The organism is Alteromonas sp. AWJ4_197, from assembly GCF_056160285.1.
Genome location: NZ_JBSWWW010000004.1, coordinates 1 through 57671, shown reverse-complemented (window position 1 = coordinate 57671; position 57671 = coordinate 1). Strand labels below are relative to the sequence as shown.

Below are 57671 nucleotides of genomic sequence, written 5' to 3'. Positions count from 1 at the left end.
CTGTTACCCAGTTGTCATTGTTAATGGCAACTGCTTCAGACATGATATTTTCGTCACGGGGTAACATTTCGGTTGTTTCGCCTTCTGCATAACTCACTGCAACATTCAGGCGCTCATAGCTATAACCTGAAGGACGGCGGATGTAAGCAATTTCGTCAAGAGATGACGCACCTACAGCGATACCCTGATCATTAATATCCTGCGCCAGCGACCAGTATGCAGACTCATCATCGGCATCAGGTTCAAACACAAGCGGATACGTATCTGTAGTAATCGTGTTGCCGTTAGCATCTAACTGCCAGACAGTGGCACGGATGTGCACACCCGGCGTTGAACGGTCGCCCACGGCCGGTAAACGGAAGCCGTAGGTAGATGTATCTGAAGATGCGTCTACACGGATACTGCGGTAGCAATATTCCACAGGAATGTCACCACGGGTTTCTTCTTCTTCACAGGCTTCAATGGCGTCATCAATGCCTTCAATGTGGTCAACCATGCTGTTGCCCACAACCTGAAGATTGTTGTTAATGGCAAACGCCTGACTGAGGCCGTTTAACGTATCATCTTCAGAAGCCAGCAGTTTGGTTTCACCGTTTACACTGACAAAGGCCGTAGACTTGATGTCGTTAAGTACATAAGTGGTATCGTTGCCGTCTTCATCTTCATAATCCAGCTCGTAATACGGGCCTTCAGTTGAGCCGGTAACATAATCACCGTTCAGACTGTCACGTGCATAGGTTGTAACCGCATGGGCGTAATCATCAAACAGTTCCGACCACGCATCCAGACCGGGGATGAGATCGGCATCTGTCGTATCTGTGATATACGAGCGGTAAGGCGTCAGGTGCTGGTAAACAAAAGCATTCCGGGCAGTCGTGCTGTGAGACAGTAAACCGGTAACAATCGTGGTGTAATCCACATCTGAGAAAATGCCCTGTCTGACGTCGTCTTCACTTTCGAAAGTCGATGCATTGTTGTCGATAAATCCGGATTCTTCCAGAAAATCGAGGTCGATGGGTGGATTAAATTCTGCTGATGTCATCGTCACCGTGAAGCCGGACTCGTCGATAGACTGGGCAAAATTGTTAATACTGATATCCCTGACTGGTACAGGTGTGACTGTATAGGTGGCGGCCAGGGCAGAAGCTGACGCAGTGGTCATTGCCATGGCAGCGGCAAGCTGTGTTAATTTCATTTATAATCCTAATTACTGCTGAGTGTCTTCCAGCATGCTTTCCAGTTCATCCCAGCGCGCATATTTCCGGGATAGGGTTTCTTCTGTTTCTGATAACGTGGCCAGAGTTGCGGCTGTGCTGTCGGCAGTTTGTTTAAAAAACTCAGGATCATTCACTTGTTCCTGTAATTCTGCTAACGCGGTTTCCAGCGTTTCTATCTCTGCAGGCAGAGAATCCAGTTCACGTTGATCTTTATATGATAACTTTTTCGTCTTGCGTACTGAAGACTTTGGCTTAGGACTGTCAGAAACCGGTTTAGTTTCATCTTTTACCTTTGCCTCTGCAGTTTTCTGTGCTGCATTTTGCTTATACCAGCTCTCCACATCTGTGAAGCCGCCGATAAATTCTTTGAGCTCACCTTCGCCTTCAAACACCAGGCAACTGTTAGCGACGTTATCCACAAACTCACGGTCGTGGCTGACAAGTAATACCGTGCCTTCATATTCATTCAGCAGGGTTTCCAGCATTTCCAGCGTCTCAACGTCCAGGTCGTTGGTCGGTTCGTCGAGCACCAGTAAGTTACTGGGTTTCAGCATCAGCTTTGCCAGCATCAGACGGTTTTTCTCACCACCTGACAGAGATTTTACCGGGGCATTCACCCGCTCCGGGGTAAATAAATAGTCCTGCAGATAACTGATCACATGTCTGGGGTGGCCATTTACCATCAAATCACGCTTTCCGTCACCGACAGCGTCAATGACTGACTTCTCAAGTTCCAGGCCGTGGCGATGCTGATCAAAATACGCGACTTCCAGATTAACGCCCTGGCGGACGTTTCCGGATTGCGGAGCCAGTTCACCCAGCAACAACTTGATAAGAGTAGATTTGCCACTACCGTTCGGGCCGATGAGCGCTAATTTATCACCCCTTAACAGGTTTAGGGTAAGGTGTTTAACAATGGCTTTCTCGCCGTAGCTGTAACTGGCGTCAGTTACCTCGAACACCATTTTACCTGAGCGGGAACCGGCATGTTGTGCTACAACGGCATTGCCCTGGGTCTCGCGACGGGCTTTACGGGTTTCACGAAGCTTTTTAAGTGCCCTTACTCTGCCCTCATTACGGGTCCTGCGGGCTTTAATGCCCTGACGGATCCACACTTCTTCCTGAGCGAGTTTCTTATCAAACTCTGCATTCTGAGCAGCCTCGATATCCAGATCCTGCTGTTTCTTTTCCAGGTAGGTGGCATAGTTACCGGGGTAACTGGTCAGCGAACCGCGGTCGAGATCCACAATACGGGTTGCCATGTTGCGAATGAATGCACGATCGTGGCTGATAAAAACGATTGCACCGCGGAACGCCGTTAAGCTTTGTTCCAGCCAGCGAATCATTTCAATATCAAGGTGATTAGTCGGCTCATCAAGAAGTAATAAGTCGGGCTGACGCACCAGCGCTCTGGCCAGTGCCGCTTTTCTTCTCCAGCCACCGGACAGCGTGGACAAAGACATGTCCGCATCCAGTTTCAGCATGGTAAGGGTTTGTTCTATTTGCTGCTCGAATTGCCAGGCATCACGGCTTTCGAGCGCTTCCTGCAGGTGTTGCAGTTTATTCAAGTTAGCTTCGGAAGGATCATCCGACACCTTACGGGTCTGATGAAAATACTGCTTAAGAATATCGCCCACATCGGCAAGCCCTTCGGCCACATAGTCAAACAGTGAGATATCAACAGTTTGCGGAGGATCCTGTTCGAGTCTCGCAACAATGGTTTTACTGTCGATAATACGCTGCCCGTCGTCAGCGATAATGTCTCCGGCCAGCACTTTCATAAGCGTGGATTTTCCACTGCCATTTCGTCCGACCAGGCACACCCGTTCTCCGGGTTGAACCACTAATTCAACGCCATCCAGTAATGGCGGATTACCGTAGATAACGGTGATGTTTTTTAACTGAATTACACTCATGATAAAAAGGATTCTGCCTGTTCTACGTCAAAAGGCCAGCCAAGTTCGGCACCGGTATCCATGCGTTTGATCACAGGAATACGGACTGCATACAGATGATACAGGTTTGCGTCGTCGCGGATGTTACATTTTGTAATGTCCAGCAAAGGCGCCTGGTGAGTTTGTGCCAGCACGTCACTGGCAAGATCACATAAATGACAACCCGGTCCTGTATAAAACGCTAATTTCACTTCTTCAACGTCCAGCATTGATGAATATTTGCATGACGGGCGAAATCTTCCGGAATAGTCTTTGCGGAAATATCTTCTATGTCTTTATATCCGGCTCCGGCTAACGCATCAGTATCAAGTTTGAAGCCCCGGCGGTTATTCGAAAACACCACTTCACCGCCATCATTCAAACAACGGAACGCATCTTTCAGCAAAGCAACGTGGTCGCGCTGAACATCAAAGGTATCCTGCATACGTTTTGAATTTGAAAACGACGGCGGATCGATAAAAATAAAATCGTATTTGCCGGGGTGTGTTTTGAGCCACGTCGTACAATCAGCCTGAATAAAGGCATTGGCGCCTTTCACTTTATTCAGTGTCATGTTGTCTTTCGCCCAGTCCAGATAGGTTTTCGACATATCGACAGTAGTCACAGAACGGGCACCACCCAAAGCAGCATGCACAGAAACACTGCCAGTATATGAAAACAGGTTCAGCACATCTTTATTTTTCACCCGTTGTGACACCAGTTTACGGGTGTCACGGTGATCCAGAAATAATCCTGTATCAAGATAATCTGTCAGGTTAACCAGCAGTTTCGCACCGTTTTCATAAACAGTCAGCCGATCACCTTTCTGATCCATTTTTTCGTACTGGTTTTTACCCTTCTGCTGACTGCGCACTTTTAACGCAATTTGCTTCGGGTTTGTGCCGGTTACTGCCGGCAAATGCAACAGCACTTCCTGTAAGCGGCGACGTGCTTTGTCTTCAGAAATGGTTTTCGGTGGCGCATATTCCTGCACAACAAGCCAGTCACCATACACATCAATAGCCACATTGTAATCAGGCAAATCGGCGTCATAAATACGGTAACAGTTGGTGTCCTGTTGCTTTACCCAACTTTTCAGCTTTTTAAGATTCTTTTTCAGCCGGTTAGCAAATTCGTGATTCACTCCGTCTGAGCCAAATTGCCGGCAGTTGTCTTCGTCCATAACATAATTAACCAGCCGGCATTCCAGCTTACCGTTATTCATGCCGTAGTCTTTTGACGAGCGCAGTTTCATCATTCGCAATAAATCGCGGTTGCTGCTGAGCAGGGATACATGCCAGCCTGACCAGGCCGCTTTCAACTGCTTACCCAGTTCTGAAAAGGTCGGGATAAGGTCTGTAAGTTCGCCGAGCCGTTCGCCATAAGGCGGGTTACTCACCAGATAACCGGCTTCTTTAACCTGAGGTTCCGCTTTCAGCGCATCGCAGCTATCAAAATGAATGTCTTTAAATACACCGGCCTGATCGGCATTCGTCCGTGCAATATTGATGAGCTTACGGTCAATATCTGTAGCAGTAATACGAATATCACAGGGCTTTTGTGCTGCCAGAGCATCATCGTTAATCTTGTCCCACAGAGGCTGGTTATGTTGCAACCAGCGACTGAAGCCCCAGTAACTGCGTTTGATGCCGGGAGCAATATTTCTGGCAATGTACGCGGCTTCAATAGCGATGGTGCCCGAACCACAGAACAGATCCGTGAGCGGTTTATCTGTGTTTGCTGTCCAGCCTGAGCGGATCAGCATCGCGCATGCCACGTGTTCTTTTAACGGTGCTTCACCGGTTTTCGAACGGTAAGCTCTCTGGTGAAGACTGTTTCCGGACATATCCAGACCGATGACCACATTGTCCCGGTGTACGCGGGCCCAGATAGGAAAATCTGAAAATTTCTTTTCTACAGACGGCCGTTGATCTAACTCTTCCATAAACTGATCAACAATAGCGTCTTTTATTCGCACAGCACCAAACTGAGAATTTTTAATGGCATGGTTGGTGCCGTTGAACTGTACACTCAACGTGTCACTGGCCCGCAGGTGTTGCTGCCAGTCAACGGATGAAGCGGTATCGTATAAAGATTCTGCTGAGTCACACTTTCCTTCGGCCAGCACCCAGATAACACGGTTCGCCAGCCTGGACCATAAACAAACGGTATAGGCCTGTTCAAGGGTGCCGGTAAACGTTACTGTGCCGGGCGATAAGCGACAAGCAGTATCAGGACAAAGCGCTTCAATTTCAGCTTTTAACAGCTCATCCAGACCACGGCTGGTTGTAACAATAATTTGATTCATAACACTCATAGAAACTGCACACGTTCTGCACCCGCGCAGTGATTAAAAATAATCGAAGTAAAAGGGCTTTTACAGCGCCTTTACGATGTTTTTCACTAGTGACGGCCCCTGATAGATAAACGCCGAATAAACCTGTACCAGCGAAGCGCCGGCGGCGAGCCGGTCTTTTGCAGTCTGCGCGTCATGAATACCGCCCACGCCGATGATAGGAATTGCGCGGTCCAGTGCAGCAGACAATTTGCGTGTCACATCCAGACTCATTTCCGTCAGAACATCGCCACTTAAACCGCCGGCTTCATCAGCGTGTTTCAGTCCCTGAACACTGTCACGGCTTAGCGTGGTATTTGTAGCAATCACTCCGTCCATTTTACTGTTGATCAGTGAACGGGCGATGCTTTCGATTTCATTATCCGCCAGATCCGGCGCGATTTTGATGAACAGGGGCACATATTTACCATGTGACTGACACAGCTTTTCCTGTGCATCTTTCAGACCGTTAAGCAGTTTATCCAGTGCTTCGCCATACTGAAGATTACGCAGTCCAGGCGTATTGGGAGATGAAATATTCACTGTCACGTAGCTGGCGTAAGGATACACTTTGTTCAGACAAATGAGGTAATCATCAATGGCATTAGCTTCTTCGGTATCTTTGTTTTTACCGATGTTAATTCCCACCGGCCCTTCGAAACGGGACGCTTTTACCTGACTGACCAGATGATCCACACCGTGGTTATTAAAACCCATGCGGTTAATGATAGCGTGCTTTTCAGGCAGACGGAAAATACGGGGCTTGGGGTTACCCGGTTGGGGACGGGGGGTTACTGTACCGACTTCTACGAATCCGAAGCCCATGCTGCCAAAGGCATCAATACATTCGCCGTTTTTATCCAGACCGGCAGCCAGACCTACCGCATTTGGAAATGTGATCCCGGCAACTTTTACCGGCTTACTGATAGTTTCATTACTGTACAGTAATTTCAGCGGCGTATGCTGGGTTCTGTGCAGCCACTTGATGGCAAAATCGTGGCTTTTTTCGGGCTCGCACTGGAGCAAAATTTTCTGGGCGATGGATTGCATGGTCTTTCTCTAAGAAAAAGCCCTGTCAAAACAGGGCTTCGTCGTTTCTGAATAGGCGTATTCTAATGGCTAGACTTGGCGCTTAAAAGCATCAATTCACGTAAAGCCACAGAAAATTTCGCAAATTCATGTGTAGAGCTTGTTTTGAACTCTGACATCATGTGATACCAGCGTTTCAGCAGAGCCTGATTATTGTCCATCCAGCTTTGCAGAATTTCGTCGGCATCTTTGCTGTCAGGACGCGACTGTAACAAGTTCAGCGTAATGGAGCGCTGTTGCCAGTCAAGCTCTTCACGGTAGGATGCTCTTGCCAGGGCCTGCCAGTGGTTACTGACGTTCTGGTTGGTAATTTGCGCCAGGAACCAGTGCAGTTCAAGTTTCGCGCCCAACTGGAAGTACAGCTTGGCAATGACAGACGTATCATGGCTGTCTGTTTCATCAATTTGCGCCAGGTCGAGACTGGAGAACAGATTCGAGAAACTGGACACTTGTGTGGCAATATCTTCCGGTACACCTTTATCAACCAGTTTCGCCGCCTCTTTCTGCAAGGAAGCATATTCATCAGCGACCAGATAATTTTGCATGTTACTGGCAAGGTTATCAAAGGTACCGCGGTAAGCTTCAATCGCAGAATGAATACCCAGAGATTTATTGCCGTGACGGATATACCAGCGCGCAGTGCGGCGCATAATACGACGGGCACTCTCCAGAATTCTCAGTTGCAGATCAGCGTCGATGACATTGTCCAGCGCTTCAACTTTGCGCCAGAGCGGATCGATATTGAAAATACCTTTCACCACCGCGTAAGCATCAGCAATTTCATCCACCGTTGCACCGGTCTCTTCCTGCATACGGAACACGAAATTCAGGCCCATATCGTTGACAATGTTATTGGTCAACTTAGTCGCGATAATTTCGCCACGTAGCGGATGCTGCTCCATCTGCTCAGGATACTTGTCACGCAGTACCGGCGGGAAAGCATTGACCAGCAGTTTACCATGATACGGATTCTCCGTGATCTCCGGAATATTAAACGCGTCTTTGAGTACCATTTTGCCGTAAGCAATCAGCACACTCAGTTCCGGACGGGTAAGTCCCCGGTCTTTCGCCACGCGGTCTGAAATTTCATCATCGGTAGGAATAAATTCCAGTTCGCGGTTAAGACGTCCATCACGCTCCAGACCATGGATGAACCGCAGCTGCTCTTTAAGTTGCGACACGCCTGCCCGTTCTGTAATGGAAATCGACTGGGTCTGACGATAGCAATCTTCCAGCACGATTTTGGCCACATCATCGGTCATGTCGTAAAGCAGTTTGTTTCGCTGTTTAACGGTTAAATCACCATTACTCACCAGACTGTTAAGCAAAATTTTAATGTTAACTTCATTGTCTGAGCAGTCCACACCGCCAACGTTATCAATAAAGTCGGTATTCACGCGGCCGCCGTTTGCGGCATATTCCACACGGCCAAGCTGCGTCAAACCCAGGTTACCGCCCTCGCCTACAATTTTCGCCTTAACGTCTTTACCGTTTACACGTAAATCATCATTGGCACGGTCGCCCACTTCAGCATGAGACTCTTTAGTACTCTTAATATAAGTACCGATACCACCGTTCCAGATCAAATCGACGGACATTTTGAGGATATTATGAATAAGCTCGTTCGGCGTCATCGTGACCTGACGGGTGCCCAGCCATTTTTTCATTTCCGGTGTAAGCTTTATGGACTTACTCGCACGGCTGAAGATACCACCGCCTTTCGAAATCAGCTTACTGTCATAGTCTTCCCAGCTTAATCCCGGGTTTTCAAACAGGCGCTTACGCTCTTCCCAGGTGGAAGCTGCATCCGGATCAGGATCGAAGAAAATGTGCAGGTGGTTAAACGCAGCAATTAACCGGGTGTGTTTTGACAGCAACATACCGTTACCGAATACATCACCGGCCATGTCACCTACACCCACCGCAGTAAAATCTGTCGTCTGACAATCGATACCCACTTCACGGAAATGGCGTTTAACCGATTCCCATGCACCACGGGCCGTAATCCCCATTTTCTTATGGTCGTAGCCCACACTGCCGCCGGAAGCAAAAGCGTCACCCAGCCAGAAGTTATATTCTTCAGAAATGCCGTTTGCGATATCTGAGAACGTGGCCGTGCCTTTATCAGCGGCAACAACCAGATACGGGTCGTCTTCGTCGAGGCGTACCACATCTTTTGGTGGCACAACTTCGCCGTTTACAATGTTATCTGTGATGTCCAGCAGGCTGCGGATAAAAGTACGGTAGCACGCCTGACCTTCTGCCTGGAATGCCGCTCTTCCGCCTGTTGTTGGCAGTTTTTTGCAGACAAAACCACCTTTTGCGCCCACAGGCACAATAACGGTATTTTTAACTTGCTGGGCCTTCACCAAACCAAGGATCTCAGTACGGAAATCTTCCTGACGGTCAGACCAACGCAGACCACCCCGCGCCACTTTGCCGCCCCGTAAATGCACACCTTCCACACGGGGACTGTACACAAAGATTTCAAATTTAGGCAGTGGCAGCGGCATTTCCGGAATCATTTCCGGCATCAGCTTGAACGATACATACGGCTTTTCGTTGCCGGCATCGTCGCTCTGGTAGAAGTTAGTGCGGAGTGTCGCCAGCATCATATCCAGATAACGACGGATGATCCGGTCGTCGTCCAGGTTGCTGACGTTATCCAGCGCTACTTTGATTGAATCAAGCAGCGCTTCTTCTTTTTTCTTACTGCGCTTTTTAAACGGGTCGAAACGTATGTCAAAAAACTCCACCAGTTTCTTAGCAATGTCAGGATAGGCAGACAGCGTATTGGCAATGTAATCGCGGCTGAAAGAGCTGCCTGTCTGACGCATATATTTTGCGTAGGCACGGAGAATGGTCACTTTACGACCGGTCATGCCGGCACCCAGGATCAGGCGGTTAAAGGCATCATCTTCCAGTGTGTTTGCCCACACCTTGGCAAACGCATCCTGAAACAACGCCTGCGCCTGCTCCATGTCCAGGTCTTTACCGGACTTATGAAGCATGGTGAAGTCCATTACCCAGTTCAGCGACGAATCGGCGCAATTGACTTTGTACGGACTTTCATCGATAACGCGCAAGCCGAAATTTTCCAGCATAGGTAACACGTCAGACAGGTGAATAGGCTCTGCTCGGTGGAACAGTTTCAGTTTCACAACCTGACTGTCAGCACTTTCTTCCTGCGGACGGTAAAACAACATATCCAGTGTATGGTCATCACTCAGTAATTCGAGTTTTTCCATATCAATCAGGGCAGCGCTGGGCAGGTTCTGTTCCATATAACTGCGGGAAAAAGCATTGGTATACTTGCGTTCCAGTGCTTTACCTGATGCTTCACCATGGGCTGCCCTTATGGCAGATGCCAGACGGTCATTCCAGGTTTTGGTGAGCTCAATGATGTTTTGCTCGATTTCCTTCACATCGTATTCCACATTGTTGTTTTTGACGCGGGCGATATAGTGCGTTCTGGCGTACACAGATTCAGAGAAGAACGTCGTAAATTCGATTTCTTCGTCAGTGCCAAATGAGCGCTGCAGCAAGTTCTGGGTATCTTTACGCAACTGGGTGTTGTAGCGCTCTCTGGGCACAAACACCATACAGGAAATAAAGCGGCCAAATACATCCTTGCGAACGAACAACCGGGTAATGCCCCGCTCCTGCATCTGGAAGATACCCATAATGATTTGGGCCATTTCCGCAGCAGGTGTTTGCAACAACTCATCCCGTGGATAAGTTTCAATAATGTTCACGAACGCTTTGTATGCGTGGGTACCCGGCTCATAGCCGGATAACGTACAGATTTCTTTAATTTTTGACGCCAGCACCGGCACTTCAGTGGCACTTGAGTTATAGAAAGAAGCACTGAACAGACCGAGGAAACGGTGTTCACCGACAACAGCACCATCGCTGTTAAAAACCTTCACACCCACATAATCCATATAGGCAGGACGATGTACCCGTGAGCGTGAATTGGTTTTAGTCAGCATCAGCGGATTCTGACTCAAGGCTTCAGCCCGCGCAGACGACGGTAAATTAGAAATCAGACGCTCACGATCGCTGACAGACTTTTTCATCAGCCCCAGGCTGCTGTCATTATCAGGGATCCAGCGGTAATCACCTTCAATGGCACGGGCGTCGTAATAACGGTAGCCCATCATGGTGAAATTATGATCAGCCAGCCAGCTTAAAAACTGCAGAGTCTGGGCTTTCTTATCGGCATCTACCGGCCAGTTGTGTTTGTCAGCATCTTTAATAACGGTTGCCAGCTTGCCCGACATTGACTGCCAGTCTTCAACCGCAAGGGAGACTTCATCAACCACTGAACGAAGTTCTTTGGTAAGTTTATCAATGTCTTTTTTCGCGGTCTGTCTGTCGATTTCAATCAGCAGCACGGTTTCTTTAACTGCCGCTTTGGTTTTCTTGCCACTTTCGTAAAAAGCTTCCACCTGCCCTTTATCGCCACGTTTCAGCCAGATGGGGCTGTGCAACATGAGATGAGAAGTAATATTCAGGCGGTTCAGCGACATGCGCACGGAATCAACCAGAAACGGCATGTCCCGCACGATAATTTCAACGATAGTATGGCTTGAATGCCATCCATGTTTGGCGATTTCAGGATTGAAAACCCGGATATACGGTGACGACGGATCGAACGAGGAAAACTCGTTCCACAAACTTAATGTAGCCCCGTAGAGGTCGCTGTCGTTGCGATCTTCCAGGTCATCATTAGAAATTGTCTGGAAAAGATGTTGGCCGAATTGTTTAACCAGCGCATTTTGCTGCGCATCGACTTTCTTTTCGATGAGTGAGAAAACATTATCAAGCAGCACCGACTGCCGCTGTGAGGTGACTGTCATGGTTTAACCTTTATTAGTCGTAAGTGCACAGAATCCTTACCTATTTTCGCTAATCTCCGTCCTTATTGAAAGAGGAGTTTTAACGCTTTATTAACAGCATAGATAACTATGCAGAAAACGCATAAAAAAAAGGGCCAAACGGCCCTTTTTTGTAGTTACTTATGCAAAAATATTTTATGCATCAGGGGCGTTTTTACTTAACCAGAGGAATCTGGACAGTGCCGGCAGCACAATAATCGCGCCCAGCATGTTCACAAGGAACATAAATGTCAGCAAAATACCCATATCCATCTGGAATTTCAGTGAGGAAAACACCCAGGTGCTCACACCAACTGCCAGTGTGATCCCCGTGAAGAGTACTGCACTTCCCCGCTCTTTCAGTGCATCCAGATAAGCCTGTTGCACTGTCTCACCGGATTTGAGTTTATGACTCATGGTAGAAAGTATGTAGATACCATAATCCACACCAATGCCAACACCCAGTGCGATTACTGGTAGTGTAGACACGGTCAGCCCGATTTGCAGGAAAGTCATCAGTGCCTGTGCCAGCACCGACACCACATAAAGTGGCAGTACGACAGACAAAGTCGCTCTGACAGAACGGAAGCTTATCAGGCAAAGTACAATAACCGCACCAAACACGTATACCATCATCGGGCCCTGAGCCGCTTCCACGGCTTCATTAGTCGCCGCCATTACGCCTACAGGTCCGGAGGCCAGTTTGAACTTCATGTCGTCGGTTTCATATTCTTTACGGAATGCTTTCACAGCATCAACCACGTGAGAAATAGTTTCAGCTTTGTGATCTTCCATAAACAAAATGACCGGCATTACCGAACAGTCTCCGTTTAATAAACCGGACGAAGTAGGTACCAGCGAAATATCCTGCGCCAGAGTCTGCTGATTCCGGGGCAATACCTGCCATTTGATATTGCCTTCGTTGTAACCGGCATTGACGCCTTTTGCCACTGACGCCAGCGAGACAGCCGATTGCACACCTTTAACGTTAGTCATCTTCCACTGAAAGTCGTCCATTGCACGCATAACACCGTACGATGTGCAGGCTTCCGGCGTGGTTTCTACTACCACCGACAGATAATCAACGGTCACCGAGTATTTGTCGGTGATCAGGAAAGTATCCTGGTTATAGCGGGAACTCTCCTGTAAAGACGGCGCACCGGCATGTAAGTCACCTATCTTCATTTGCTGAGATTGTATCAAGCCGAAAATGAATAAGGCAGTCGTCACAGCCATGATGATAATGGCCGGTTTTCTACGGGTGCAGGCTGCAATCGCATTCCAGAAAGCAGTGTTCCGTTGTTCCTTTTTATTGAACTGCTGAACATATTTGTCATCCAGATTCAGGAAGCTCATCAGTACCGGCAGCAAAATAAGGTTGGTCAGAATAATGACGGCGACCCCCATGCTGGCAGTAATTGCCAGTTCCCGGATAATGCCGATATCAATAACCAGTAAAGTCATGAAACCTACTGTATCGGAAAGCAGAGCAATACCGCCGGGTACAAGTAAAGCGCGGAATGCACTCATGGCTGCATGTTGCGCGCCCATGCCTGCAACCACCTTTTTCTCCACAGCGTTAATCATCTGCACGCCGTGACTCACACCAATAGCAAATACCAGGAAAGGCACCAGTATTGACATAGGATCAAGACCGAATCCCAGCACAGTCAGTAAGCCCAACTGCCAGACAACAGCTACCACAGAGCAAACTAAGGGCAACAGCGTCATCATGATACTGCGGGAGAAGAAGTAAACCATTACAGCAGTGATAGCAAGGGCTATGGCGAAGAAAAGCACCACGTCTTTTGCGCCATTTGCCACATCACCAATCATTTTGGAAAAGCCGATGATATGGATGCTGACCTTATCCGATTCAAACTGGCCTCTGACCTGTTGTTCCAGGTCATCTGCGACTTTGAGCATATCCAGCGGAGCGCCGGTTTTCGGGTCCAAATCAAGTAACTGCGCAGTCACCATGGCACAACTGTAATCGTTGGATACCTGGCGGCCAACAATTTTAGCCTTTTCCACATTGGTAGCGACCTGCTCCAGTGCTGCCGGCCGTGATGAATCGAAATCCGCAGGGATAACCGGCCCGCCGGAAAAACCCCCTTCCACAATTTCAGTAAAACGGGTAGACGGGGCAAACAGGCTGACAACCAGCGAACGGTCCACACCGTTGATAAAAAACAACGCATCATGGACTTGTTGCAATGTGTCCATAAAGTGCTGGTTATAAATATTCCCGCTGGTATCACACACAGAAACCAGTACGCTGTTAGCACCACCGAAATCACTGCGGTGAGCCATGTAGGTTTTCATGTATTCATGATTAAGCGGCACATTTTTTTCGAAACCGGCGTCCAGATGCATCATCGACGCCTGATAGCCAAGATACACTGTGGCCAGCAGAAAGAGCCCGACTACAACTTTCCGGTATCCGAAAATTAGTCTTTCTAAAAGCGAGGTAAAACTTGCCATGTCAGTGTTTTAATCCATATCCAGTTGTTTGATACCATTCGCCGTGACAGCGATAAGATGACCGTTAAATCGTGCAACGCTGACGATGCTGGCTTTGTCCTTAAGTTGTTCGCGGCTGAGACCGTCAACCGGCTCACAACTGTCTGCTGGCCCCCAGGGATCGAACTCTCTTGTTTCCAGCGATGCCGGTACTGAAATCATTATCCCGTTATTGCCGAACAGGCGTACACGCTCACCGGCCGGTAAAATCTTATTCAGCGAACCTGCCAGGCAGGTCGGTACGTTTTCCCACTCACCTGCCCCGCGACGGACAAAGGTGTGTCCCCGCAGGCCGGCGATGACGATTGTGTCATCTGCTGTCTCAGCAACGTCCAGAAAAGACCCTTCATAGGTGGTATCCATACGGGTCCATGTTTCTCCCATATTGTCACTCATGGCGACCAGGCCTGCTTCACCGACAAGGTAAAGGGTTTCTCCGACCTGCTCCAGTTTATTCAGGTGAGGCAAAATAGCGCGGAGTTCCTCTTCGTAGTATTCCGGTGTATCCCGCTTTACTTCATCAAGATATTCCTGATCGTAGGGATTGAGTAACGTAGCGTGCAGCTCCCGGTTCCAGGTTTTACCGCCATCACGGGTGCGGAAGAATAAACCGTAAGCCCCCGCAGCGACACCATGCTGATGATCAAAAAAAAGTATATCGAGAAAGGGCTTTTCCAACTCAGGGGCAGACATTTGCACCGTCCACGTAGTGCCACGGTCGGATGAATGCAATATGGTTGCATCATGCCCGGCCACCCATACATCGTCGCCAACAATATCCACCGCTGTCAGGGTAGCAGTGACAGGTACAGCCTGCTGAACGAAGTTTTCGCCGTCTGATGACGTCAGAATATGGCCTCTTTCCCCGGCCACAACAACGTAGTCTGCGGTATCGATATCGAGCAGTACTGATTTCGTTACCAGCGGAGCCTGATAAGCTTCCTGAGCATGGACAGAAAACAGTGCCGACAACGCGATAATCGCCGCCAGAATGCTTTTCATAAGTCTTATTATCCTAATAGCGCAGAACAATACAAAAACGGTTGGCACTGCCAACCGTTTGATTCTGTAGAATTAACGGCCTTCCCGTCTGAGAGCCTGAGATGTGAATTCGGCTTCACGTGGCTGGATAGTGAAATCATACATTTTTTCTTCGTTATCCAGACCAATTGCCAGGTAACGACGGGAATTCAAATCATGATACACATCCAGTGTAGACCATTGGGTAGGCACATCATAGTAGTTCACACCGTACGTCATCGCGACGCGGTACAACTCACCATTCTTGTCGTACATGTCTGCTTCCTGAATCTGCCAGCTGTCTTCATCAAGGAAGAAAACACGTTTCTGGTAAATGTGACGCAAGCCCTCTTTTAAGGTTGCCTCAACCACCCATACACGGTGCTTTTCCCAGCGGGTCAGATCCGGATTGATGTGGTTAGGTTGCAGAATATCTTCATACTTCACCTGATCGCTGTGCAACTTGTAGTTGTTGTAGGCAACGTACATTTCTTTTTTGCCTTTCAGCTCCCAGTTGTAACGGTCAGGAGAACCATTGTACATATCGAAGTCGTCTGTAGTACGCAGACCATCGGCCTCGGTTCCCGGTGTGTCATAAGCAATTTGCGGAACACGGTTCAGACGTTTACGACCCGTATTATACTTCCACGCTTCACGGGGCTCTTTCACCTGGTCTACGGTTTCCTTAACCAGAAGAATATCGCCGGCAAGGCGGGCTGGCTCAGTGATTTTCTGTTTGAAGAAGAACAGAATATTATCTTCTTCAAGTTCTTCCGGCTTCGCATTTTCATTGGAATATTTGATCAGCAGTTTCTCGTCAAAACCAATGAGATTGTAATCACCGGATGATGTTACAGCAGCCTGACCGCCAAAACGCTGAACAGCCTGACCGCGATAACGCAGAATGTGATTCCAGATTGCTTCCAGACCATTTTGCGGTACAGGGAACGGAATGCCCGTTGCCGCACCTTTGATACCGTTTCCGGATTCAATCAGTGATGCACGGGTTGCGTTTGCTTTGGTCGCATCATAAACAAACTGAGGGTTAGACGCTGAGCGGCGGCTTTCATAAACCGGCATACGGTATGTATCCGGATAGGTTTCGAACAGCTTTTTCTGACCGTCAGACAGAAAATCCGCATACTCTTTATAATTTTGACCTGTGATCTCAAACAATACCTGATCACCCGGATAAGGGTCCGGATGATGGTCACCTGCAGAGTAACCGGCCGGTGCGGCTGTTATCCCGCCGGTATAAGCCGGAATGCTGCCATCAGCATTGGCAGCAGCCTCACCACCCAGTGGTGTCAGGCTGTTACCCAATTTATCGGCTTCTGCCTGAGACACTGCCGCCATGGCTGTAGATGACAGCGCTACCGATAACGCAGCAGCAATAAGACCTGCTTTTCTTAACATACGATACCCCTTAAATCGAATACTTGATGTTGAAAGATACAAAATCACGATCTGACAGCTGGTTTGTTGTACCCACACCACCCCAGAATGCACTGTAAGATGCAGTGGCTGACCAGCTGCTCAGATAATTAAAGGTAAATGCCAGACTGGCTGATTTTGAATCTTCGAGGAAAACATACAACGGATCGGGTGTTGTCCCTTTCACATCATGTGAGAACGTTGCACGGGTTTGCATATTTACGCCTGAGAACACGTTGTTGAAATCAGCAACGGCCAGTAAACGGTAGCCCCAGGCATCATCTGTAGCAAACGGGTTTGTTTCAGGTCCGTTTGATAAACCTGTGTGTAAACCAACACGTGGATTGCCGTCTGCTGTAGGTTCAAGTGACGGCGTTCTGCCTGTACCGGGTGCGTTCAGACGCAATACTGAAGGGTCCGGAAAATCGACGATATTTACATAGCCAACTTCACCCAGAACAATCAGGTTATCTGTACCCAGTGCCGGACCAAATACCTGAGACAAGGTAAACTGAGCCTGCCAGGTATCTGAAAATACAAAACCTTCAGCTGTTTCACCCGGTCCCACTGCCCGGCCGATGTTGTTTAACTGAGAAATACCGGATAAGTCAGGACGGTAGCCTGTGTTAGCAAGCTGTTCCGGCATACCCATGTAGAGCAATTCTACATCGTCGATTTGTAACGGTTCATCAACACGGTAAGCAAATTCACCGGCCAGAGCCCAGCTCTCAATGTTGGTGTTGAAGCTGAAACCGTACAGTTGAATGTCTTCGGGATAATAGAACTTCGCTTCAGTGAACGCTTCCAGCTGAGTAATGTTATCTTTAGTGATTTCTGTGGTCGCCAGCATAGCCAGATCTGACGCAATACCTTCCTGCGAGAAATCAGACGTAATACCGGAAATCAGCGGACGCTGACTGTGATAATTAATGTGGTAGAAACTGAGTTCACTGTCGTTCAGCAGTTCTGAGAACCAGGTCAGACGAATACCGTATTGGCCCTGATCATCTGCATCTTCATGAGCAGCGTCTGAATAACCGCGCACCGCCACTTTTGTGGGATAAGCCAGATATGCCTGCCCGATTGTGGATGCATCAGCACCTGCACGCAAAGCAGAACCCAGCCCATTTAATGAGCTTAACAGGAAATCCAGGTCTATATCCGGGTTACCGGTAAAGCCGAGCTGAATATTGTTTGCCTGACCACCCTCACCGGCAAAATCGTTTGTCGCGAAATAGCTGCCGGCAACCGGTAACCAGCTGCGCTCCCAGCGATACTGGTAATAGGCCGACAAACTGACCGTGTCAGTCAGACCCAGAGACGCATACACCATACCCACAGGAATAAACACTTCTTTTAATTCAGCACCCGGAGCACGGGCGCGGTTCACATCCACGGGGTTAGTGGTATTGATACCGTGCTGGATAAACGTACTCTCACCCCAGCTGATCACCTGATCACCTACACGGATAGAGAATGGTTTATCATCAATCCAGAAATCACCGTAGAAATACGCATCCAGGATACGGAAATCTTTACAGAGTAAATCATCAGCTTCCGGGGCTGCACATAAATCGGGTGTTCTGCCGGTGATGGGGTTCGCGGCGACGTTGTCGTTATCGTTCTGAACAAAATCATAGAACCAGAACGCGCGGGTAAAGAAACCCCAGTCACCCATGTTAATGTCTAAATCGTGGTTACCGGAAATCTGGGTAGAAAAGGCTTTACCCGGATCCCAGGACAAATCTCCCTGGTCATTATTTGATGAATAATCACCGTTCGCCTGCGCCCAGACATCAGCAGGCTGATAAATCACATTCGTTGCAGCGTTATAACCGGACCAGTCAAACTGGGGATGGTTGCTGTTACCGATTAATTTATAGTCTCTGTCTTCAGCACGGATACTGGTCGCCAGCGTAAACGTGGAATCCAGTGATACTGAAACATCTCCAAATTGCCAGTTTGCGGCTAAAGCCGGAGAGGCGGCACCAAGTAAGGCAATGATACCAGCGGCAACTGGTGTCTTTTTAAATGTGCTATGCCTAATTGTCATAGTTTTTATTCTCCTGATCCAGCGCATACGATAACAGGTAGCGACGCGCAGACGTGTGACCAACCAAGGTAGTTAACAAAATGATTACATCATTTTCCCTGTTTCGCAAGAACTAATCGTACCAGTTAACACTAGTAATAACATTTTTCCTTTCAACTAGTTATTGAACAAAAGTGGCAAAATCGCCAGTTTTTAGCTGAAATTATCTTAATCGCTCGAAGGATTTTATTTTATTTTCGGGGCTGACGAGGAGCCGGAACCGGCCGGTAAGACCGCGGCTGTCGACGAAGGGACGAAGCCGGCTTACAGGTATTTGTACCCTTTTGCCGGATTCTGAAGTGAGTACAGCAGAGGCGCCGGCGCTTTCATAAAACGCCTGACACCGGCTGTAGGATAAGGAGAGAGTAAAAAAATAGGTAGTATCAGTCACGTTTTTCGTAGGCCAGACTCTTACTGACTTTTTCAAACACGTCTTTACTTAAACCTTCATGGTTCAGCAACCGTTGCAACTGGGCTTTCATGAGTTGCTGGTGCACCGGCGCATAATTTTGCCACTGTGTAAGTGGTGTAACGATGCGTGAAGCCACCTGAGGGTTCTGTTTATCAAGTTCAATCAGATAATTGGTTACGTATTCATAACCGCTGCCGTCTTCAGAGTGAAAACCGGTGGAATTGTAAAAAGCAAAACTACCGATAAGTGCGCGGACCCGGTTCGGATTACCGATACTGAACTGAGGGTGCGACTTAAGCATGGTGATGTGTGCCAGAATATCTTCCCGCTCAGTGGTAGCGTGCAAAGCGAACCATTTGTCCAGCACCAGAGGTTCTTTCTCCCAGCGCTGACCGAACCGGGTCATTAAGTCACTGAAGAGTTCCCCGTCACAGATTTGCGCAGCCTTTAACGATGCCAGAGCATCAGTCATATTGTCGGCACTGTCGTATTGTGCCCGTATCAGCGATGCGCCATGAGATGTTCGGGCAAGATGGCCGAGTACCACATTCTTGCAACGGCGGGCATTCACATTACGCTGATCGTAGACGTAGTCCGTGGTTTCGATAGCCTGCCACACAGCAATCAGTCCGTCATGTAACGCGTCAGCAAACTGCTGGCAGAATGCTTCTCTGGCTGCACACAGTGCCTTAACGTTTATCTGGCTGCGGCTCTGACACAAAGTTTCAAAACTGGGCACTGATAAACACTCGCCAAGCAGCTCATGATTAGCCTTTTCATCATGTAACACTTCACGCAGATAATCCCAAACCGTATCGGGGATGGCTGCGCCCTGCTCTATTTCACCGATACACCAGTCGTAAAGCGACTGCATGGCATCCCAGCGATTAAACGGATCATCAGCAAAACGGAAAATCTGCAGTAATTCTCTGGCAGATAAAGGGTTATCTACCCGCACTGGCGCAGAGAAATTCCCCAGCACAACGGGTAAACAGGACTCAGGAACATCCGAAAAAGTCAGAGACACTGATGGCTTGTCCACGATCACCAGTCCATTCTGTACCAGGCTTTCATAATCGCTGTAGTGATGACCATTGTCGTCAATACATTCAAACGCCACAGGAATATACAGGGGCTGTTTTTCTGCCTGATCTGCCGTCGGCGGTGTGTGCTGTGACAGCGTAATGTGCAAAGTACGCTTCTGTTTGTCATAAACCCGTTCAACGGCCAGGACCGGTGTACCGGACTGACTGTACCAGCGTGCGAAATGACTGAGATCTTTTTCTGTTGCAGTCTGCATAGCTGCAACAAAATCGTCGCAGGTAACTGCCTGACCATCGTGACGCCGGAAATACTCATCCATGCCCTTTCGGAAGCCCTCAGGGCCGAGAAGCGTATGGAACATGCGGATCACTTCAGCGCCTTTATCGTATACCGTCACTGTGTAGAAGTTATTCATTTCAATCACTTCATCAGGACGGATAGGATGGCTCATCGCACTGGCATCTTCAGCAAACTGATGTTCCCGCATCACACGTACATGCTTTATCCGGTTGCTTAGCGCTGAAGTCATGTCGGCGCTGAATTGCTGATCACGGAAAACAGTGAGACCTTCTTTCAGGCTCAGCTGGAACCAGTCACGGCAGGTAACGCGGTTGCCGGTCCAGTTGTGGAAATATTCGTGGGCGATGACAGATTCTACGTTGAAAAAGTCGTCGTCAGTGGCACTGTCCTGATCCGCCAGTACAAATTTGCTGTTGAAGATATTCAGGCCTTTGTTTTCCATGGCGCCCATATTGAAGAAATCCACGGCGACAATCATGTAGATATCGAGATCGTATTCCAGACCAAAAGTGTCTTCGTCCCACTTCATCGCCCGTTTCAGAGATTCCAGAGCAAAATGACCCCGTTCACGCTTACCTTTATCCACATACAGCTCAAGCTTAACGTCGCGGCCGCTGGTGGTCCGGTAGGTGTCTTCCAGCAAATCAAAATCACCGGCCACTAACGCAAAAAGATAGCTGGGTTTAGGATGAGGATCTTCCCAGGTAACCCAGTGAGTCCCGTCGGCTTCTTCCCCTGAATCCACAGGATTACCATTTGCCAGTAACGTGGGATATTGCTTTTTATCGCCGCTGACAGTGACGGTATATTTCGCCAGTACATCGGGGCGGTCAGTGAAATAAGTAATGCGGCGGAAGCCTTCTGCCTCGCACTGTGTACAAAATACGCCATCAGAAAGATACAGGCCTTCCAGTGCCTGATTGTTTTGCGGGTCTGTTTCTGTCTCGATGACCAGTTCAAAGCTGTCAGGTACGTCTTTCAGTAGTAATCCGGCATCCTGTAAATCATAGGCGGTATAAGGCTGCCCGTTAACGCTTACAGAATGTAAAGTGAGTTTTTCGCCATCAAGGAACAGAGGTTCATTGTGATTCCCTGCTCTTTCTACTGTGGATTTCGTTGTAATACGTGTGGCGACCGGATGCAGTTTTACATCCATGATTACCCGTGAAATGGTAAAAAGCGGCGGCTGGTAGTCCAGCCGGCGTTTTGCATTGACGCTCATAAGTACTCCTTAAAAAAGAAAGTTATGCGCGCTCCCCGTCGTCCTCTTTGCGCTCGAAGGGAGGGTCCAGGCGAAGAATTTTGATGCCCAGATACGCATAAATAATCGCGAGGACAGGATTAATTACGTTAAAGAAAGTATAGAAGATGTATTCAAACGGATGCACCATTAATACGCCCTGCATGTAAGCACCACAGGTGTTCCAGGGAATTAACGGTGATGTCAGTGTTCCGCCGTCTTCAAGGCTACGGGACAGGTTAAGCTGGTTCAGTCCGCGCTTTTCAAATTCCTGTTTGTACATACGGCCGGGCATAACAATCGACATATACTGATCAGCCGTTACCAGATTTGTACCCAGGCAGGTAAGAATCGTCCGGCTGATCATGTCACCGGCAGACTTCGCACCATGAAGAATTGCACTCACTGCCCGCTTAAGCAGGCCAACCCGCTCAAGTACGGCACCAAATGACATCGCGCAGATAATCAGCCAGATAGTATTCAGCATTGATGACATACCACCACGGCTTAGCAGCGCATTTAAGTTTTCATCCGGCGTGGAAAAACTGACACCGTCGAACAATGAAGTCCACACCACTTTCAGCGTACCGATGGCCGGTGAATCCTGCGCGTCCGCCATGCCGGCGACAACATCCCCCTGAAACACCACGGCCCAGATACCACCAAGCAGCGCACCGATGGATACCGCCGGAAATGCCGGCATTTTCTTCACCGCCAGCGTCAGTAACACGACCAGCGGAATGAGCAGATACCAGCCCAAAGAAAATGATTGACCCAATAATGTCTGCATTTGCTCGATGCGCTCAAGAGAAGCTGCATCGGACTCACTGAAGCCAAGAATAACAAACAGGATTAAAGCAATAATAAAGCTGGGGATCGTTGTCCAGAGCATGTAACGGATATGTTCAAATAAATCCGTTCCCGCCACTGCCGGTGCCAGATTCGTTGTTTCTGAAAGAGGTGAAATTTTATCGCCAAAATACGCGCCGGAAACAACAGCGCCTGCTGTAATTGCTGCCGACATATCCATTCCGGATGCCACCCCCATCAGGGCAACACCGACGGTGGCCGCTGTGGTCCACGAACTGCCGATACTCATTGCCACTACAGCACAAATCAGACAGCTTGCTGCATAGAAGAATGACGGGTTAAGTAGCTCAAGCCCGTAATAAATGAGTGTGGGAACCGTACCGGCCAGCATCCAGGTGCCGATCAGTGAGCCTACTGCCAGCAAAATCAGGCAGGCGCCCAGTGACATGGAGATCCCTTTAACGATGCCTGCTTCGATTTCCTTCCAGCTATGGCCATTTTTCATGCCGATGATAGCAGCGAGGCCGGTACCCAGTAACAGAGCAATCTGGTTAGGACCAAAAGATGAATTGTCGGAGAACAGATAAACCGCACTGCCCATCATGATGACCAGTGCAACAATAGGAATAAGCGCATCCGTCAGTGACGGGTCTTTAATCGTTTTATTCATTGTAGTTATTACTCTTATAAGACAGAACGGACGAACATAAGCAGGATGACTACCGGACAAACAAATTTCACATACCAGGGCCAGATTTTCCAGAACAGACTGTGTTCTGCATCAGCAAAACCTTCTTTCAGTTCCGCCAGAATAGCATCTCTGCGCCAGACCCATCCGGCAAACAGACACAATGCAAATCCGAGTAGAGGCTGACTGTACTGGGTAGTCGCAGCAATGACCAGGCCAAACAGACTTTCAAAATTAAGAATGATGATACAACTGGCAGCAAAAATCAGTGCAGCCATGATCCATACAGCACGGCTTCGGGGCTGTTTGCGGTTCTCAACCAGATAAGCAACAGGCACTTCCAGCATAGAAATTGAAGACGTTACAGAAGCAATAACCATCAGGGCAAAGAACGCCACGGACACCAGTACACCGACAGGGCCGATAGACTCAAACAGGGCCGGCAATACATTGAATATCAACTGGTCCCCGTCCATTAACGCGCCGGTTTCAGTAAAAATTTCTACGCCATTATTCAGCGCCACATACATAGCGGGAATGATGAGCATACCGGCAATAATTGCTACACCGATATCAACCAGTGCAACCCATGCACCTATTGAGGGCAGATTTTCCTGCTTAGACAGATAAGAACCGTAAACCAGCATAGTACCGACCCCTAAAGACATAGAGAAAAAGGCCTGCCCCATGGCGCTGATTAATAAGTCCGGATCGAGAATGCGTGAGAAATCAGGTAAGAGATAGGCTGCCCAGCCTTCACCGGCCCCGGGTTGAAAGCTTACATAGACAATCAATGCCAGGATGATCACAACCAATGTCGGCATTAAACGCACTGACCATTTTTCAATGCCTGACTTTACCCCGCCCAATACGATAGAAGCGGTCAGTAACATAAACAGGCCGCAAAAAATCATATTGCGGCTGTCGGAGAACCCCATCAGCCAGACTGAAGTTTCTTCAAGACCAGCGGTTTGCACAATGCCGTCAGCGAAATAAGCCAGCATCCAGCCACCGACTATGCCGTAGAACGCCAGAATCATGGATACAGTGACACAGCCCCACAGGCCGGTAAGCGTACCGGAAACATTACCTGAGATATTCGTCAGCGCGTCCACCATGTTCGCACGGTTGGAACGGCCAATAATGAGTTCAGCCATCAATACCGGATAAGCCAGTACGAACGCTAAAAGAAGATAAACAAGTACAAATGCTGCGCCGCCGTTAGTGGCGACTTGCGTGGGAAAGCCCCAGATATTTCCGAGACCGACGGCGGAACCGGCAGCAGCCAGTATGAATCCGATCCGTGATGAAAATTCACCTCGCATTGCCATGGATGTATTCCCTTTATTATTGTTTTAATCGTTTGTTGTCGTGTGATTTTTATTATAGGTACAAAAAAGGGGCTGGCCCGGCACCAGCCCCTGTAGTATGTATTTTATTGTTGATGTATTGCGTATTTACCGGTGTCTAACATGTCGAAAGTGATGTTAGCCGCTTCATCCAGGAAAGGATCCAGCTCTTCAAGCTCATCCGGTAAATCGTCCAGCGATTCAACCGGCTCCTCGCCCATACGTGCCAGGCGCTCATTGGCCCGTTTCAGATCATTCTCACGGGATTCTTCTTTCTTTGATTCCCGTTCTGATTTCACCAGTGACACATATTTTTTGTCTTTATTCTTTTTGTACTCGTCAATATCTTCGGCGATATACATAAACTCAGGATCTTTCAATACCCGGGCATTGTGCTTGGCTGCCAGCACATCCAGTGCACTCTGGCTGTCGCCAAAAGTGGTATAGTTTGCGCGGTCAATGCTGTCCCAGGGTAATGCATTTTCTTCCTGGCTTTCACCCCAGTCTGCCGGATCAATGGGCGACGGATACTTAATGTCCGGTACGACACCTTTGTGCTGGGTGCTGCCACCGTCGATACGGTAGAATTTCGCAATGGTAAACTGCACACTGCCCAGCGGGTTGTCATACAGGTCGTAAATCCGGCCAAGTCCGCGGTGCTGTTGAACGGTACCTTTACCAAAGGTTTGCTCACCCACAATCAAAGCACGGCTGTAATCCTGCATCGCAGCCGCAAAGATTTCAGATGCAGACGCACTGTAACGGTCAACCAGTACTGTTAACGGACCATCGTACGTTACTACGCCATCAGTATCACGGTTAACACTCACCTTGCCTTCGCCATAGCGAATTTGAACTACCGGTCCTTTTTCAATGAACAGTCCGGTGAGTAACGTCGCTTCTGTCAGCGAACCACCGCCGTTACCACGTAAATCGACAATGATGCCTTTGACGTCCTGAGCTTTCAGTGAATCCAGTTCTTTTTTCACGTCAGCATGCAGGTTGTTATAGAAACTGGGAATTGTGATAACGCCTAACTTTTCACCGGCATACGGGCCGGTTTCCGGCTCATAAACCTCAGATTTCGCAGCGCGGTCTTCCAGCTTGATTTTGTCACGGGTCAGACTGACCACAGACATGGCTTTGGTATCTGATGTGCCTTTTTGTACCTGTAAACGTACGGTACTGCCTTTGGGTCCTTTAATGAGATCAACAACCTCATCCAGACGCCAGCCTACAACATCCACGAACTCTTCGTCGTCCTGCGCCACACCAATAATTTTATCTTCCGGTTTCAGCGCATTAGATTTATCTGCAGGGCCGCCCGGTACAATGCTTTTAATTACAGTAAAGTCATCTTCTGCTTGAAGTACAGCACCAATACCTTCAAATGACAGGTTCATTTCCATCTGGAAACGGTCGGCATTTCGGGGAGACAGGTAACTGGTATGCGCTTCAACGCTGCGGGCAAAAGAGTTCATAACTGTCTGAAAAACGTCTTCACTCTCAGCTTGCTTCAGTCGCTTAATAGCACGGGTATAACGCTTAGTCAGTAAGTCTTTTGCTTCTTCCCAGGTTTTATCCGCCATAATCAGATTAAGCGCATCGTATTTAACCCGTTGACGCCACAATTCATCCAGCTCTGCTTCTGTGGTTGGCCATGCTGCGTCTTCACGATCGTAATAGAATTTGTCGTCAGCTTTTTCAAAATTGAAAGGCTTGTCTAACAAGCTTAACGCAAATTCAAAGCGCTCAACACGACGTTTTGCACTTTGATTATACATATCATAAGCGATAGACAGGTTGCCGCGACTTAACGCTTCATCAAAAGAATCACGGTACTTTTCGAAACCATCCACATCTGACTTCAACAAAACCTGTTTGTTGTTATCGAGAGAGCGGAGAAAACGGTCGTAGATTTTTTCCGACAAAGCGTCATCCAACGCAATTTCCTTGTAGTGCGCTCTGGTGAACAAAGCACTTACCCTTTTTGCAGCCACACTGTGTTGTGTTTCCTGCTGCAGAACGGGTAAATCTTCTACCTGTTCAGTGGTAGTAGTTGCACCGGCGCCAATGCCAACGGTTAAAAATGCACTGGCAATGGAAATGCGAAGGATTTCTTTCATATTACGACCTCTTGGAATTCGCCAAACGTAAAGCGTCTGCGTTGACTTTTACCACCATGCCTGAATCAAGTTGCACGTGAATACCGTCTTTAGCGACTTCAGTAATTACCGCATGCATCGGGGCTTTACCCAACTTCACTGTAACGGATGTGCCTGGCTGGCAATCGGCATCGGTAAGTTTGGCCGGTGGTGTTTTATTTGGTCTTTCAGAATTAAATTTAGTTCCCTTTTTCCCGCGCTGCTGAGGTTTTTCACCATTTTCGCTGCGTGGTTTGCGTTGGGGTGGACGCTTTTCGCCAGTGGTCTTTTGCTTCGCTTTGCGCTTTTCAGCCGCTTTCGCTTTGCTTTCATCCAACTGCTGTTTTGCGTGGTCAGCATGCTCTTTTTCAATTTGAGCATCCTGATTACCATCTAAGTCAACGCGGTGAGCGCCTTCTTTGATGCTGTGCAGATAACGCCAGCTGTTGGTGTAATGTCTTAATGTTGAACGCAGTAAGGTTTTGCTAACCCGTTCTTCATTTTCTAAACGCTGAGCCAGATCCTGAAAAATGCCAATTTTCAGAGGCTGTGCTTCGCCCTCGGTGGAAAAACAGTTTGGAAAGGTTTCTGCCAAAAAGGCGATGACTTCTTTACTGTTTGAAAACTTCTCTGGTGATTCCATCTATACTTTACGTGTGGTTAATAATAATCTTCATTGTCAGCATCATCCCAAGTTGCCAGCGTGTGGTCAACCCAATCAAGCAATTCATCGTCGTCTATGTCCAATAAATTGCGTGTTTGATGCCATGTTTCCCAGGTATAGTGCAATAAACGCTCAAGCCAGTGCGTATCCGCATCTTCATCGGCTCTGTCGTAAATGCAATGCAGAATGAAATTTATCCGCTCTGCTGCCTCTTCGGGTTCGTCAAAATTGTCTTCCATGTCGGCAGGTGTTGCCAGCACAACATGGATATCAACATATTCTTTCATCGCTGAGAATCCAGTAAAGCCTCAGCCAGCGCTTCCAGACCGGCCTTATCTTCTTCGTCAAACCGGCTGTATTCGGGACTGTCGATGTCCAGTACGCCCAGTAATTTGCCGTTCAGCACCAGCGGAATAACGATTTCAGAATTGGATGCGGCGTCACAGGCAATGTGGCCTTCAAACGCGTGGACATCCTCTACCAGTTGGGTTTGCAGGCTTTGTGCCGCAGTTCCGCATACACCGCGGCCCATCGGAATGCGTATGCAGGCGGGCTGGCCCTGAAAAGGCCCGAGCACAAGTTGATCCTCTTTATATAAATAGAATCCGGCCCAGTTTACCTTTTCCATGCGGTTAAACATTAACGCGCTCAAATTCGCCATGTTGGCGATGAGATCGCTCTCACCGCTCATTAAACCCTTCGCCTGCGTCAGTAACTCTTTGTAAAACTCGTTTTTCAACTTACCCTCAATCTCATTCATCTATCGCGAAGCTGACGTTCACCCGTGCTTCCACGACTTGTTCACCGGGCATGGCTGATGAAAAGCTGTCGGCCTTCGCGGACATTTCCATTCTCATCACCGGCATGGGGTAACTGTTGCCGCTCTCTGACACTGCAATTACCTTACCTGTTTTTACGCCCAGTTCTTCTGCTAACAGTCCGGCGCGTAATTTGGCGTCTTTAACTGCATTTATCAAGGCCTTTTCGTAAGCATTATTCTGCTCACTGGCAATAAACTGAAACCCTTGTATACGATCTATACCGCGGGATAAAGCGCCGTCAATGATACGGTCATAGTTATTTATATTCGTATCCGTTACCTGAATTTCTCTGCTGAGTACAAATCCCCGTTGTTCACGGCCCTGAGGGGTAGATTCGTAATACGGATTTAAATTCACCTGCATGGACTGCACGTGCTTTTCTTCAATACCGTTGTCGAGCAGAAATTTAAGCACAGACTTCATGTCTGACTGCATCTGTGTATTCAGTTTAGAAACGGTTTCGCCTTTTTCTTCCATCACAAATGTCAGAGTATAAGCATCGGGTACAACGGAGAAAGAGCCTTTGCCGCTCACCTGAATAACCGGTTCTATGGCCTGGGCACTGGCCAGAACGGGCATTGCTGCGAAGATTACTGCGGCACTGATTTGTTTTAAATTCATTTCTGTCACCTTATTTAAATGTCAGACCTGATTATGCTTACGTCAACTGAACGGCAGGTGAACAAATTCTTAACCAAAAAACCAGTAACTGACTAAAATTGCAGCAAAAATTCCTGCAAAGTCTGCCGCCAGACAACATGCTACGGCATAACGGGAGTGCTTGATCCCCACGGCCCCGAGATAAACGGCAATAACGTAGAACGTTGTTTCTGTCGATCCCTGAAGGACCGAGGCCAGTCTGCCGGCGAAAGAATCTGCGCCGTGATGCTGCATCGTTTCTATCATAAGCGCTCTGGCGCCGCTGCCACTGAGAGGTTTCATAATGGCAGTAGGTAAGCCATCCACAAACCGGGGGTCGCCGCCTAAAGCGGTAACCATGTAGCCGATGCCGTTAACCACCATATCCATAATGCCACTGGCTCTCAGCATGCCAATAGCAACCAGCATGGCTAATAAAAACGGGATCAGCGAAACCGCCACATTAAAGCCTTTCTTAGCGCCGTCTATAAATAATTCATAGGTGTCGAGTTTTCGCCGCCAGCCGGTGACGAGTACCGCAACAATAAACGAGAACAACAAAAAGTTCGCCACAATGGCAGACTGCTCTGCCAGCTCTTTTGCTGCCAGATGGGAAAAATACACAATCACTGCACCCAGCAGACCAAAAATACCGGCCAGATACAAAACCACCACACGGTTAAACAGGTTCACCCTCTGCACCAGACAGGTAATGATAAGCCCAGCCATGGTAGAAGCGCTGGTTGCCAGTAAGATAGGAATAAATACGTCAGTAGGCTGTGCCGCGCCCTGCTCTGCCCGGTAGAGAAAAACCGCAATGGGAAACAATGTCACTGAAGACGTGTTCAGTACCAGAAACAGGATCTGACTGTTGGTGAGGGTTTCTTTATCTGTTGCCAGAGTTTGCATATCCTGCATCGCTTTTATGCCGAAAGGCGTAGCAGCGTTATCCAGCCCGAGTACGTTCGCCGACATATTCATGGTAATGCTGCCAAGTGCAGGATGATTGCGGGGAATATCGGGCATGATCCGGCACAGAAATGGTGCCAGTACCCTTGAAAACTTTTCTATCATGCCTGATTTTTCGGCAACTTCGAATATACCCAGCCAGAATGCCAGTACCCCTATCAGACCGATAGCGATATCCACGCTGAGTTGCGCCATGCTGGTGACAGATTGCATAACATCCTGAAAGCCACCCGGTGAGGCGCCAAAGAAGGCCTGGCAGACTGTGGCCAGAAAGGCGAGAACAATGAATGATAACCAAATACGATGCAGCATAATCCGTTATTGTGTCTGTTATTGTTATGCGTCGTAGTCTACCGGATTTATTTCTGCCCGCATGTTATTTATGACAAACGGAGAACTCTGTACGATAAAGCCGGTGATAGCATCCGGTATTCAGCGTCATTTCCTATGCAACATCCTGTCCTTGCAAAAGGAAAAGCAAGACTCAGGGCTTGCATATTAAAAAGCAAGGGTATAATCTTGCTTGGTAACGAAATAACCAGGGATAACAACATTATGGCTGCGGTCCTTACCGGCGATCTGGTCAAATCCACCGCCTTGACGTCCTCTGATTACCAGCACACCATGTCGGCGCTAACCCGCCAGTGTGAGGCAATAAAAGCAAGGACAGGCTGTTTATACGAAATATTCCGCGGCGACGGCTTTCAGTTTGTTTTCGAAAAACCGGAGGACGCCGTTACCGCCATGCTTGAACTCAAGCTCTATCTCAACAGTCAGATAGACGGGTTGCAGGTCAATTGCACCCAGGCGCTGGCAACAGGCAGTGATGCCGTGATAAAAGCCACGCCCGGTACATCTTCCGGCAAGGTATTTGTTGAATCAGGCCGCGCTCTGGACGAAGCCCGCAGCGGAGAAATCGTTGTACGCACTCCGCTGGCAGAACAGCAAATCGCTACCGGTATCATCTGCACACAGTTAAGCTACATACTGAACCGGCTCAGTAAAAAACAGGCTGATTTGCTGTACCATTACATTCATCTGGGGTTTCCGTTACACCAGGTTCTGGCAGAACAACAGCAAACCTCACGGCAAAATATCAGCGAACGCCTGAAAGCGGCCGGCGGGGATTTACTGGAGCCATTTATTCATTATGTCACCAACTTAAAGGACGATGCCGGATGACACTCTTTCTGCTTTTGCTGAGCGCCCATTTTATCGGCGATTTTTACCTGCAACCGGCTAAATGGATCCAGTGCCGTCATAACAAAGGGTTGCAATCACCGTCACTGTTTCTTCATGCCGGTGTACATGCGGCACTTGCTCTGGTGGCGCTGTGGCTGGCTGATGCGGGATTATGGCAGGGACTGGCAGCAGCCGGTGTCATTACTGTCAGTCATTTTCTCATCGACTGGGCGAAAGCAGGACACAAAAGTCACCTTGCCTTTGCACTGGACCAGCTTGCTCACTTTCTGGTTATCGCGCTGGTCGCTCTGTCATTCACCAAAATGGATATCGCTACGCTGCTGACCAGTAAAGCCATCTGGCTGACCCGTGAAAACCTGCTCTACCTCACCGGATATATCATTATTTTTAAACCGGCCAGTATTCTTATCGGGCAACTGTTGTCACAACATGCTGAACAACTGAAGAAAACGCAGGGTGAAGAAGAAGGAAAAAGCCTGAGCAATGCCGGGCGCTGGATTGGTTATGTTGAAAGATTACTGGCGCTGTCTTTTATTCTTGTCGATGAATACACAGGGCTGGGTTTTCTGGTGGCAACAAAAACCGTGTTCCGCGTAGGTGATCTGTCCCGGGAACGGGATATGAGACTGACAGAATACATGATGCTGGGCACGCTGATGAGTTTTGCCATTGCGCTGATAACGGGCTGGCTGGTACTGGCATTAAAACCCTGAGCCGGGTATCCGGCTCAGTGATGCTTACTAGCGGATCGCCTTTTCAAGGCTGGCCAGACAATGGTCGATATTGCGATCTTTACACGCATATCCCATAAGACCGATACGCCAGACTTTTCCGGCCAGCGCACCAAGACCGGCGCCGATTTCCAGATTAAAATCATTCAGCAACTGACTGCGCACCTGTGCATCGTCCACACCGTCAGGAATAACAACAGCATTCAGCTGAGGCAACCGGTATGCCTCATCCACAGCCATAGACAGACCCAGTTTATCAAGACCAGCCACCAGCTTTGCATGCCCCTGCTCATGGCGTTGCCATGCCTGCTCCAGACCTTCTTCTTTCAGCATGACCAGTGATTCGTGCAGGGCATAAATACTGTTAACCGGCGCGGTATGATGATAAGCCCGTTTGCCGCCCTGCCCCCAGTATCCGACGATAAGATTCATATCGAGAAACCAGCTCTGAACCGGCGTGTTACGTCCTTTGATAACGTCAACTGCACGGTCGCTGAAAGACACAGGAGATAAACCCGGCACACAACTTAAACATTTTTGCGAACCGGAATAAATGGCATCTATGCCCCAGCCATCCACATCAACTTCAATACCGCCCAGCGAGGTAACGGCATCCACAATGGTCAGGCAATCGTATTGCTGTGCCAGTTTACACAGGGCCTGAGCGTCGTTACGCACGCCGGTAGAAGTTTCTGCATGCACGAAGGCCAGAATTTTAGCATCAGGGTGGGCTTTCAGCGCTGATTCTACTTTGTTGAGATCAGACTGATGTCCCCATTCATCTTCAACCTTAATGGCCTCACCACCACAGCGGACTACGTTCTCCACCATGCGGTTACCAAATACGCCATTGATGCAGACGATGACTTTATCGCCCGGTTCTACCAGGTTAACAAAACAGGCTTCCATACCCGCCGACCCCGGTGCAGAAACCGGCATGGTCAGCGCATTGGTCGTTTTAAATGCATATTGAAGTAACGCCTTTGTTTCATCCATAAGCTGAACAAACAGCGGATCAAGGTGCCCCAGGGTAGACCGGCACATCGCATTAAGTACACGGGGAGAAACATCAGAAGGACCAGGCCCCATTAAGGTACGCTCTGGCGGAATAAAAGTTGATGGTGTTGTCATAATCGTGCCTCAGACTGCAATTTAAATGTAAAACTATTGTGGCACTATCAACGCTTACGGACAATTGCACATTCCCGGTATAAATAAGATGAATGGCTATGGCGGTTAATCATTCACCGTGATTTAGATTCGTTCTGTTGAATAAAATGTGGCCAACCTGTGGGTAATTTTTGTTCAGCCTGGTGGCTGGTCAGAGCAGAAATAAGCTGTTGTTTTTTAAACAGGGATGGAACTGAGAATAAGTCTCTGATAATGTATCGATAAATTTTTTCAAAAATTTGTTTATAAAGTGAGCGGTTTTGTTCTATAGTTACGATCCGTTGTGAATAAGTTCACAAAACTTCTCCCTTGTAAAAGTTAGCGCACGGCTCAGCAATGAGCCATTCCCCTAGGCCCGGATGAAAATTCCGGGCATTTTTTATTCTGCGAAAAAATAATTCACCGGCCAGTTACCGCCGGAGAATAACCGGCACAGTTATTCACCCTGCCGGTCAATTTTACGCATCAATCCTTCCTGCATGGTAGAAGCCACCAGCTCACCCTGCCGGTTGAATATCTGACCTTTCACAATGCCACGGGCATTGCCGCTGAACGGGCTTTCTGCCACGTATAACAGCCATTCATTAAAATTCACCGGTTTGTGGAACCACATAGCATGGTCAATGGTGGCAATACGCAATGCACGGTCGGCCATAGAAACACCGTGGGGCTGCAATGCTGTACTTAAAAAATGATAGTCAGACGCATAGGCCAGTGACGCCTGGTTAATTTGTGCATCAGTGCCCATTTCTTCCTGCGCACGCAACCAGATATAACGTAGCGGATCACGTTTCTTTGCAGAAAATGAATTCACGGCGTCAACCGTACGGATATCAACCGGCTTATGATAACTCAGTGCTTCCTGCATCGGACGGGCAAGTTTTTCATAATTGGCTTCATAGAAAGCGATATCGGGCGTGATATCCTGCGGCGGTGGTACGTCGGGCATGACGGCAAACTGATGCTCCATCCCGTCTTCGGGTAACTGAAAAGACGCCGTCATATAAAAAATATTTCGTCCTTCCTGAATGGCTTTCACCCGACGGGTACAGAAACTGCGACCGTCGCGGACAATTTCCACATCATACATGACCGGCTTTTTGGCATCGCCGGGTAACAGAAAATAGCTGTGGAATGAATGGGCAGTAAATCCGCCGCCTACGGTCTTGTAGGCCGCCGAGAGGGCCTGACCTAACACCTGACCACCAAACAGTGCACGAAATCCGAGATCCCAGCTTTGTGCGCGGTAGATCCCCTGTTCGATAGTCTCCAGCTCCATCAGTGAAGCGAGTTTAACTTCAGCCATGTGCGTTTATTGTCTCCATATTCGCTTGTTTCGGGTTACGGGGGTAATACTTTTCAGGCAACTGAGCACAATGCTCAAAGTAACGGGTATCTTTATACGGCAATTTCATAAAGCCGGAAATGCCTATCCCCCTGATATCAGGTACTGCCTGAACCAGCGCCGCCAGTAACGCTGTGAAGCGTTCCCGCTGGCTGTGATCAAGCAGCGTATAATAACTGTGGATTTTCAGATGCGCCGGCAATGCTTCAAATATCACGCATCCGGTATGATGAATTGTGTTCAGTTCTTCCAGTACCGACATAATACTGGCTGGCAGACGTAATAGTTCATCCGGGTCATCACCGTCTTCAAAATAAGAGTGCGTCCGGCTGTTATCCTGCACAACCGGCGCTCTGGATAGCTCAAAAGGGATCACGCATTCACTGCCGGGAATAAAAGGCTCTGACTCATCCTGCCTTTCAATGTGCAGTGTGTCTTTGGCATTAAACAGACAACACTTGAATATCCCTTTACGGTGGATAGCCCTGGCCAGCGTGATCACGTTGTTCACCGACTGTTCAAAGGAGACTTTCAGACTTTCATCGTACAAATTCAGACTTGAATCCACATAAATGCCGTCGGGCATCCAGCGGATAGCTATGCCACCCACTACCGGAAAACGGCCCAGCCGGCTGACAGCAGAGATGAAACCTTTTTCAGTTTCACCCATCCCCTGAAGATAGTTTTTGTAATAGCGGTCAAACTGGGCATCGTTGATGTATTTCAGTTCAGCATCATTCACCAGCGCCGCTTCCCTAAGAAATGATTTACGGGAGCTGTACACTACTGTTTCAATATCTTTCTCCTGCGGAGCGCACCAGCACGGGATCATGGCTTTGTATTCCGCCGGTCTATCTTCTGTAAATACCATGCTTCGAAGTACATGCAGGTGATTAAAGAAGTAATCACCGCCCTGACGTTGTTTAGTTAAATCATCACTCAGCATGTAATCTAAAATATTTGCCAGCATTTTGGGTAAACCCAGCGACAGCGGCGTGATCACTTTGCGGCCATAACGGCTTGACTGACCTGATGCCAGCGCATACAGCGTGCTGGCAAGGCCCTGTTCGTCGAAACGCGGAGATGACAATGCCCCGTTCAGCTGTTCGTCACCGATAAAGTACACATCACCCAGACGTGCATTCGTTTGCTGCATATCACCGGACATCAAATCCATCACATTGTTGCCGGTATGCTGACCATTTTCATCCAGCTGGGCAAACACTGATGAACCCCAGTCAATTAAACGGGCGGTTTCAGTGTCGTTTTCCCACACCAGATTCGACGGTTTAATGTCGCCGTGCACCACGGGACGGGGAGCGTGATTTACCTGATGACGGCGAAGCGCCAGCAGCACTTCCCCCATCTGTACCGCCAGACGCACTATCAGCCGTGGCGGTAACATACCTTTTCGTAAACTCACCTGTTCCATATCGGCACCGGCAGCACGCTGCATGACCAGAATGGCCTGTTTACCTATTTGCTGGAATTCACACAATGCGGGAACCAGAGGATGCTTGATCTGCGCCAGCATGAAGGCTTCTTCCTCCAGCCGGTCCTGAACATGCTGTGGCAGGTTGATCCGGGAGAATTTGAAAACACGATGCTCACCGCCGGGTGACACGCCGGCGAATACAAAGCCGAATGCACCTTTACCGATCAGGCCCGTTTGCGTGTATCCAAGTTGCCGTAGCTGCTGATTACATAACTCAACCCAGTTCCTGAGCTTGACGGCATCTTTATGTGCCAGAAGATAGACAGACTGATCTTCCGGAATATAAAAATGTTTAAGCCCGCGGGGTTGTGTCAATCGTCAGCTTCCTGTTTAAGCCAGGTCACACTGGCATGACTGTCAGCGCCGAGGTGAGAACACACTTCATCCAGCGCTTCGCGGAGTTGTTCATCCAATTGCCAGGGAGGATTCATCACCAGTACGCCGGAACCGTACATACCGGTATCGTCATCCGGCGACGCTACATGCAGTTCTGCCACAAAAGCGGTTTTTGCAATGTCTTTTAAGTCATCGACCATGTTCTCGCTGGCGCCGGACTTTTTACCCGCCCGGGCAGACAACAACGGATACCACAGAACAACCTGCGCATTCTGCCAGCGACGGAAAAGTTTAGTTACCGTGCGTGTAACATCGGCATATTCTTCAAAGCGTTCATAAGGCGGATCAATAAGCACGGCACCACGGTTAGGGTTCGGCGGCGTCATCGCTATCAGTCCTTCCAGCCCGTCACGGTGATGCACATGGGCATTACCGGCACCCACGCCTCTGATCACTTCAGACAAAATCCCCGCCTCTGCCGGATGCAGTTCCATAAGGTGCGCGGTATCCTGCAAACGTAAGCCTCTGGCAGCAATAAGCGGCGACCCCGGATACTGTTGTTGTTGCCAGTAAACGTTCATGGCACTTAAATAAGATGCAAGCAACGGCGACGTTGCACTGACCCCGGACAACGGGTCGAAACCAGACTCAAACTCACGGTTCTTCTGAGTTTGCTCACTGTTCAAAGGGTAGCAACCGGCCCCGGCATGGGTATCGAAAAGCGTGAAAGGCTTCTCTTTTTTCTTCAGGTATTGAATGACACCGGTCCAGCACAAATGTTTGATCACATCCGCATGGTTACCGGCATGAAAGGCATGTTTATAACTTAACACAAACAATCCGTTCCGCATGAATTAAGAACGTTATTGTAACACGTTATTTTGCAGAGAAAGAGCCATAAGCCGGCTCTTTACTCCACATCCGTTTATCAGGCCAGATGCATCAGCATGGCTGACGGGTTCTGCAAATAATGGCACCACAGGTTATTAAACTTCACCATGGTTGCACCATCTATAATGCGGTGATCGCCGGACCAGTTAACATGCATGATATGCTGCGCTGTCACATTCCCGTTATCATCGAACCTGGGCAGTTTTTGCGTCTTACCCAGCGCTACGATAGCCGCTTCAGGTTTATTGATTACCGGCGTGGCAGTAATACCACCCAGTGCACCAATATTGGAAACCGACACGGTACCGCCCTTCAATGCACTTGCCGGCACTTTACCTTCTCTGGCCTGCTCAATAATAGTCTGCATCTGTGAAGCAATATCAAACAGGCTTAAATCCTGAACCCGTTTAATATTCGGCACCAGCAGGCCAATTTTACTGTCTACGGCAAAGCCGACGTTATGATCGTCAAAGTAATGCAAATATTCACCGTCATCAGACATCTGGCTGTTGATCACCGGAAATTCTTTTAATGCCAGAGACAGTGCTTTAATGAAAAACGGCATAAAACTGAGTTTAACGTCTTTCGCTTCGAAGGCCGGTTTAAGCTCAGCGCGCAGTGCAATGAGCTTATCCATCACCAGTTCATCACTTACCGTAAAATGAGGAATTGTTTGCACTGACAATTGCATTTGTTTTGCCATCGCCGCCTGTAATCCCCGCACCTTCTCTGTACGTTTGCCACCTGACTCAACAGGTCGTCCGGTATCTTCTGATGCCGTTTTTGTCTGCTTTGAGGCATCGTTAAGATCATTGTTTGCATTTAACGACTCTGCTGTACGATAGACATCCTGTTTGAGCACTCTGCCTTTTTTACCCGAAGCCTGCACCGATTTGAGATCGATATTGTGCTCTCTGGCGATTCGGCGAACGGCCGGACTGGCCAGTACTTTTCCGGGAATCGCCACCGGCGGCTCAAAACTGCCTTCCCGTGCGGCGCTCTCAGAGGTTGTCGCTTCAGGAGTTGCTGTTTGAGAAGTCGTGGCTTCAGCCTGTGTATGAGCGGGCCCGCTTTGCAAAGAAGTACCGGCACTGTCGTTATGATCCAGGGCAAACAAAGGTGCATGCACTTTTGCAATATCACCTTCACCGTAATAAAGCCTGGTGATCACGCCGGCGTGTTTGGCAGGGATTTCCACCACGGCTTTGTCAGTCATGACTTCCACAACCACCTGGTCCTCTTCAACAGACTGACCCTCAGTGACCTGCCATTTCACAATCTCACATTCAACAATGCCTTCACCGATATCCGGCAGTAAAAAGTCTTCACCTGCGCCGGCGCTGGCATTAGTAGCGGTACTTGTACTGGCCGGATGATCTTGTGAAGCAGCGCTTTCAGCTTCAGGTTCCTGCTTTGTAACCTGTCCTGACGTAGCCATGGCGAACAGGGGCGCATGCACTTTAGCGATGTCTCCCGGTTGATAGTGAAGTTTCATTACCGTACCTGCATGCATGGCAGGAATTTGTACAGTGGCTTTGTCTGTCATCACCTCAGCAACGGGCTGATCTTCTTCTATCACATCCCCTTCGGCTACCAGCCACTCAAGGAGTTCACATTCCACGATACCTTCGCCGATATCAGGCAATATAAATTCTGTCGTCATTGTCGTTTGCCCTTAGTAATGCATGGTACGGAGAATGGCTTCGTAAGTTTTAAGTTCATCCGGGATGTACTCTTTTTCATGAGAAAGCGGATACGGCGTATCCAGACCGCAAACTCTGGCAACCGGCGCTTCCAGGTACAGGAAACACTGCTCCTGAATAGTTGCAGCAATCTCACTGGCAAAGCCTCCGGTCAGCGGCGCTTCATGATTGATAAGTAAGCGGCCTGTTTTCATCACGGACTCAGCGACGGTTTGCGCATCCCAGGGGGCAATACTGCGCAAATCAATAATTTCGCAGTTAATGCCGTCATCCAGCGCTTTTTCGGCGGCCTTTTGCAGAATTTCAATCTGAGCACCCCAGCCAACCAGGGTGATATCTTTTCCTTCCTGCACGACATCCGCTTTCCCCAGCGGCAATTCATAGTCCTCTTCAGGCACATCGCTAACTGATGCCCGGTACAGGCGTTTCGGCTCCATGAATAACACCGGGTTGTCGTCACGGATAGAAGCAAGCAGCAAACCTTTTGCCTGATATGGGTTACGCGGCACCACAATCCGTAGGCCCGGACAATGAGCAAAAAAGGCTTCCGGTGACTGGCTGTGATAGTGTCCGCCGGCAATGCCGCCGCCGTACGGCGTGCGGATGGTCAGTGTGCCGCAACTGAATTGTCCGCCGGAGCGGTAACGGAATTTCGCCGTCTCGTTAACGATCTGGTCAAAGGCCGGAAAAATGTAATCACCGAACTGGATTTCAGCTACCGGCACTGAACCCTGCGCAGCGAGACCGTTGGCAAAGCCGATTATGCCCTGCTCCGTAAGCGGCGTATTAAAACAGCGGCCTTTACCAAATTTCTCCTGTAAATGACTGGTGGCACGGAATACACCGCCAAAATGACCCACATCTTCACCGAATACCATCACACGCTCGTCTTCTGTCATGACAGTGATAAGCGCATTGTTAATTGCCTGCAGCAGATTCATTTTTGCCATTATTTTATTCTCCCTGCTGTTTTCGGATACGCTTGCGGATAACGGGCGATGTGTTGCTTAAGTGCCTGAAGCTGATCGTTGAGATGCCGGGGAACGTGGTCGTATACATCTGTCACAATATCGTCGATGGGGTTAACCGGTACTTTCTCGGCTTCTTTAAGGGCCGCTAATACCGACTCGCGGGTCACTGTTTTACGCTTTTCTACAGCGTCCGCGTCAAACCAGCCTTTTGATTTGAGCCACTCACTTAAACGCAATACCGGATCCTTCTGGCGCCACTTCTCTTCTTCATCTTTAGACCGGTAACCACTGGGATCATCGGAGGTGGAATGGGCCGCCAGACGATAAGTCATCGCTTCAATAAGCACCGGACACGCTTCTTTAAGCGCAATTTCCTTTGCCTGTCTGGTGGCGGCATAGACAGCCAGTGGATCATTACCGTCCACCCGGATCGTTTTCACCCCGTACCCAATCCCCCGGCTGGCAATACCGTCACCAGCGAACTGTTCTTCAGCGGGGGTTGAAATGGCATAGCCGTTATTTCGGCAAAAGAAGATGACCGGACAGCGCAATACCGCTGCCATATTCAGGCCGGCATGAAAATCTCCTTCTGACGCCGCACCTTCACCAAAATAGCAAATCGTCAGCGCCTTTTTGCCGGCCATTTTCTGGCCATAGGCATAGCCTGATGCCTGGGGGATCTGTGTACCTAAGGGAGAAGAGATGGTCATAAAATTAAGCGCTTTATCACCATAATGGATGGGCATCTGACGACCTTTATTCGGATCCTTTTCATTGCTGAACATTTGATTCATAAACTGCTCAGTTTTATATCCGCGCCATGCCAGTGTGCCCTGCTCGCGATACTGAGACATGATCATGTCATCGTTAGTTAATGCTGCTGCGCTGGCAACGGCAGCCGCTTCTTCACCGGTAGAAGCCAGATAAAAACTGATTCTGCCCTGACGCTGCGCCGCCACCATCCGTTCATCAAGAATGCGGATAAACTGCATCACTTCCAGCATTTTTTCTGCGGTATCACGGGTGATGTCCGGTTCTTCAGCGTCCGGGTGTACCGTACCGTCCGGCTGCAGAATTTGCAGCATGGGGATGTCTATCAGGCCATTTTCTATTATTTTTACCTGACGGGTGGTTTTCACGCTGGCGAGATGATTTCTGTCCTGCACAACTAAGCCCTCATTAAGTGGTGCCGCTACGGCAATATCGATAGTGATAATGCTAGTGTGAATTCTCAAAATACGTGTTGCTAAATGCAGGTGGTCCCATCAATAAGGGAAAATGGTTATCCGCCTCAACAGGTTTCACGTGGTCATTTTATCCTACGGTTTTAACATTGATTTAAAATAAGACCACACTTAACTTTACATTAGCCATCCCGTATAAAAAGTTTAATGAAAGACAATGGTTCATAAGCCGTTCATATTTAAGAAGGTATACTTTTACGTACTGATGTTCAGGCAGCCTGAGTGTAAAACTCGCCTGTGATATATAAAATCTGGTATAAGCTTTTAACTGAAAAAGTAAAAACGCGCGCGGCAACGGGAGAAGTGTATGAATTGTCGAATCGCCTTAGCGGTTTCATTTGCGCTGAGTAGCAGCATTATTTCATTACCGCTGATGGCGGATACGGCAAAACATAAATCCGGTAAATCCGTTTACATTGTTGAACTGGATGAAAGTCCTGTGGCCACCTATGAAGGAGGTCTGCAAGGTTTTACTGCGACGTCATCAGAAAAAAGACGCAATAAGTTAAATACACGCTCTGATGCAGTCGTTCAGTACCGCCGTCACCTTAAGAACCGCCAGTCAACTGTATTGTCAGCCATCGCTGATGGCACAGACACACCAAAAGCCCTTGCACAGTATCAACTGGCCTTTAACGGTTTTGCTGCAAAGCTCACCCCGGCGCAGGCGAAAACCTTGTCACAAACAGAAGGGGTAAAAAAAGTACGCCGTGACACGTTACACAAACTGAATGCCTATGTGGGACCGGCCACTATCGGCGCCCCGCAGATGTGGGACGGTACAGAAACCGCGTCCGGCTCTGATGTGCTGGGTGAAGGCATGGTGGTTGCGGTTCTGGATACCGGCATCAACACAGATCACCCGTCTTTTGCGGCCACCGGTGACGATGGTTATGCTCACACCAACCCGCTGGGTAACGGAAATTACCTCGGAGACTGTGCAGGAAGCTATCCTGCTTTGTGTAATGACAAGCTCATCGGCGTATACAGTTATCCGGCGATTGTTAATGCCTATTCCGACACTGATATTTTTCCGTCAGGACTCCCCGAAAACGGTGAGGATTACAACGGTCACGGCTCTCATGTAGCAGCAACCGCTGCAGGTAACATTCTTTATAATGTTGCGGAAGTGATCCCCGACTACGATCAAACTGTCAGTGACGGTGTGGAAACCGGTTATATTTTTGAAGAAGTCTCCGGCGTTGCACCTCATGCGAATCTTATTTCTTATCAGGTATGCTATCCCGGTGAAGATGATGACACTTATACCGGGTGTCTTGAGTCCGTCATGCTGGATGCCGTTGAAGACATTATTGACAGCGGTATTGTGGATGCCGTGAACATGTCTATTTCAGGCGGCGACTTTCCCTGGGACGGACCTTTAAACCGTGCGTGGCTGAATGCCCATAATGCCGGAATTTTTGTTGCCCAGTCTGCGGGCAATGACGGGCCCGATGATGCAACAACTGACAAGCATGCCCCCTGGATGACCGCTGTTGCTGCCACATCTCACGGCATCACAGTGTCGTATGAAAAATCCATCACAAACTTTTCCGGTGGCAGTTACACCCCTTCAGCTATGCAAGGTTTCAGTAACACCGGTTCAATTACCGCTGATATCGTGTACGCCGGCGATTTTCCCAACGGCAACGATCCATCCGGCGATCCCGGTCAGTGCCTGGAACCCTATCCTGCCGGTACATTCAGCGGACAAATTGTTGTTTGTGACCGTGGTGATATTGCGCGGATCCAGAAAGCTAAAAATGTCGCTGAAGGCGGTGCCGCAGGTTACGTGCTGGCTAATGTGCAGGGCGGTGACAGCTTTCTGGCTAACGATGCCTATGTAGTCCCGGGTATTCATATAGATGCTGATGCCGGCGATGCACTGAAACAATGGCTGGCATCCGGTTCCGGTCATCGTGTCACTATCACTGACGCATCCGCTGAGGTTGTCACTGATGAAACAACCGCAGATAAACTGGCAGACTTTTCTTCCCGCGGTCCGAACAGTTCAATCAGTACATTGTCGCCCGTGATTTCTGCTCCCGGTGTAGAAATTTATGCTGCATGGGCAGATGAACACTATGGACATGAAGAATCCGGACCTGCCCCTGCAGACTATGCATATTCATCAGGTACATCCATGGCAAGTCCCCATGTGGCCGGCGCGGCTTTACTGCTTAAGCAGGATCATCCGTCCTGGACACCTGATAACATCCGCTCAGCCATGATGATGACAGCCAATACCGGTGTGGCGCTTTCGGGTACAGATGTTGCGGCCAACTGGTTTGAAATGGGTGCAGGCCGTCTGCAGGTAGACGCGGCCACGCAAACCGGGCTTATTATGCAGGAAACCGCGGCGAACTATTCCGCTGCAAATCCGCAGGAAGGCGGCGAACCGCGTTCTCTTAACGTGCCCGCCGTAGTGGATGAAAATTGCGTCACCTCATGCAGCTGGACCCGTACAGTTACGGCAACACGGTCAGGAAGCTGGCAAGTGACTGCAACAGCAGTGACGTCCGGATTAAGCACAACGGTATCGCCCTCCTCTTTCTCGCTGGCAAGCGGACAGTCGCAGACCCTCACATTTACCATGGATACCCTCGGAACCACTAACTACGCCTGGGCATATGGCAGTGTAAATCTCACCAGCAGTACCTCACCTGATTTACACATCCCCGTTGCTGTGTATGCTTCGAATGGCAGTATTCCTCAGTTTGTTGATCTGACAGCCCACCGGAATGAAGACAGCCGTTTACTTAAAGATGTTACGACAGCAGAAATTGAGTCTTTTAACTTTCAGTCTTACGGATTAACACAGGTAACCACCGTAGTTGAGACAGTCAGTGAAGATCCGACACCTGACGAACTGTTTGATTCTGCCGGCGGTACTGTGATCACAGAAATCAACGTAGAAGACGGTGCGCTGCGTTTATATGCAGAAATTTATGATGCCACCGCCAGTGACCTGGATTTGTTCCTTGTTTATGACGCCGATGGCGATGGCAGCCCTTCAGACGATGAGATCCGCGAAGAAAGCAGTTCTCTTGAAGCCGATGAAGTCGTCGACCGGCTGAATCCTGAAGCCGGCACCTGGTTTATCGTGGTACAGAACTGGGAAGGCTCTTCAGCCTCATCCGACAATTATATGATGGATTATGTGCTGGTGGATGCTGATGACGAAGGCAACCTCACCGTTTCCGGTCCGCAAACTAATGCGGCCCTCTCGCCCTTTGATTTACGTATTTTATGGGATCTTGGAGACAGCAGTGAAGGAGATAAATTCTTTGGTGCTTTCGCGCTGGGTACCAGCAGCAGCGAAAACAATAATGTTGGCGTGACCCATGTTGTCATTGAACGGGAAGAAAATGATGTCTACATGTCGGCGCCTGATGATGGCCGTGTAAATAAAGGTGGCCAGCAGACCTTCAACGTAAATATCATCAGCAACACAACCGGAGAAGATCGCGATTACACCGTAGGCGTTACCCTGCCTGATACGGTATCACTGGTCGCCGGTTCCGTATCTGATAATGGCAGTGTCACCGGTAACCGTGTGTACTGGGAAGTCACTCAACCAGACAGTGAAAGCACCGGCGCTGATGCACAAACATCAGCCGCTGCAACCTTATCGTTTGCGGTCACAGTGGAAGACAGTGCGTCTACAGGTCCGCTATCTCTGCAGGCATCCTCAGTGGTAACAAATATCCCTGGTGCAGGCTCTGAGAATGCAGCCGTATTCAGTGACGTGCAGGTCGAAGGCGCACCGGTAGTCACGATTGCCGGCGGTTCAACAGCAACAGCAGTCGTGTCATCAGGCAACAGCCTGTCTGTAACAGCAGAAGCTGACGAGCCCAATGGCGATGCGGTAACCTGGTCGTGGGAGCAGTTATCCGGTCCGGCATTAACTTTAAACGGTACGAATACTGCGACAGTAACGATTGCTGCGCCTTCCGTACAAAGTGACACAACCGCTGTACTGCAGGTAACCGCAACCGATCCGTCAGGCAATCAGTCTGTGGCATCTGTCACCGTTACCATTTCGCCGAATCAGCCCCCGGTATTATCTGTTACATCTCCTGCCAGTGTCAGTGCTGGCAGCACAATCACCATCAGGGCAACCGCTACCGATCCGGAAAACGACACACTCTCATTTACCATAGATGGTGTAGCCGGTTCCGTTTACAGTACTCAGGCCCCGGATTCTGCAGCAGGTTCGTCAATCTCTTACACTGTAACGGTGAGTGATGGCATTAATACGGTAACAGATACCGTGAGTGTTGCCGTGACTGAACGTCAAAGCTCAGGTGGCGGCGGCAGTACCGGAATTCTGGCTCTGCTGCTGGTGCCGGTTGTCGTATTCCGCAGATGGGTGCGTATGTAAAAAAGAATTAATATCATTTCTATTGAAAGCGATATTCGCTAGAATCTGCAACCGGTAATGAAATTATACTTTCGGACAGGTTTTGCATGGCGCGTGTGTCTAATCGCTTTCTCTTTCAACTTCACGGCTGGTTTTCTCTCCCCGTGTGGGTGTTATTCAGCTTCGTATGTCTGACAGGTACTGTGGCGGTCATGAGCCATGAATTTGCCTGGCTGACCAACGAAAATATCCGTGCAGTAAACCCTGATAACCGACCGGCACAATCTGTTGCAGAGTCTGTCGCCACCGTTAAAAAGACCTTTCCGGATGCAGACGTTACCGGCGTCAGCGTACGGGAAAGCTACATGGCTCACGAAGTCATGTTTACCGCTACAGGCAAACCTTTTGCCATTGCGTATGTTAATCCGTACAGCGGTGCTATCCAGGAAGTCAACGATGGTGTCACCTTTATTGGTTTTATGCGTACGTTGCACGGATGGCTGTATTTCCCGTGGCATGGCAGTTACAGTCTTGGCTACTATCTGGTTTCTTTGATGTCTGTGGTTATGCTCGGGGCGTTGATAACCGGATTGCTCGTCTTCAAGAAATTCTGGCAGGCATACCGTAACCCCAAAATTCGCAGCCATCAGGGACCGCGTACACTGACCGCAGACTTACACAAGCTTGCCGGTGTATGGTCCATCTGGTTCATGGTGATCATGAGCGCAACAGGACTGTGGTACCTGATTCAGTCTGTTATGTGGCATGCAGACATTGAAGTGGATCCCTGGCCTGCGCAGCTTGACGCACAATCGCTTCCGGTATCCCCTCATAATACGCCAACAATGCCGGTATCTCTGGCTCAGGCCATTACAAAGGCAGAGAATACCTTCGACAATTTTCAGACCAGTTATATCATGATGCCGGAACATAACCGGGACACCTACAAATTGTACGGGGGCGGCATTAACCCCTTTTACGACGGTGCCAGTTTCCAACTGGCAGTTAACCCGTGGAACGGCGAGATCACGCAAACCATTACCCCGCAAAATATGGATCCCCTGCAAACCATTATGCACATCGCCGACCCGTTACACTTCGGGACTATCGGCGGAATATGGACAAAACTACTGTGGTTTGTTTTCGGTTTAATCCTCTCCGGTATGTCTGTTTCGGGTTTCATTATGTGGTATTTACGTCTGGCAAAAGCACGAACAGCCAGTCGGAAAGAAACAGCTGCACGTTTACAGGAGGCTTAACATGGCCCGCTTAAAGAATAAAAAAACGGCGTCAAAACGTTACTGGTTAAATGCATTATTGCTGATATTGCCGGTCGTGTTTATCTATCAGTCATTTAATCCTGAATTTCCCGCCAGTCTGCCGGAAACCCAAGCCGGTGATTTCACGCTGACGGCAATGCCTTATGATGAGGACAAACCCTACCAGCATGACGGTCTCTACGTGAAAGATTTTCTGGTGATGTTTCGGGACGGTGGTGTTGATGAAATCAGACAGGGCTTTTTAAATATCGGTGACAAACCACTGCCAATTGAAGAAGCACAGCAGCACGAACTCGGTATTTTACATGGCACACGACACGGACAGCATGTGCACGGTCTGGCTCAGGAACGCATCACTGCCGGCCAGAAAATTTGGGTAACACTGCAGACCTGGGATGGTGAAATTCATCAGGGCTCATGGGAGATCCCTGCACATCTTATCAGTGACGTTTAATCTCTGATCTCAAAGCAGTTTGTTGTACACTGTGCCAACTCATCTGAATTAATTCTTCTGTAGCAGGAACACAGAGTTGGCACATTCCACCTTTTCCCTTGCCGGTTTGCGGCATCTTACACAGCTTCTCGGCCCCGGCGTACTGATGGCAACCGCTGCCATAGGTGGCAGCCACCTCGTTGCATCCACACAGGCCGGTGCAAATTACGGCTGGCAACTGGCATTGCTGGTGCTGGCGGTCAACATACTCAAATATCCTTTTTTCCGGGCCGGGGTCAGTTATACCATCAGTACCGGTGAAACCCTGCAACACGGTTATCTGCAGATGGGCAAAGGCTATCTGATCACCGCCCTGTTACTGAATGTCATTTCTTCGGTTGTGAATGCCGCTGCTCTGCTGATGTTTGCAGCCAGCCTGCTCGGCTACTTTGTACCCTTTACAACCAGTATTCCTGTGTTAAGTGGTATTGTTCTGGCTGCCATATTGTTCATATTGATTGCCGGACATTATTCAGCCTTAGACAAAGTTTCCAAAGTCATTATGGTGACACTGGTCATAGCCACGCTGGGTGCTACCTTTATGGCCTGGCAAAATGGTGCTGTGGCACCAGATGATTTTGTTTCCCCTTCGCCCTGGACAATGGCAGCAGTCGGATTTCTGGTAGTGACCATGGGATGGATGCCTGCCCCTATAGAGATTTCAGGTATCACATCGCTGTGGCTTAAAAAACAAAAGCAGGAGCAGTCAGTAACCCCGCAGTCTGCGCTGTTCGATTTTAATCTGGGCTATTTCACTACTATGCTACTGGCGCTGGTGTTTCTGGCACTGGGTGCCCTGGTGTTACACGGTGCCGACAACACGCTGGCCTCAGGTGGTATTGGCTTTTCAAAACAACTGGTGGATTTATATGCCGGCACCATCGGTGAGTGGGCCCGCTGGTTGATAGCCGTAGTGGCATTTTTGTGTATTTTCGGCTCCGCTCTTACGGTATACGACGGCTATTCAAGGGCTGTAGCAGAGGCAGCGATGCTGCTTAAAGGGCAAAAAGATACGCCGGAAAGTATTTTTATTGTCGTGCTCAGTGCTGTTGCTGTAATCAGTTTTGGCATTGTGTTGTTCTTTAAATCTGCCCTGCTCGCCATGCTTGGATTTGCTATGACGCTGGCCTTCATGACCACGCCGATGTTTGCTCTGTTAAATCATAAGCTGGTAAAACAGGCTGCACTAAATGATGACGTAAAAGCCAGCCCGCTGGTAACGCTGTTAAGTTATGGTGGTCTGATTTATCTGTTCGGGTTCCTGGCGTTGTTCATTGCATGGAAATGGTTTTTATAAACCGCCGGCTGTGCGGAGTGCATGAATGTCCGCCCCCACTATCGCTTCCAGATTGGCGGTGATTTTCTCTGCACTCCAGTTCCACCATGCAACAGACTGCAATGTTTCGATAATACTTTCCTCAAAACGGTATTTAATGACTTTCGCAGGATTGCCACCCACCACGCTATAAGCAGGCACATCTGCAGTGACAACGGATTTGCTGGCAATGACTGCCCCGTTACCTATTTTTACCCCGGGCATTACCAAAGCCTCGTAACCAATCCAAACGTCATTGCCAATTTCAGTATCCCCCTTATAGGGTAGCTCTCCATCGCCCGGCATCACTCTCTCCCACCCGTTGCCAAAAATTTGAAACGGATACGTAGAGAAGCCTGAAATTTTATGATTGGCTCCGTTCATAATGAATTTCACGTCTTTGGCGATGGCACAAAATTTTCCGATAATCAGCTTATCGCCAATAAAGGGAAAATGATAAAGCACGTTGCTCTCAAAGCGCTCAGGACCGTCCGGGTCATCATAGTAGGTATAATCGCCTACAATGATATTGTCAGAAGTAATAAAGTTCTTCAAATATCCCACTTGCGGGAAGCCCGCCATTGGCGATTTGTTATCAGGATTGGGGCCGTTCATTACTTGTCCTTCATTCGATGAAAACCGGAGGTTATTCACACAACATGGATGCCTGCTGCTGGCACTTTGAAACAGATTCGTCCTGAGAGCTTCCTCCCATGCAGAAATCCAGCCTTAATAACTTTTCTTCGCTTGCCGGCGACTTACCGTTTGCCAGGGTCCAATTCCACTCTTTTATAACTCCGGTTGCCGGCCCGGCAATACCTTTCTCGGGTACTGAACTGACAAGCGTAATGCTGTTAGTTGTTCCGCTTTTATCGACACTAACTTTAAATATTCCGCAGCCGGTAACCCCTTCCATCGCCATTTCAATGGGGTAACGAGGCATAAATTGCTTATCCCTCAGCCAGGTGGCCTCCGTCTTTATTGGTTCAATGTGCGTTAATTCCACTGACGCATAATTGGCCGCGGCCACTCCGGCGACGGGTAGTAAGAACTGTAGTGCTAAAAATATATTTCTGTATTTCATAAACCTTTCCTTTGTGAATGAAAAACACGCGGTAAAAATAGCCTCTTAATCGTCACGCTTGATGTCGAGGGCAGCATCCTCAAAAATGGGTACGAAATCTTCAGTACTGTCCAGTTTCAGAAGTATCGATAAGTTAATTTTTTCAAGATCTGGCGGAACATTCTCAAAGCCCGTATCAACAGAGAAACCAAATTTTCCCTCTGTATCGTTCTCCAGCAGTTGCTGCACTTCATGAAAATTTTTGACAGATTCTTCGTTCAGCTCAAAAGTATATTCTGTTTTTGCCTCATCAGAAGCAAGCCAGCCTTCTTTGGCAGGGATGGCACGAGTTTCGAGTATTGATAGTGGAAACTTATAAACCCTGTTTACTTGTTGACTTTCTACCTCAAGACCGAGGTTAACTTTTTCTATATCAATTTCGACAGGCTGGTCAATAATCAGCCTGGCTTTAATATCTTCGGGCTCAAGGCTGACAAAATCACTTTTTTGAAAAGTGCTAAACTTCATCATTGTAGTAAGGGGAATGCTCGCACACCCACTGACAACGAAAACCATCAGAAAACTAAATACTTTCACTCTCCTGCCCCCACACTATCTAAAAACTCACGATTCAATTCTTCAGAACCGTCCAGTAACTTATAGTCCAGCAAATGATCCAGTTCCGGATAAGAAAAGTGTGTACACGAGGATGATTCATTTTGCCTCATCCTTTCACAAATACTTTCAGCCATTGAAACAGATGGCCAGATTTCATCTTTTCCACCGGAAAACAAATACACGCTTCCTTGTATTTCTTCTGCTTTGATTGACGCTTTACCGCCATCTTGTCTGTTGGCTAATGACTGAGAATAAAGATCGAGTAAACCACTGACGGCCCCCGTCGGATTGAATTGGACGTAATCGAGCTCCTTTTGCCTGGAGGTCCAGGTTGAACCGGGTGTTTTTTGCCAGTCATTCAGAATACCAGCCCAAACTACAGCACTCGGTGCAATCGCGATAACACGGTTAAATGTGGCATCTTTTGAAGCCAGCAATAGCGATAATTCTGCTCCTTTCGACCATCCGGCCACAGTCAGATTCTCGTTTTCGGGGTGCTTATGAAGGAGCCATTTTTTAGCTTTCTCAAAATACTCTAACGGTATTTTTTCCAGTTCATCAGGCAGTGATTTTTCCTTAAAATAGGCAACAGCCAGGACAGGAAACTCATCAGCGGCAATAACGTTTGCAAGTCTGGAAGGAATACCGCCTTCTGAACCACCCAACACAATAACAGGCTGTCTGGCTGTACCGGCAGAACTGACTGAAGGTTCATAGTAATGCCCGACAAAGCCATTTTCTTCAACGTTGAGTTTTTGAACGTCAGTTCCTGATGCGAGAGCATGGAAACAACATGACAAAACAAGTAACAACACGCTTCTTTTAAATTTCACTAAAAAACACTCCTTTGTGAGGTAACCAATTCCTCAAAATACAGCTGATTTACTGCGCTATAGCGGGTCGCGAGCGGGTTTGTGGGATTGTATGGTTCGTGTATCACTCTGGCAGGCCACCGAACTTTGGTACGTCTTCTAACGTCTTATTCCACGCAGCTTTGCCGGATATGAAGATGTGTGCAGTTGGTAATATAGATATATCAGTATCCAGACACCCTGCCGGAACAACAAGTAAGTCTGCTATCTGAGTGTCAGGTAATGCCGAGCCACACCGCATGCAAAAGCTTTTGCTGTGACGAGTGCCCGGCAGCGTAAAGGTGGTGACCACATCCGGACCGGACAGCCAGACTAATTTAGCTGAGCTTGAGAAAAGATTTGCCGCATGAGCAGAGCCCGTGTCTTTTTGGCAGTACTGGCAGTGACACAAATAAAAGCAATCAAAATCCCCTTGCACCTCGAATTTTACGGTGCCGCACAAACAAGAACCATAATACTTAGTCATAAAGCCTCCTCTTGTTGCCTTAATATCACGGGTTCGTAATACCGAGGGGGCACAAACACGTTGTACGGTAAGATCTAATGATGCTGTAAGAACTAAACCGGCTACTCACCCCGTGAGGGGGACAGAGCTTAAGCGTTATGGTCCCCGCAAGCGTTACGAAATCCTTCAATAAATTGTTATTTACATGTCTATTCGTAGACTGAGGGTTGCCATACCTGCATCAAAATTTCCGGATTGGCAACTGACTGAAAGCCAAACTGTGCGTACAAGCCATGCGCATCGCTGGTTGCCAACATAAAGCGCCGTAAACCCTGAAGTTCCCCGTGTTGACATATTGCTTCCATAAGCAGTTTACTGATGCCAAGCCCACGATAGTTTTCAAGCACGAAAACGTCGCTTAAATACGCAAATGTGGCTTTATCAGTAATCACACGGGCGAAACCTGCTTGTTCATCATTACTGCCATACGCACCAAACACGAGTGAATTTTTTAGAGACCTTTCAAAAACCTCAAATGGAATATTCTTAGCCCAATATGAATTGGAGATAAATGAATATACGAGATTAATATCAAGGTCTTCAAAGTTCGTAGAAATTTTAAATCCGTTCAACTGAATGAGCTCCTTTGAAGAGTAAAACAACCGCACGACGCTGCAAATATCCCCCTGTGACAGTAACAGGTGAGGCACAAGGTACCCGGATGTTTTTGTTCCCTGCAGTTGCGAATAATAATGCCGATTTTAGATCGCACTATCTGCTTCATGTTAAATTAAAAGTGTATAAGAGCTGACAACACCGGCAAAGTTACAGTTAGACTGAACGGATATAATGTTCCAGCCATCACCTTCAATTTCTGCGATTTGTTGGTTTAATAAATCTAAATCTGGCTCCGTAAGAAACCAGTTCTTCTTTTTTGAAAAGTGCACTATTTTTCGCATTAAACTTTCCTTGTTTATTCCTTATCAAATCACTGTTTAGCGTGCTGTTTTTAAGAAATTTCTCCAAACATCGATGGCAACTATTCCGGTTGCATATTCTTAAAAATCGTTCCCAAACAGCAACTTACCACTCGCAAGTTGTCCATCCCAGTCAACGGTTTTAAAAGCGTTGCCTTGCTTATTGAAGTGCAGATACATTTTTTGACGACCTGATTCGAGAACCACTAGATCTTCTTCACTCGCAATCCACGCAACAGAAGACCAACTTTGAAGTTTTGTAATACTGCCATCTTCGGAAAAGGAGAAAATATATTCACGCTCTCTCCAGTTGTAAGACCACGTAGAACCGGCAATTTTTGATTTAAAAGCAACTCTCGCTACCTCTCTGTCAAATTTATCTTCACCAACTGCCTTGGGAAAAAATTCAAACAAAATCAGTGCTAATATAATTAGAAAAGTATACTTCATTTAACTTCCTTGTTCTTGCTCCATAGTTCCCTGCTCAGGGGTATAAATACACAGGCTAAAAATAGTTGAAAAACGACGCAGCCCATTTGTTAATGCTCCGGTAAACCTGTCAGCGACTTGAGTGCCTTATTATAAGCGTTTTTCAACTTTCCAGGGAGGATTTAAACGGTTCTCACCTGCCCGGTAAAGCTTGATTTTATTACCAGACGGATCTTTAAGAATAGCCTCTTTCCATAGGTACCTTTGTTCTGTTGGTAGTTGTTCAAATTGAATACCACTCCGGGACAAATCAGCACACAGTTCATCAAGTTCTTCATGCTCGAAGTAGATTACAGATCTGTTTTCAAACTCTTCAGTTTCGAGTGATAAGGAGAAAGTCGAGTTACCATCCGGGCAAGAAAATCTGGAATAATGCGGTGTATCGACAATTTGAGTAAAACCGAGCTTCAGATAAAAGTTAACGGCAGCATCCATATCTTTTACTGGCAAAGTAATTTGATTAAGTTCCATTTATACTCCGGAAATATAAAACCCAAATAAAGTAGCTGCTAGCGGTTCAATATGATTGTTTTAGTTTTAAAAAAATTACGATTAGTTACCAGGCATCTGCATACTGTTTATTTGCTTTGAAAGCCTCGATTTCTAAAGGTGCTTTATCATACCCAAATTCAGCTCTGTTATGTGTCATGATTTAACAACTTCTGAATAGCTTCCGGGTCTTTTGCAATTTGACGCTCGATTATGTTTAACAACGTCTGATCAGAGACACCAAAAAAACCAAACCATATATACCCTACCAACGACATGGCAAATACCGGTGCAAGATATGATAAATACTTTGTAATCCCCAAGCTGTCATAAAAAGGGAATGCAAAAACGAATAGCAATAAAAATAATGATGTGGTTTTAGCAATTGCCACACCTTTTTTGGCTTTGACGTAGTCCTTTATCTCTGAACTTTCCATTCTATTAGTCCTTAAATTTCTGCTAGCGCAAAACCGACACGAAGCGTGCAAATCATTTGGCCTACAATATCAAACGATGCTCCAGGTTTCCAAGTGTTACTGTCCCGGCGGCCCTGCGAGCGACTAAGTATTTATATGGATAATTCTTCCCTAATTTCCCCACAACTTCTTCAAAGATGAGTAACGTGAGGCCCGGAGTTTGGCTGCAACCAAAGTTGGCTGCGTGGCAGTGTGATTGTTATATCGCGAGTTTGCCCGCAGCCTCAGAACCTATAGATTGGTTTATTTTGTGTTGAAAGTAAATGACATGAAAGAAGCTGCTAAGAAAAGGGCCCAGCCACAACGCATTGCCTTTTGAGACGTTATTTATTCTGTTGATCCTATTTCTGACTTTGATAATCCATACGATATGAAATATTGCCGACAGCAAATGAAGAAGTTTAGCAGTAATCAATAATGCTACTGGTGCAGGGAAAAGAAAATAGTAGATGAGAGCAAGTAGAGAAACTAAGTGAATAGAAATTGCAGTTGTTGTGAAAGCCTTTGAAATATAACTTTCCGTTTTTGAATTGAATATTTTAGTCAGCTGCCACAAGCGGAAAATGACGTAAAGCCCAAAAGTGAAAACGCATAAGGCTAGGACTATGACTACAGATTTCTCTTTAAACACACTATTTGACCGAGACATTTCTTCTTCCATGAAATAAACGTTGAGTCATTTATGCGGTCTATTGATTAATTTTCAAGCGCGAAGACATTGCCGGAATGTACCTTCGCGAAATAGCTCTTACATTAAGGGCGACACCATATGGGCTAAAATTCCGGGCGAAGCGATTGAGCCCACGTGTTACTGTCCCAGGGAGCTTGCGAACGACTTAATGTCGTTTGTTAGCTGCCAAATACTAGTAATGGTAACGACACGAGATAACCGTAATTGCGATGTCGTCCACGGCATATACCAAACGGTTTGTGTCATCTATTCTGCGAGACCAGAAACCAGAAAGATTTTCTTTAAGAGGTTCAGGCTTTCCAATTCCATCAAATGGAGAACGCCTAACATCTGAAATTAACTTATTGATACGTTTAAAGGTTTTCTTGTCTTGAGTCTGCCAATAAATGTAACTGTTCCAAGCTTCATCAGTCCATGATAACAACTTGTTACTCATCAATAAGTTCTCGCTGGGTCGTTTTTGCCGCTTTAAACTGTGCTATTGAACGATTTAAGTGTTCAGCGTTCGCTGGAGAACGAAGTAGATGAACGGTTTCCATAAGGCTGTTGTAGTAATCTAATGACATTACAACAGCATCTTCAGAGTCGCGACGGGTGATTACTGTTGTATCTGCATCATTGATTACATTGTCCAAAACGGCCTTTAGACCATTTCGTGCTTCGGTAAAAGAGACAATTCTCATTTTTCACCCCACTTGTACATTATATGGGACAAGTTTAGATCGAAAATGAGTACATGTACAGGATGTTGTACATTAATGTATCGTGACAGCTAATACCCTGTTTAGGGTCGGAGCGAGTGACTCAATTTGTCTGTTATGCGTCGACTCTGTGAATTGAAGTGCCTACTAAATCAACTACAAGAGTATGACACTCAACCTCAAACCACTGTTTAAACATTTTCAATGTTCGCTTCCGGGGCCAAAGGCTTTCATCTACATACCAGTTGAAAAGCTCATTTTCGAACAGGTTCTCATAGTTGAGCTTTATCCATTTATTCACGATGTCGGGCGTGTCTGCATCTTCGTCACGGATAAGAAAAACTGTTCGTTCATGGTTAACCTCCTCCAATGTCATTTTCTCACCATCGGGGTTTGGATCTGCGGTATTTATCCAGTCAATTGCTGGTTGCTTATATTTGAGCATAATAGCAGCTCGATTAATCATGCATGTTCTCCATAGACGCATAGACACAATGACTCCCTGTGAAATGCTAGCCTCCGCATTTTCGTGGGTTAGCTGAAAGCCACCGGAGCACCGGCCGGAACCATAATTAGTTTGCTTAAGACTAATTCATTTGGAGGCTAGCATGAATAAACATAGCATGATTTTTATCGGCTTGGATACGCACAAAGAATTCCATGAAGTAGCTTATTGTGAAGAACAACGCGGGGCGAGTCCTGTTCACTATGGCCGCATACCCTCTTCCAAAGTTAGCGTTAAGAAGCTGCTCCGTCAGTTCGAATCGAAATACCCCGGTGCCACACTTCACGTTGTTTATGAAGCCGGTCCCTGTGGTTACTGGATATACCGTCTCATCACCAGTTTGGGTCATTGCTGCTATGTTGTCGCCCCTTCCCTCATTCCTAAGAAACCCGGTGAGCATATTAAAACTGACCGTCGGGATGCGCTTAAACTTGTCAGGTCACTAAAGTCTGAAGATCTCACCCCTGTCTATGTGCCTGGACCGGAAGATGAAGCAATTCGTGATTTAGCCCGCGCCCGCGAAGCAGCAATGAAAGATTTAAAAGAAGCTAAATATCAGCTGAAAGCCTTGCTACTTCGCAACAATATTCGTTATGAAGGAACGGCCAACTGGTCTAAGAAACACTTACGCTGGCTCACCGAACTGATATTACCCCATCCGGCCCAGCAGATAGTTTTGCAGGAACAACTTCAGACCATTGACGAACGCATTCGACGGTTAGAAAGGCTGGATAATGAATTGACCCATCACGTTCACCAGTGGCGTTACTATCCGGTAGTGAAAGCTATTCAGGCCATGCGGGGTGTCAGGTTGTTGGTGGCGGTGGGCGTGGTAGCAGAACTTGGCGATTTACAACGCTTCGATCATCCCAGAAAACTCATGGCGTATTTGGGGTTAGTCCCCGGTGAACAATCCTCCGGATTACAACTAAGGCAGGAAGGCTTACCCAAAGACATCGTTGATATTGCCTGGAAGGCCCAGCTTCGCCTGTGCAAACGCTACCAGCGCATGATTAAAAGAGGCAAACACTACAATCTGATTATTACCGCGATAGCCAGAGAAATGGCTGCCTACATCTGGGCAATCGCAAAAGAAGTGGTACTCACACCGGTTAATCCAAAACTCAGATTAAGCAGAGTACCCGCATGATAAACGAGTTTGAGCTAACGCATTCGGATCGGGCCGCGGAAAGTGGCACAACCTACGAGGGTGTTATGATGGCAATCACTTAACCGTGATTGACCCACGAGCATAGACTGATGAGAAGGTTCCACGGCGGATTGAGTAAGGTCAGCTCTGCTTATTCCTCGAATAAGTAACCTACGAATACCAGCATACCAACCGACGAATTTACTGCCTCATCCGGTGCGTTAACTCATTTAATTTTAATGAGAAATACAACTGATTATGGACTGCAAGAGTGTCAGGGAAGCGCTCGTTCGGGGTTGACAAAGGGAGTCATACCAACGCCGCATTCAGCGGCTTGTCCGCTGCAATGCCTTGTTAGCCGTGATTTGTTTTCAGACTAGCAAGGTACGATTTGGCGCCTTCAAAATAGAAGGACAACTCTCTTTCCCCAAAGAACTTTTTCCAGTGTTTCTCTATGCTATTTTTCAATTTTTGATCACCGCAATAATCAACAACTTCAACTACCGCATTTTTCCTCGCCATTCTCGAAAGAAGCTGTCGCATTTCAAAATCTGCATTTGGCAAGGAATATCCGATGAAAACTAACTTATCTGCTTCAGCTATCTCGATTCCTGCGTTTTGCCAGATAACTTTATATTGTGGATTTGATAAATCTTTAATATATGTAGGCATTATTAGATTTGAGGCTAAATGATGATTGCTTTCCTCCTCAGGAAAGTTAGTGTCACAATGCCTACAAGATTCACGATTTTCATAATCTATAACTCCATCTTTTCTTGAAAATCGCGCGTACAATCTCATGCATCTAGGGCACTGAAGCCAGTTCAGCGAACCGTGTAATTTAAGTAACTTAACATTAAAGCCACCTTGCCCAAGCTTTTCTAAGCCAGGCTTGATCGACTCATCAGCTTCATCTCTTGAGCTAATGTAGCAGCAGTAATCGACAACAGCATGAATCGCCACTATTAGCCTAGACACTTCCCAGCCGTTGAACATGGCGTTTTTCATACTCTACTGGTGACAGTAAATTATTGGAACCATGTTTGCGTTT

Annotated in this window: 49 protein-coding genes (1 of these 49 running past the window's edge); 7 read left to right on the top strand and 42 right to left on the bottom strand. The window is 47.9% G+C overall.

The annotated features are described in order from the left end of the window. From ACXAGC_RS09480 to ACXAGC_RS09385, 20 genes are all read right to left on the bottom strand, one after another. Positions 1-1195, bottom strand: the 5' portion of a protein-coding gene (locus ACXAGC_RS09480) for a DUF3466 family protein (protein ID WP_474844192.1). The gene continues 566 nt to the left of window position 1, outside the view; only the first 1195 of its 1761 coding nucleotides appear in the window; the start codon lies at positions 1193-1195; its stop codon lies beyond the left edge, outside the window. Between the two features lie 12 nt (positions 1196-1207). Then, a complete protein-coding gene (gene uup / locus ACXAGC_RS09475; RefSeq protein WP_474844191.1) occupies positions 1208-3133 on the bottom strand; it encodes an ATP-binding cassette ATPase Uup in 1926 nt (641 codons plus the stop codon). After that, on the bottom strand, positions 3130-3363 hold the full coding sequence (locus ACXAGC_RS09470; RefSeq protein ID WP_119503391.1) for a glutaredoxin family protein: 234 nt from the start codon (positions 3361-3363) through the stop codon (positions 3130-3132). The genes uup and ACXAGC_RS09470 overlap by 4 nt, the downstream gene beginning before the upstream one ends. Further along, on the bottom strand, positions 3360-5459 hold the full coding sequence (rlmKL, locus tag ACXAGC_RS09465) for a bifunctional 23S rRNA (guanine(2069)-N(7))-methyltransferase RlmK/23S rRNA (guanine(2445)-N(2))-methyltransferase RlmL (protein ID WP_474844190.1): 2100 nt from the start codon (positions 5457-5459) through the stop codon (positions 3360-3362). The genes ACXAGC_RS09470 and rlmKL overlap by 4 nt, the downstream gene beginning before the upstream one ends. Before the next feature lie 69 nt (positions 5460-5528). Then, positions 5529-6536, bottom strand: coding sequence for a quinone-dependent dihydroorotate dehydrogenase (gene pyrD, locus ACXAGC_RS09460; protein WP_119501362.1), 1008 nt, complete (start codon positions 6534-6536; stop codon positions 5529-5531). A gap of 62 nt (positions 6537-6598) precedes the next feature. Then, positions 6599-11437, bottom strand: a complete 4839-nt coding sequence (locus tag ACXAGC_RS09455) for an NAD-glutamate dehydrogenase (RefSeq protein WP_474844189.1) — start codon at positions 11435-11437, stop codon at positions 6599-6601. 174 nt (positions 11438-11611) lie between these two features. After that, entirely contained in the window at positions 11612-13939 is a 2328-nt protein-coding gene (locus ACXAGC_RS09450) for an efflux RND transporter permease subunit (RefSeq protein ID WP_474844188.1), read from the bottom strand. A gap of 9 nt (positions 13940-13948) precedes the next feature. Continuing rightward, positions 13949-14980, bottom strand: a complete 1032-nt coding sequence (locus ACXAGC_RS09445) for a WD40/YVTN/BNR-like repeat-containing protein (protein WP_474844187.1) — start codon at positions 14978-14980, stop codon at positions 13949-13951. A gap of 72 nt (positions 14981-15052) precedes the next feature. Next, complete coding sequence (locus ACXAGC_RS09440) at positions 15053-16414, bottom strand: DUF1329 domain-containing protein (RefSeq protein ID WP_474844186.1); 1362 nt, start codon at positions 16412-16414, stop codon at positions 15053-15055. Between the two features lie 10 nt (positions 16415-16424). Beyond that, positions 16425-18485, bottom strand: a complete 2061-nt coding sequence (locus tag ACXAGC_RS09435; RefSeq protein ID WP_474844185.1) for a DUF1302 domain-containing protein — start codon at positions 18483-18485, stop codon at positions 16425-16427. 202 nt (positions 18486-18687) lie between these two features. Continuing rightward, positions 18688-18915 (bottom strand): DUF2835 family protein, encoded by a 228-nt coding sequence (locus ACXAGC_RS09430; protein WP_474844184.1) that lies wholly within the window; start codon positions 18913-18915, stop codon positions 18688-18690. After that, positions 18908-21502, bottom strand: a complete 2595-nt coding sequence (pepN, locus tag ACXAGC_RS09425; RefSeq protein ID WP_474844183.1) for an aminopeptidase N — start codon at positions 21500-21502, stop codon at positions 18908-18910. Before pepN ends, ACXAGC_RS09430 begins: the two co-directional genes overlap by 8 nt. A gap of 22 nt (positions 21503-21524) precedes the next feature. Further along, positions 21525-23000: a Na+/H+ antiporter NhaC gene (gene nhaC / locus ACXAGC_RS09420; protein ID WP_474844182.1), complete on the bottom strand. Its 1476-nt coding sequence runs from the start codon at positions 22998-23000 to the stop codon at positions 21525-21527. Between the two features lie 14 nt (positions 23001-23014). Continuing rightward, positions 23015-24349, bottom strand: coding sequence for a sodium-dependent transporter (locus ACXAGC_RS09415; RefSeq protein WP_474844181.1), 1335 nt, complete (start codon positions 24347-24349; stop codon positions 23015-23017). Between the two features lie 104 nt (positions 24350-24453). Further along, positions 24454-26493 carry a carboxy terminal-processing peptidase gene (gene prc / locus ACXAGC_RS09410; protein WP_474844180.1) on the bottom strand — a complete coding sequence of 680 codons (2040 nt, stop codon included), beginning with the start codon at positions 26491-26493 and terminating at the stop codon, positions 24454-24456. Between the two features lies 1 nt (position 26494). Further along, positions 26495-27154, bottom strand: a complete 660-nt coding sequence (proQ, locus tag ACXAGC_RS09405) for an RNA chaperone ProQ (RefSeq protein ID WP_119501351.1) — start codon at positions 27152-27154, stop codon at positions 26495-26497. A 17-nt stretch (positions 27155-27171) separates the two neighbouring features. After that, positions 27172-27462, bottom strand: coding sequence for a hypothetical protein (locus tag ACXAGC_RS09400; protein WP_119501350.1), 291 nt, complete (start codon positions 27460-27462; stop codon positions 27172-27174). Continuing rightward, a complete protein-coding gene (locus tag ACXAGC_RS09395; RefSeq protein WP_474844179.1) occupies positions 27459-27935 on the bottom strand; it encodes a GAF domain-containing protein in 477 nt (158 codons plus the stop codon). The genes ACXAGC_RS09400 and ACXAGC_RS09395 overlap by 4 nt, the downstream gene beginning before the upstream one ends. After that, complete coding sequence (locus tag ACXAGC_RS09390; RefSeq protein WP_474844178.1) at positions 27928-28617, bottom strand: SIMPL domain-containing protein; 690 nt, start codon at positions 28615-28617, stop codon at positions 27928-27930. The genes ACXAGC_RS09395 and ACXAGC_RS09390 overlap by 8 nt, the downstream gene beginning before the upstream one ends. A gap of 69 nt (positions 28618-28686) precedes the next feature. Beyond that, complete coding sequence (locus ACXAGC_RS09385; protein WP_474844177.1) at positions 28687-29916, bottom strand: nucleoside recognition domain-containing protein; 1230 nt, start codon at positions 29914-29916, stop codon at positions 28687-28689. 243 nt (positions 29917-30159) lie between these two features. On the opposite strand from ACXAGC_RS09385, the gene ACXAGC_RS09380 reads away from it, so the two are divergent. Both ACXAGC_RS09380 and ACXAGC_RS09375 read left to right on the top strand, forming a co-directional pair. Beyond that, positions 30160-30786 carry a hypothetical protein gene (locus ACXAGC_RS09380; RefSeq protein ID WP_349586308.1) on the top strand — a complete coding sequence of 209 codons (627 nt, stop codon included), beginning with the start codon at positions 30160-30162 and terminating at the stop codon, positions 30784-30786. Further along, positions 30783-31520 carry a DUF3307 domain-containing protein gene (locus ACXAGC_RS09375; protein WP_474844176.1) on the top strand — a complete coding sequence of 246 codons (738 nt, stop codon included), beginning with the start codon at positions 30783-30785 and terminating at the stop codon, positions 31518-31520. Before ACXAGC_RS09380 ends, ACXAGC_RS09375 begins: the two co-directional genes overlap by 4 nt. Before the next feature lie 27 nt (positions 31521-31547). On the opposite strand, the gene ACXAGC_RS09370 is transcribed toward ACXAGC_RS09375, so the two are convergent. From ACXAGC_RS09370 to ACXAGC_RS09340, 7 genes are all read right to left on the bottom strand, one after another. Then, positions 31548-32669, bottom strand: a complete 1122-nt coding sequence (locus ACXAGC_RS09370; RefSeq protein ID WP_474844175.1) for a pyridoxal-phosphate-dependent aminotransferase family protein — start codon at positions 32667-32669, stop codon at positions 31548-31550. A 475-nt stretch (positions 32670-33144) separates the two neighbouring features. Further along, positions 33145-34014 (bottom strand): acyl-CoA thioesterase, encoded by an 870-nt coding sequence (locus ACXAGC_RS09365; RefSeq protein ID WP_303575203.1) that lies wholly within the window; start codon positions 34012-34014, stop codon positions 33145-33147. Then, positions 34007-35863, bottom strand: a complete 1857-nt coding sequence (locus ACXAGC_RS09360; protein WP_474844174.1) for a protein kinase domain-containing protein — start codon at positions 35861-35863, stop codon at positions 34007-34009. The genes ACXAGC_RS09365 and ACXAGC_RS09360 overlap by 8 nt, the downstream gene beginning before the upstream one ends. Further along, on the bottom strand, positions 35860-36717 hold the full coding sequence (locus ACXAGC_RS09355) for a 23S rRNA (adenine(2030)-N(6))-methyltransferase RlmJ (RefSeq protein ID WP_119501342.1): 858 nt from the start codon (positions 36715-36717) through the stop codon (positions 35860-35862). The genes ACXAGC_RS09360 and ACXAGC_RS09355 overlap by 4 nt, the downstream gene beginning before the upstream one ends. A 95-nt stretch (positions 36718-36812) precedes the next feature. Then, the gene (locus tag ACXAGC_RS09350) at positions 36813-38438 is read right to left on the bottom strand and encodes a dihydrolipoyllysine-residue acetyltransferase (RefSeq protein ID WP_474844173.1); all 1626 of its coding nucleotides are present in this window, start codon (positions 38436-38438) and stop codon (positions 36813-36815) included. Positions 38439-38450: 12 nt separating this feature from the next. After that, positions 38451-39428, bottom strand: coding sequence for an alpha-ketoacid dehydrogenase subunit beta (locus ACXAGC_RS09345; RefSeq protein ID WP_474844172.1), 978 nt, complete (start codon positions 39426-39428; stop codon positions 38451-38453). Continuing rightward, positions 39428-40615 carry a thiamine pyrophosphate-dependent dehydrogenase E1 component subunit alpha gene (locus ACXAGC_RS09340; protein WP_474844524.1) on the bottom strand — a complete coding sequence of 396 codons (1188 nt, stop codon included), beginning with the start codon at positions 40613-40615 and terminating at the stop codon, positions 39428-39430. The genes ACXAGC_RS09345 and ACXAGC_RS09340 overlap by 1 nt, the downstream gene beginning before the upstream one ends. 385 nt (positions 40616-41000) lie before the next feature. On the opposite strand from ACXAGC_RS09340, the gene ACXAGC_RS09335 reads away from it, so the two are divergent. The 4 genes from ACXAGC_RS09335 (at position 41001) to ACXAGC_RS09320 (ending at position 48126) form a co-directional block, all read left to right on the top strand. Then, on the top strand, positions 41001-45077 hold the full coding sequence (locus ACXAGC_RS09335) for a S8 family serine peptidase (protein WP_474844171.1): 4077 nt from the start codon (positions 41001-41003) through the stop codon (positions 45075-45077). An 86-nt stretch (positions 45078-45163) separates the two neighbouring features. After that, positions 45164-46315: a PepSY-associated TM helix domain-containing protein gene (locus ACXAGC_RS09330; protein WP_474844170.1), complete on the top strand. Its 1152-nt coding sequence runs from the start codon at positions 45164-45166 to the stop codon at positions 46313-46315. Between the two features lies 1 nt (position 46316). Further along, complete coding sequence (locus ACXAGC_RS09325; protein ID WP_474844169.1) at positions 46317-46790, top strand: hypothetical protein; 474 nt, start codon at positions 46317-46319, stop codon at positions 46788-46790. 145 nt (positions 46791-46935) lie between these two features. Beyond that, a complete protein-coding gene (locus tag ACXAGC_RS09320; protein ID WP_474844523.1) occupies positions 46936-48126 on the top strand; it encodes an NRAMP family divalent metal transporter in 1191 nt (396 codons plus the stop codon). Here the strand turns inward: ACXAGC_RS09320 and ACXAGC_RS09315 are convergent. The 14 genes from ACXAGC_RS09315 to ACXAGC_RS09250 form a co-directional block, all read right to left on the bottom strand. Further along, the gene (locus ACXAGC_RS09315) at positions 48121-48759 is read right to left on the bottom strand and encodes a Vat family streptogramin A O-acetyltransferase (protein ID WP_474844168.1); all 639 of its coding nucleotides are present in this window, start codon (positions 48757-48759) and stop codon (positions 48121-48123) included. The two genes, ACXAGC_RS09320 and ACXAGC_RS09315, sit on opposite strands and share 6 nt — an antisense overlap. 31 nt (positions 48760-48790) lie before the next feature. Then, positions 48791-49228: an energy transducer TonB gene (locus tag ACXAGC_RS09310; protein ID WP_474844167.1), complete on the bottom strand. Its 438-nt coding sequence runs from the start codon at positions 49226-49228 to the stop codon at positions 48791-48793. Positions 49229-49273: 45 nt separating this feature from the next. Then, on the bottom strand, positions 49274-49804 hold the full coding sequence (locus ACXAGC_RS09305) for a hypothetical protein (protein WP_474844166.1): 531 nt from the start codon (positions 49802-49804) through the stop codon (positions 49274-49276). Continuing rightward, positions 49801-50658 (bottom strand): acyl-CoA thioester hydrolase/BAAT C-terminal domain-containing protein, encoded by an 858-nt coding sequence (locus ACXAGC_RS09300; protein WP_474844165.1) that lies wholly within the window; start codon positions 50656-50658, stop codon positions 49801-49803. The genes ACXAGC_RS09305 and ACXAGC_RS09300 overlap by 4 nt, the downstream gene beginning before the upstream one ends. Positions 50659-50761: 103 nt before the next feature. Continuing rightward, complete coding sequence (locus tag ACXAGC_RS09295; protein ID WP_474844164.1) at positions 50762-51163, bottom strand: GFA family protein; 402 nt, start codon at positions 51161-51163, stop codon at positions 50762-50764. 188 nt (positions 51164-51351) lie between these two features. Next, the gene (locus ACXAGC_RS09290) at positions 51352-51774 is read right to left on the bottom strand and encodes a GNAT family N-acetyltransferase (protein WP_474844163.1); all 423 of its coding nucleotides are present in this window, start codon (positions 51772-51774) and stop codon (positions 51352-51354) included. A 153-nt stretch (positions 51775-51927) separates the two neighbouring features. Further along, entirely contained in the window at positions 51928-52101 is a 174-nt protein-coding gene (locus tag ACXAGC_RS09285; protein ID WP_474844162.1) for a hypothetical protein, read from the bottom strand. A gap of 99 nt (positions 52102-52200) precedes the next feature. Then, complete coding sequence (locus ACXAGC_RS09280; RefSeq protein WP_474844161.1) at positions 52201-52569, bottom strand: hypothetical protein; 369 nt, start codon at positions 52567-52569, stop codon at positions 52201-52203. A gap of 129 nt (positions 52570-52698) precedes the next feature. Beyond that, a complete protein-coding gene (locus ACXAGC_RS09275) occupies positions 52699-53079 on the bottom strand; it encodes a VOC family protein (RefSeq protein ID WP_474844160.1) in 381 nt (126 codons plus the stop codon). 167 nt (positions 53080-53246) lie between these two features. Beyond that, positions 53247-53534: a hypothetical protein gene (locus ACXAGC_RS09270; protein WP_474844159.1), complete on the bottom strand. Its 288-nt coding sequence runs from the start codon at positions 53532-53534 to the stop codon at positions 53247-53249. Positions 53535-53772: 238 nt separating this feature from the next. Beyond that, entirely contained in the window at positions 53773-54234 is a 462-nt protein-coding gene (locus tag ACXAGC_RS09265) for a hypothetical protein (protein ID WP_474844158.1), read from the bottom strand. A gap of 202 nt (positions 54235-54436) precedes the next feature. Then, positions 54437-54700, bottom strand: a complete 264-nt coding sequence (locus ACXAGC_RS09260) for a Txe/YoeB family addiction module toxin (protein ID WP_474844157.1) — start codon at positions 54698-54700, stop codon at positions 54437-54439. Beyond that, positions 54693-54947 (bottom strand): type II toxin-antitoxin system Phd/YefM family antitoxin, encoded by a 255-nt coding sequence (locus ACXAGC_RS09255; RefSeq protein ID WP_018982647.1) that lies wholly within the window; start codon positions 54945-54947, stop codon positions 54693-54695. Before ACXAGC_RS09255 ends, ACXAGC_RS09260 begins: the two co-directional genes overlap by 8 nt. 133 nt (positions 54948-55080) lie before the next feature. Then, entirely contained in the window at positions 55081-55431 is a 351-nt protein-coding gene (locus ACXAGC_RS09250) for a hypothetical protein (protein WP_474844156.1), read from the bottom strand. 142 nt (positions 55432-55573) lie between these two features. On the opposite strand from ACXAGC_RS09250, the gene ACXAGC_RS09245 reads away from it, so the two are divergent. Beyond that, the gene (locus ACXAGC_RS09245) at positions 55574-56620 is read left to right on the top strand and encodes an IS110 family RNA-guided transposase (RefSeq protein WP_474844155.1); all 1047 of its coding nucleotides are present in this window, start codon (positions 55574-55576) and stop codon (positions 56618-56620) included. A 354-nt stretch (positions 56621-56974) separates the two neighbouring features. Here ACXAGC_RS09245 and ACXAGC_RS09240 read toward each other — a convergent pair whose 3' ends face one another. Continuing rightward, complete coding sequence (locus tag ACXAGC_RS09240) at positions 56975-57628, bottom strand: hypothetical protein (RefSeq protein WP_474844154.1); 654 nt, start codon at positions 57626-57628, stop codon at positions 56975-56977. Positions 57629-57671 lie beyond the last annotated feature (43 nt).

Excerpts from the sequence above, each read along its gene's own strand:
- uup (WP_474844191.1), bottom strand. The coding sequence starts at position 3,133 with ATGAGTGTAATTCAGTTAAAAAACATCACCGTTATCTACGGTAATCCG.
- rlmKL (WP_474844190.1), bottom strand. The coding sequence starts at position 5,459 with ATGAATCAAATTATTGTTACAACCAGCCGTGGTCTGGATGAGCTGTTA.
- pyrD (WP_119501362.1), bottom strand. The coding sequence starts at position 6,536 with ATGCAATCCATCGCCCAGAAAATTTTGCTCCAGTGCGAGCCCGAAAAA.
- ACXAGC_RS09455 (WP_474844189.1), bottom strand. The coding sequence starts at position 11,437 with ATGACAGTCACCTCACAGCGGCAGTCGGTGCTGCTTGATAATGTTTTC.
- ACXAGC_RS09450 (WP_474844188.1), bottom strand. The coding sequence starts at position 13,939 with ATGGCAAGTTTTACCTCGCTTTTAGAAAGACTAATTTTCGGATACCGG.
- ACXAGC_RS09445 (WP_474844187.1), bottom strand. The coding sequence starts at position 14,980 with ATGAAAAGCATTCTGGCGGCGATTATCGCGTTGTCGGCACTGTTTTCT.
- ACXAGC_RS09440 (WP_474844186.1), bottom strand. The coding sequence starts at position 16,414 with ATGTTAAGAAAAGCAGGTCTTATTGCTGCTGCGTTATCGGTAGCGCTG.
- ACXAGC_RS09435 (WP_474844185.1), bottom strand. The coding sequence starts at position 18,485 with ATGACAATTAGGCATAGCACATTTAAAAAGACACCAGTTGCCGCTGGT.
- pepN (WP_474844183.1), bottom strand. The coding sequence starts at position 21,502 with ATGAGCGTCAATGCAAAACGCCGGCTGGACTACCAGCCGCCGCTTTTT.
- nhaC (WP_474844182.1), bottom strand. The coding sequence starts at position 23,000 with ATGAATAAAACGATTAAAGACCCGTCACTGACGGATGCGCTTATTCCT.
- ACXAGC_RS09415 (WP_474844181.1), bottom strand. The coding sequence starts at position 24,349 with ATGGCAATGCGAGGTGAATTTTCATCACGGATCGGATTCATACTGGCT.
- prc (WP_474844180.1), bottom strand. The coding sequence starts at position 26,493 with ATGAAAGAAATCCTTCGCATTTCCATTGCCAGTGCATTTTTAACCGTT.
- proQ (WP_119501351.1), bottom strand. The coding sequence starts at position 27,154 with ATGGAATCACCAGAGAAGTTTTCAAACAGTAAAGAAGTCATCGCCTTT.
- ACXAGC_RS09400 (WP_119501350.1), bottom strand. The coding sequence starts at position 27,462 with ATGAAAGAATATGTTGATATCCATGTTGTGCTGGCAACACCTGCCGAC.
- ACXAGC_RS09395 (WP_474844179.1), bottom strand. The coding sequence starts at position 27,935 with ATGAATGAGATTGAGGGTAAGTTGAAAAACGAGTTTTACAAAGAGTTA.
- ACXAGC_RS09390 (WP_474844178.1), bottom strand. The coding sequence starts at position 28,617 with ATGAATTTAAAACAAATCAGTGCCGCAGTAATCTTCGCAGCAATGCCC.
- ACXAGC_RS09385 (WP_474844177.1), bottom strand. The coding sequence starts at position 29,916 with ATGCTGCATCGTATTTGGTTATCATTCATTGTTCTCGCCTTTCTGGCC.
- ACXAGC_RS09380 (WP_349586308.1), top strand. The coding sequence starts at position 30,160 with ATGGCTGCGGTCCTTACCGGCGATCTGGTCAAATCCACCGCCTTGACG.
- ACXAGC_RS09375 (WP_474844176.1), top strand. The coding sequence starts at position 30,783 with ATGACACTCTTTCTGCTTTTGCTGAGCGCCCATTTTATCGGCGATTTT.
- ACXAGC_RS09370 (WP_474844175.1), bottom strand. The coding sequence starts at position 32,669 with ATGACAACACCATCAACTTTTATTCCGCCAGAGCGTACCTTAATGGGG.
- ACXAGC_RS09365 (WP_303575203.1), bottom strand. The coding sequence starts at position 34,014 with ATGGCTGAAGTTAAACTCGCTTCACTGATGGAGCTGGAGACTATCGAA.
- ACXAGC_RS09350 (WP_474844173.1), bottom strand. The coding sequence starts at position 38,438 with ATGACGACAGAATTTATATTGCCTGATATCGGCGAAGGTATCGTGGAA.
- ACXAGC_RS09345 (WP_474844172.1), bottom strand. The coding sequence starts at position 39,428 with ATGGCAAAAATGAATCTGCTGCAGGCAATTAACAATGCGCTTATCACT.
- ACXAGC_RS09335 (WP_474844171.1), top strand. The coding sequence starts at position 41,001 with ATGAATTGTCGAATCGCCTTAGCGGTTTCATTTGCGCTGAGTAGCAGC.
- ACXAGC_RS09330 (WP_474844170.1), top strand. The coding sequence starts at position 45,164 with ATGGCGCGTGTGTCTAATCGCTTTCTCTTTCAACTTCACGGCTGGTTT.
- ACXAGC_RS09325 (WP_474844169.1), top strand. The coding sequence starts at position 46,317 with ATGGCCCGCTTAAAGAATAAAAAAACGGCGTCAAAACGTTACTGGTTA.
- ACXAGC_RS09320 (WP_474844523.1), top strand. The coding sequence starts at position 46,936 with ATGGCAACCGCTGCCATAGGTGGCAGCCACCTCGTTGCATCCACACAG.
- ACXAGC_RS09315 (WP_474844168.1), bottom strand. The coding sequence starts at position 48,759 with ATGAACGGCCCCAATCCTGATAACAAATCGCCAATGGCGGGCTTCCCG.
- ACXAGC_RS09310 (WP_474844167.1), bottom strand. The coding sequence starts at position 49,228 with ATGAAATACAGAAATATATTTTTAGCACTACAGTTCTTACTACCCGTC.
- ACXAGC_RS09295 (WP_474844164.1), bottom strand. The coding sequence starts at position 51,163 with ATGACTAAGTATTATGGTTCTTGTTTGTGCGGCACCGTAAAATTCGAG.
- ACXAGC_RS09285 (WP_474844162.1), bottom strand. The coding sequence starts at position 52,101 with ATGCGAAAAATAGTGCACTTTTCAAAAAAGAAGAACTGGTTTCTTACG.
- ACXAGC_RS09280 (WP_474844161.1), bottom strand. The coding sequence starts at position 52,569 with ATGAAGTATACTTTTCTAATTATATTAGCACTGATTTTGTTTGAATTT.
- ACXAGC_RS09275 (WP_474844160.1), bottom strand. The coding sequence starts at position 53,079 with ATGGAACTTAATCAAATTACTTTGCCAGTAAAAGATATGGATGCTGCC.
- ACXAGC_RS09270 (WP_474844159.1), bottom strand. The coding sequence starts at position 53,534 with ATGGAAAGTTCAGAGATAAAGGACTACGTCAAAGCCAAAAAAGGTGTG.
- ACXAGC_RS09265 (WP_474844158.1), bottom strand. The coding sequence starts at position 54,234 with ATGGAAGAAGAAATGTCTCGGTCAAATAGTGTGTTTAAAGAGAAATCT.
- ACXAGC_RS09260 (WP_474844157.1), bottom strand. The coding sequence starts at position 54,700 with ATGAGTAACAAGTTGTTATCATGGACTGATGAAGCTTGGAACAGTTAC.
- ACXAGC_RS09255 (WP_018982647.1), bottom strand. The coding sequence starts at position 54,947 with ATGAGAATTGTCTCTTTTACCGAAGCACGAAATGGTCTAAAGGCCGTT.
- ACXAGC_RS09250 (WP_474844156.1), bottom strand. The coding sequence starts at position 55,431 with ATGATTAATCGAGCTGCTATTATGCTCAAATATAAGCAACCAGCAATT.
- ACXAGC_RS09245 (WP_474844155.1), top strand. The coding sequence starts at position 55,574 with ATGAATAAACATAGCATGATTTTTATCGGCTTGGATACGCACAAAGAA.
- ACXAGC_RS09240 (WP_474844154.1), bottom strand. The coding sequence starts at position 57,628 with ATGAAAAACGCCATGTTCAACGGCTGGGAAGTGTCTAGGCTAATAGTG.